The 57,671-nt window shown below is 64.1% G+C and carries 42 protein-coding genes (1 of these 42 running past the window's edge); 19 read left to right on the top strand and 23 right to left on the bottom strand.

Annotated features, from left to right (window positions below; all coding sequences use genetic code 11):
* The 3 genes in view from VWZ85_RS01520 to VWZ85_RS01510 are tightly spaced (at most 60 nt apart) and all read right to left on the bottom strand, a layout consistent with a single transcriptional unit that may run on beyond the window.
* Positions 1-54, bottom strand: partial view of a DUF1206 domain-containing protein gene (locus VWZ85_RS01520; protein ID WP_416586733.1) — the start only. 789 nt of this gene lie to the left of the window's left edge; the window shows 54 of its 843 coding nt (coding positions 1-54); the start codon lies at positions 52-54; its stop codon lies off the left edge, out of view.
* Positions 55-114: 60 nt separating this feature from the next.
* Positions 115-312, bottom strand: a complete 198-nt coding sequence (locus VWZ85_RS01515; protein WP_416586730.1) for a hypothetical protein — start codon at positions 310-312, stop codon at positions 115-117.
* A gap of 57 nt (positions 313-369) precedes the next feature.
* Entirely contained in the window at positions 370-1,647 is a 1,278-nt protein-coding gene (locus tag VWZ85_RS01510) for a replication initiation protein (RefSeq protein WP_416537900.1), read from the bottom strand.
* 793 nt (positions 1,648-2,440) lie between these two features.
* Here VWZ85_RS01510 and VWZ85_RS01505 point away from each other — a divergent pair.
* From VWZ85_RS01505 to VWZ85_RS01490, 4 genes are all read left to right on the top strand, one after another.
* A complete protein-coding gene (locus tag VWZ85_RS01505) occupies positions 2,441-3,811 on the top strand; it encodes an AAA family ATPase (RefSeq protein WP_340547776.1) in 1,371 nt (456 codons plus the stop codon).
* 1 nt (position 3,812) lies between these two features.
* Positions 3,813-4,895 carry a ParB/RepB/Spo0J family partition protein gene (locus tag VWZ85_RS01500; protein WP_416586727.1) on the top strand — a complete coding sequence of 361 codons (1,083 nt, stop codon included), beginning with the start codon at positions 3,813-3,815 and terminating at the stop codon, positions 4,893-4,895.
* Between the two features lie 182 nt (positions 4,896-5,077).
* A complete protein-coding gene (locus tag VWZ85_RS01495) occupies positions 5,078-7,093 on the top strand; it encodes an ATP-binding protein (RefSeq protein ID WP_416586724.1) in 2,016 nt (671 codons plus the stop codon).
* A gap of 315 nt (positions 7,094-7,408) precedes the next feature.
* Positions 7,409-8,344, top strand: a complete 936-nt coding sequence (locus VWZ85_RS01490) for a hypothetical protein (RefSeq protein WP_416539698.1) — start codon at positions 7,409-7,411, stop codon at positions 8,342-8,344.
* 43 nt (positions 8,345-8,387) lie between these two features.
* Here the strand turns inward: VWZ85_RS01490 and VWZ85_RS01485 are convergent, their stop codons facing one another.
* Both VWZ85_RS01485 and VWZ85_RS01480 read right to left on the bottom strand, forming a co-directional pair.
* Entirely contained in the window at positions 8,388-8,801 is a 414-nt protein-coding gene (locus tag VWZ85_RS01485) for an SRPBCC family protein (RefSeq protein WP_340547772.1), read from the bottom strand.
* Positions 8,798-9,148 carry an ArsR/SmtB family transcription factor gene (locus VWZ85_RS01480; RefSeq protein WP_416537861.1) on the bottom strand — a complete coding sequence of 117 codons (351 nt, stop codon included), beginning with the start codon at positions 9,146-9,148 and terminating at the stop codon, positions 8,798-8,800. Before VWZ85_RS01480 ends, VWZ85_RS01485 begins: the two co-directional genes overlap by 4 nt.
* Before the next feature lie 295 nt (positions 9,149-9,443).
* Here VWZ85_RS01480 and VWZ85_RS01475 point away from each other — a divergent pair, with 295 nt between their 5' ends.
* The 4 genes from VWZ85_RS01475 (at position 9,444) to VWZ85_RS01460 (ending at position 15,240) form a co-directional block, all read left to right on the top strand.
* Positions 9,444-10,010, top strand: a complete 567-nt coding sequence (locus VWZ85_RS01475; protein ID WP_340547770.1) for a hypothetical protein — start codon at positions 9,444-9,446, stop codon at positions 10,008-10,010.
* A 101-nt stretch (positions 10,011-10,111) separates the two neighbouring features.
* A complete protein-coding gene (locus tag VWZ85_RS01470; protein WP_340547769.1) occupies positions 10,112-10,864 on the top strand; it encodes a MipA/OmpV family protein in 753 nt (250 codons plus the stop codon).
* A gap of 3 nt (positions 10,865-10,867) precedes the next feature.
* A complete protein-coding gene (locus VWZ85_RS01465) occupies positions 10,868-12,127 on the top strand; it encodes an efflux RND transporter periplasmic adaptor subunit (RefSeq protein ID WP_416586720.1) in 1,260 nt (419 codons plus the stop codon).
* On the top strand, positions 12,124-15,240 hold the full coding sequence (locus tag VWZ85_RS01460; protein ID WP_416586717.1) for an efflux RND transporter permease subunit: 3,117 nt from the start codon (positions 12,124-12,126) through the stop codon (positions 15,238-15,240). Before VWZ85_RS01465 ends, VWZ85_RS01460 begins: the two co-directional genes overlap by 4 nt.
* A gap of 47 nt (positions 15,241-15,287) precedes the next feature.
* On the opposite strand, the gene VWZ85_RS01455 is transcribed toward VWZ85_RS01460, so the two are convergent.
* Positions 15,288-16,490, bottom strand: a complete 1,203-nt coding sequence (locus tag VWZ85_RS01455) for a helix-turn-helix domain-containing protein (RefSeq protein ID WP_416586771.1) — start codon at positions 16,488-16,490, stop codon at positions 15,288-15,290.
* Positions 16,491-16,626: 136 nt separating this feature from the next.
* Positions 16,627-17,418 (bottom strand): helix-turn-helix transcriptional regulator, encoded by a 792-nt coding sequence (locus VWZ85_RS01450; protein ID WP_416541842.1) that lies wholly within the window; start codon positions 17,416-17,418, stop codon positions 16,627-16,629.
* A gap of 461 nt (positions 17,419-17,879) precedes the next feature.
* Here VWZ85_RS01450 and VWZ85_RS01445 point away from each other — a divergent pair, with 461 nt between their 5' ends.
* Positions 17,880-18,965: a Fic family protein gene (locus VWZ85_RS01445; RefSeq protein ID WP_416535304.1), complete on the top strand. Its 1,086-nt coding sequence runs from the start codon at positions 17,880-17,882 to the stop codon at positions 18,963-18,965.
* A gap of 56 nt (positions 18,966-19,021) precedes the next feature.
* Here the strand turns inward: VWZ85_RS01445 and VWZ85_RS01440 are convergent, their stop codons facing one another.
* Positions 19,022-19,321, bottom strand: a complete 300-nt coding sequence (locus tag VWZ85_RS01440; protein WP_340547764.1) for a DUF2218 domain-containing protein — start codon at positions 19,319-19,321, stop codon at positions 19,022-19,024.
* 325 nt (positions 19,322-19,646) lie between these two features.
* Here VWZ85_RS01440 and VWZ85_RS01435 point away from each other — a divergent pair, with 325 nt between their 5' ends.
* Positions 19,647-21,494 carry an ABC transporter ATP-binding protein gene (locus tag VWZ85_RS01435; protein WP_416586713.1) on the top strand — a complete coding sequence of 616 codons (1,848 nt, stop codon included), beginning with the start codon at positions 19,647-19,649 and terminating at the stop codon, positions 21,492-21,494.
* A gap of 55 nt (positions 21,495-21,549) precedes the next feature.
* On the opposite strand, the gene VWZ85_RS01430 is transcribed toward VWZ85_RS01435, so the two are convergent.
* From VWZ85_RS01430 to VWZ85_RS01405, 6 genes are all read right to left on the bottom strand, one after another.
* Complete coding sequence (locus VWZ85_RS01430) at positions 21,550-22,401, bottom strand: sugar phosphate isomerase/epimerase family protein (RefSeq protein WP_416586712.1); 852 nt, start codon at positions 22,399-22,401, stop codon at positions 21,550-21,552.
* The gene (locus tag VWZ85_RS01425) at positions 22,398-23,699 is read right to left on the bottom strand and encodes a DUF6005 family protein (protein WP_416586709.1); all 1,302 of its coding nucleotides are present in this window, start codon (positions 23,697-23,699) and stop codon (positions 22,398-22,400) included. Before VWZ85_RS01425 ends, VWZ85_RS01430 begins: the two co-directional genes overlap by 4 nt.
* On the bottom strand, positions 23,696-25,000 hold the full coding sequence (locus VWZ85_RS01420; RefSeq protein WP_416586706.1) for an AMP-binding protein: 1,305 nt from the start codon (positions 24,998-25,000) through the stop codon (positions 23,696-23,698). The genes VWZ85_RS01425 and VWZ85_RS01420 overlap by 4 nt, the downstream gene beginning before the upstream one ends.
* A gap of 3 nt (positions 25,001-25,003) precedes the next feature.
* Positions 25,004-26,749, bottom strand: a complete 1,746-nt coding sequence (locus VWZ85_RS01415; RefSeq protein ID WP_416586703.1) for an IucA/IucC family protein — start codon at positions 26,747-26,749, stop codon at positions 25,004-25,006.
* Positions 26,736-28,559: an IucA/IucC family protein gene (locus VWZ85_RS01410; protein ID WP_416586700.1), complete on the bottom strand. Its 1,824-nt coding sequence runs from the start codon at positions 28,557-28,559 to the stop codon at positions 26,736-26,738. Before VWZ85_RS01410 ends, VWZ85_RS01415 begins: the two co-directional genes overlap by 14 nt.
* 326 nt (positions 28,560-28,885) lie before the next feature.
* Positions 28,886-30,880, bottom strand: a complete 1,995-nt coding sequence (locus VWZ85_RS01405; protein ID WP_416586697.1) for a TonB-dependent receptor plug domain-containing protein — start codon at positions 30,878-30,880, stop codon at positions 28,886-28,888.
* Between the two features lie 282 nt (positions 30,881-31,162).
* Between VWZ85_RS01405 and VWZ85_RS01400 the strand changes: the two genes are divergently transcribed.
* The 5 genes from VWZ85_RS01400 (at position 31,163) to VWZ85_RS01380 (ending at position 36,253) form a co-directional block, all read left to right on the top strand.
* On the top strand, positions 31,163-32,116 hold the full coding sequence (locus VWZ85_RS01400; RefSeq protein WP_416586694.1) for a siderophore ABC transporter substrate-binding protein: 954 nt from the start codon (positions 31,163-31,165) through the stop codon (positions 32,114-32,116).
* Positions 32,109-33,104, top strand: coding sequence for an ABC transporter permease (locus VWZ85_RS01395; RefSeq protein ID WP_416586691.1), 996 nt, complete (start codon positions 32,109-32,111; stop codon positions 33,102-33,104). Before VWZ85_RS01400 ends, VWZ85_RS01395 begins: the two co-directional genes overlap by 8 nt.
* Positions 33,097-34,074 (top strand): iron chelate uptake ABC transporter family permease subunit, encoded by a 978-nt coding sequence (locus VWZ85_RS01390; protein ID WP_416586689.1) that lies wholly within the window; start codon positions 33,097-33,099, stop codon positions 34,072-34,074. Before VWZ85_RS01395 ends, VWZ85_RS01390 begins: the two co-directional genes overlap by 8 nt.
* Entirely contained in the window at positions 34,071-34,829 is a 759-nt protein-coding gene (locus VWZ85_RS01385; RefSeq protein ID WP_416537887.1) for an ABC transporter ATP-binding protein, read from the top strand. Before VWZ85_RS01390 ends, VWZ85_RS01385 begins: the two co-directional genes overlap by 4 nt.
* Before the next feature lie 86 nt (positions 34,830-34,915).
* Positions 34,916-36,253, top strand: a complete 1,338-nt coding sequence (locus VWZ85_RS01380; RefSeq protein ID WP_416586686.1) for an NAD(P)/FAD-dependent oxidoreductase — start codon at positions 34,916-34,918, stop codon at positions 36,251-36,253.
* A 19-nt stretch (positions 36,254-36,272) separates the two neighbouring features.
* Here the strand turns inward: VWZ85_RS01380 and VWZ85_RS01375 are convergent, their stop codons facing one another.
* The 7 genes from VWZ85_RS01375 to VWZ85_RS01345 all read right to left on the bottom strand — a co-directional run bounded on the left by VWZ85_RS01375 (position 36,273) and on the right by VWZ85_RS01345 (position 44,554).
* Positions 36,273-37,301: a helix-turn-helix domain-containing protein gene (locus VWZ85_RS01375; RefSeq protein WP_416586683.1), complete on the bottom strand. Its 1,029-nt coding sequence runs from the start codon at positions 37,299-37,301 to the stop codon at positions 36,273-36,275.
* 88 nt (positions 37,302-37,389) lie between these two features.
* On the bottom strand, positions 37,390-40,245 hold the full coding sequence (gcvP, locus tag VWZ85_RS01370) for an aminomethyl-transferring glycine dehydrogenase (protein ID WP_416537884.1): 2,856 nt from the start codon (positions 40,243-40,245) through the stop codon (positions 37,390-37,392).
* A 112-nt stretch (positions 40,246-40,357) separates the two neighbouring features.
* Positions 40,358-40,723, bottom strand: coding sequence for a glycine cleavage system protein GcvH (gene gcvH, locus VWZ85_RS01365; RefSeq protein ID WP_416586681.1), 366 nt, complete (start codon positions 40,721-40,723; stop codon positions 40,358-40,360).
* 18 nt (positions 40,724-40,741) lie between these two features.
* On the bottom strand, positions 40,742-41,839 hold the full coding sequence (gene gcvT, locus VWZ85_RS01360) for a glycine cleavage system aminomethyltransferase GcvT (RefSeq protein ID WP_340547749.1): 1,098 nt from the start codon (positions 41,837-41,839) through the stop codon (positions 40,742-40,744).
* Positions 41,840-41,917: 78 nt separating this feature from the next.
* On the bottom strand, positions 41,918-43,294 hold the full coding sequence (locus VWZ85_RS01355) for an alanine/glycine:cation symporter family protein (protein WP_416544817.1): 1,377 nt from the start codon (positions 43,292-43,294) through the stop codon (positions 41,918-41,920).
* Between the two features lie 154 nt (positions 43,295-43,448).
* On the bottom strand, positions 43,449-44,411 hold the full coding sequence (gene lipA / locus VWZ85_RS01350) for a lipoyl synthase (RefSeq protein WP_416537881.1): 963 nt from the start codon (positions 44,409-44,411) through the stop codon (positions 43,449-43,451).
* A complete protein-coding gene (locus VWZ85_RS01345) occupies positions 44,408-44,554 on the bottom strand; it encodes a hypothetical protein (protein WP_340547809.1) in 147 nt (48 codons plus the stop codon). The genes lipA and VWZ85_RS01345 overlap by 4 nt, the downstream gene beginning before the upstream one ends.
* Positions 44,555-44,719: 165 nt before the next feature.
* Here VWZ85_RS01345 and VWZ85_RS01340 point away from each other — a divergent pair, with 165 nt between their 5' ends.
* Positions 44,720-45,331, top strand: coding sequence for a helix-turn-helix domain-containing protein (locus VWZ85_RS01340; protein ID WP_416535336.1), 612 nt, complete (start codon positions 44,720-44,722; stop codon positions 45,329-45,331).
* 98 nt (positions 45,332-45,429) lie between these two features.
* Here VWZ85_RS01340 and VWZ85_RS01335 read toward each other — a convergent pair whose 3' ends face one another.
* Both VWZ85_RS01335 and VWZ85_RS01330 read right to left on the bottom strand, forming a co-directional pair.
* Positions 45,430-47,880: a YbcC family protein gene (locus VWZ85_RS01335; RefSeq protein ID WP_416586677.1), complete on the bottom strand. Its 2,451-nt coding sequence runs from the start codon at positions 47,878-47,880 to the stop codon at positions 45,430-45,432.
* A gap of 17 nt (positions 47,881-47,897) precedes the next feature.
* Complete coding sequence (locus VWZ85_RS01330) at positions 47,898-49,448, bottom strand: proton-conducting transporter membrane subunit (protein WP_416586674.1); 1,551 nt, start codon at positions 49,446-49,448, stop codon at positions 47,898-47,900.
* Between the two features lie 117 nt (positions 49,449-49,565).
* Here VWZ85_RS01330 and VWZ85_RS01325 point away from each other — a divergent pair, with 117 nt between their 5' ends.
* The 3 genes from VWZ85_RS01325 to VWZ85_RS01315 form a co-directional block, all read left to right on the top strand.
* Complete coding sequence (locus VWZ85_RS01325) at positions 49,566-50,453, top strand: LysR family transcriptional regulator (protein ID WP_416586671.1); 888 nt, start codon at positions 49,566-49,568, stop codon at positions 50,451-50,453.
* A gap of 288 nt (positions 50,454-50,741) precedes the next feature.
* A complete protein-coding gene (locus tag VWZ85_RS01320) occupies positions 50,742-56,927 on the top strand; it encodes a DUF4347 domain-containing protein (protein WP_416586668.1) in 6,186 nt (2,061 codons plus the stop codon).
* A gap of 336 nt (positions 56,928-57,263) precedes the next feature.
* Positions 57,264-57,671, top strand: a 408-nt coding sequence (locus VWZ85_RS01315) for a Gfo/Idh/MocA family protein (RefSeq protein WP_416539356.1), incomplete at its 3' end; no start/stop codon positions are given.

Genomic DNA, 57,671 nt, shown 5'->3' with positions numbered 1-57,671 from the left:
CACGGCCCAGGCGAAATCACGGGTGGAATGATCGGTGGTGCGGTCTGCGGACATGGCGAGGGTTCCTGACGATGGTGCCTGCGGCATAGGCAGGTGAAAAATGACAGCGGGCGGTCACGACCCCGGTGCGGCGGGTCGAGCAAACGGCGCGACAGATCCGACCCCTGCAGGATCCAGCGCCTGCGCTCCGCCCGCGCGGGCCGGTTGGGTCAGCATCGACAGCAGGATCAGGGCGGCAAGACCCGACAGCAGGACCGCCAGCAGCGTCCGCAGCAGGCTCAGCGCAAAGGGGTTGAATAGAAAATAGACCATGCCGGACCAACGCGGCAGACCGCTGTTGGTTCCCTTGCGCCCCCTGCCGGGACCGCGCTAGCTGTCGAAGGCCTCCGGCTCCAGCTCACGCCAGAAGGCGATGATGGCCGCAGCATTGAGCGCCGAGCGCCAGCCGTGCTGACGGAAATGCTCGCGGTCCAGATCGCTCTCCAGCCGCGACAGGAACAGCCGTTTGTCTGCGTCACGCTGGGTCGGGTTTCGCCGCGAAACCAGCGCCTCGACAGTTTCCAGATGCCGCGCCCGGTCCCGGCGGGCTGCGGCGCGGGCGTCAAAGGCGGCGGCCTCTGCGGCGGCCTCCGCCTCGCGTGCCAGACGGGCCTCGCGGATGCGGGCCTCCTCCTCGGCTGTGATCGGCGGCGGGGTTCCGGCCTCTGCTGTCGCGCTGTAATCGCCGTCAATCGCCGCCCGCAGATAGCCAAGCCGCGATTTCACCGCGCCCTGCCCGGCCACGTAATCCAGTTTTTGCTGAACGTAATCCGGCCCGTGTTCGGTGATCCATTGCCGCGCCAGACGGTCTGACACGCCCTGCCCGCGCAGCGCCTTATAGACCGGTTGCTGGCGCAGCCCGTCGCTGTCGTCGATCTGGAACATCGCCATCTGCGGATTTTCACGGATCAGGAAACGGATTTCGCTGACCGCGCGGCCTTTCTTGCGGGTCTGCGGCTCGATGATGATATCGGAGGATTTATTGACCTCGGCCACCGCCGGTTTGATGATCTTGGCGTTGAGATGTTTGAAACTCTCATAGTAGGCGGAGCCATCCACCCCCATCAGCTTGCGAAAGATATCGAGCCCCCACCAGCCGGTCGATCCGGTGCGCACAAAACGATAGCAGTTTTCATAAAGCGCCAGCCCGTGACCGGAGCTGAAATTGCGCTGAATCTTGACGTTGATCAGGGCAAAGATCTTGGGGTCGTGCAGTTTCTTGGCCAGCTCCGGCGAATAGGCATATTCGCAGATCCCATTCTTCAACTTGGCAAAGCTGAGCAGTGACGAGACGCCCCATTCCTGATGGCCCTGTTCGTCCAGCATGTCCCATTCGGCAACGGTTTCGGCCAGCGCCCGCAGGCTGGCGCGCAGACTGTCGATATCGTTGGAGTTATACCCCACCATCATCGCCAGAGTGCGCGCGTCGATGGTATGGCTGCGCGCCGAGGTCAGTGTATCATAGGCATTGAGCAGCAGCACATTCGACAGCTTGCGCTGCAACAGCGTCAGCTTGCCGCTGATATGGATCGCGGCGACATTCTTCTTGACCGTTTCGCGGGTCAACGCGCCGGTCAGCCGCTCTGTGTCAAAGCCGGGCTCTGCCATGGAATCACTGCCTGTCATCATGGGCCTCAATTGCGCCATACCCTGCCACAAAAGGAACCTATGCGACAACCGCACATGGGTTCCTTTGTTATTACGTCGGCCGACATTTGTCTTTGGCACCGGTTCCGGGCAGCGGCCACCGCCACGCCGAAAGGGACCCGTTCACGGGATCAATCGTGGCAAATGACGCCCTGTTGCGAATCGCGGCGATGCCCCATGATCGCATGATCCGACCCGCCGTTGCGCGGCAGAGGCCCAGAGCGCGCGCTGGGGGCGCAACAGGGATTTCCGCCAATCAGTGTCAAAAATGGCGCAACAGGCTCTGTTTTATGGCTGTCATTCGGTCTAGCATCGGGCTGGCAACACCTCTGACACCGGACTGCCGATGTGCAGCGCCATCCTGAGAATCGGCGCCTTTTGCCCCGCCTTCAGGCGCCTGTTATCCCGCATACGGGTGCCTTTCATCCCGTGTCCAGGTGCCTCTTGTACCGGATGCGGGTCCCCAAACTGGGGTAACTGACTGTAATTGAATGTTAAACCGGAACCAAAGACTCTAAAGATTCTAAAAAATATAAACGTTTAACTGTCATCTATTTTTGAGTTTTCCAAGGAAAAGCCGAACGTTTCGCGGCGAAACCGGGCGGAGGTGAATTGAAGCACCTGCAAAAATTGCCCTTGCGGGTCCATATGACCTAGGCAGCCTGCAAGATGTTCCCTATTCTCTGGCATATAAGCGCAAATAGAAAACACGCGCGATAACACGCATCCACATGCACCGAGATCGAGCCGCAACATGACATCGCCTCCCCTGCCCCCGTATTTCAATCTGGATCCCAAACAGGCCGCCGCCAAACTGCCGGATCCGATCCAGACCACACGGTTCGCCAAGGCCGCCGCCATGTGCACCAAAGGGCGCGAGGATCTGGCCCGGCGCGGCTATGCGCCCGACGGCGAAAAACGGCTGCGTAAATTCTCCACCTGGGAGATCACCCGCTATCTGATCCCGGTCGCGCCACAGCATCTGCGCCGGGTGTTGAAGAACCACCCCGACCTGCCGCAGGGCGAGGGAGAAGGCGGCTCCAAATGGTTCACTCTGGAGGAGGTGCTGGCGCTGCGGCGGCATTTTGCCTCCGAAGGGATCTCGACCAAGGAATATCTGCCCTACCGGCCCAAGGGCGTGCCGGCCAAGGTGACGGCGGTTGCCAATTTCAAAGGCGGCGTTGGCAAGACCTCGACAGCGGCGCATCTGGCGATGTCGGCTGCGCTGGATGGCTACAAGGTGCTGGTCATTGATCTGGACAGCCAGGGGTCGATGACCTCAATCCTGGGCGGCAAGGTTGAGGACGAATGGTCCACCGTCTTTCCGCTGATCGCCAAGGATTACGCCAAATCCGTGGTTGCGGAAAACGCCGTGCGCGCCGCCGCCGGAGAGCCGGAACTGCCGCTGGATGAGACATTGAACGAGGCGCTGCGGGTTTCGTCGCGAAACGTCATCCAGAAAACCCATTGGTCGAATATTGATCTGATCGGCGCGCAGCTGAACCTGTATTGGGCGGAATTCCAGATTCCGGTCTGGCGCATGGGGCTGCGCAGCTGGCCGCTGTGGGATGCGCTGAGCAACTTCCTCGAGCAGGAGGGCATTCTGGACGATTACGATATCGTCTTCCTCGACACCCCCCCGGCGCTTGGCTATCTGACCATCAACGCGCTGGCGGCGGCGGATATCCTGCTGGTGCCGCTGGGGGCATCGTTTCTGGAGTTCGACTCTACGGGTCGGTTCTTCGACATGCTTTATTCCACCTTCGCCTCCATCGAGGAGGGCGAGAATATGGCACAGCGCGCGGCGGGTTTGCCGGAAATTAAATTTGAATGGGATGTAGTAAGGGCGCTGATCACGCGCTTTGACGCCAGTCAGCAGACGGACATGGCGAATGTGATCCAGGCCTATTTCGGAGATTTCATGAACGCCTACCGTCAGGATGTCACCGCCCTTGTTGGGCAGGCGGGAGAACAGGTGAATGGGATCTACGAAGCAGACTATCGCGACTTCAACCGCGATACCTATGTACGCGGTCGCGAAACCTTTGATCGGACCTATGCGGAGTTCAAGGAGCTGCTCATCGGCAGCTGGTGGCGTGACACCCAGATGGAAGAGGCGGAGTAACATGGCAAAACGCAGACGGCTGAGCGCCCCCGACGCGTCCGAAATCGAAGCCATCGAGGAGGGTTTCGCCGCGAAACCCGGCATCAACCCCTTTGACCCGGCGCCCGGTGGCGTCCCGGCCAGCGCGCCGCCGATTGCCAAGGTCTCGGCCGAGGCGGCACAGCTGCGCGGGATGGCGGCGGTGGCGGACCGGGTCGAGATGGCCCGCGACAAGGCAGACGCCGAACGCTGGCGCGCGGCTGAGACTGCCGGGGAAACCGTGCTGCGCATTCCGCTGGCAGAGATTGACCGCGACTATCTGCGCCGCGACCGGATGCAGATCGACGAGGAGGAGCTGGACGAGCTGATCAGTTCTATCCGCGCCCATGGTCTGCGCAGCCCGGTTGAGGTGATTGCGCTGGACGATGGCTACGGTCTGGTGTCGGGCTTTCGCCGTCTGGAAGCCTATGCGCGGCTGAACCGGAGCGAAGACGGGTTTGCCGAGATCCCCGCGTTTCTGCGGCGGGGCGCGGACAGTGCGGGCGCCTATGTGGCGATGATCGAGGAAAACGAGCTGCGCGCCAATCTGACGCCCTATGAACGCGGGCGCATTGCGGTGCTGGTGGCGGGGCAGGGGGTGTTTGCCTCGGTCGAGGCGGCGGTTGAGGCGCTGTTTGCGGCGGCTTCCAAGGCGAAACGCTCCAAGGTGCGCAGCTTTGCCGCCGTGCATGAGGGGCTGGGCGATCTGCTGCGCTATCCCAATGCGCTGTCGGAGAAGGCCGGGCTGAAACTGGCAGCGGCGCTGCGGTCGGGCGGGCAGGGCGCCCTGCGTGCCGCGCTGGCCGGGGTGGATCCGGCGGATGAGCGGGCGGAATGGCGGCTTCTGGAAACCGCGCTGTCGGATATGGACCCGGTGGCGGAGGCCAAGCCGCGTGGTGGGCGCCCCCGGCAGGTCACCCGGCTGGCCGCGCGGCGGCTGCAATCGGGAGGGGACCTGTCGGCTGAGGTGGCGCCGACGGCGGTGCGAATCGACCTCAAGGGCCGCAGCCTCGACCCCGCGCAGGTGGAGGCCCTGCTGGCATTGATCGAGGATACCCTGGACTGAGGGCTGCCCGGAATGGCCGCTCACCCGTCTGTTCTGTTCGCCCCAGCTGTCGACCTCGGCGGCTGGGGCGCTTTTTACGGGGATTAATGGGTAAAACTGTAGGTACCGTCCCGTTTTAACGATAGGTTCAGACATTTTTGGCCAGATGGGTGGCTTGAGGGGTATGCACAGCGGGACGGCACTTGCAGGTACTATTTACATTCACGATGCGGCGCCTGGCGGTATTGCTGTTCTTCGCTCTCGTCGGTGCTCCGACTTTGGCCAGCATGGGGCAGGCCGAACCGATCCGGATGACCTATGAGGAATACCCGCCCTATTCCTTTACCGATATTGACGGATATCCAAAGGGCGTGTCGATCGACCTGATGCGGCATATCGCCAGCGCGGCGGGGCGGGAGGTCGTGTTTCAGCCCAACACAAACCCGGCCGGTATGCTGGATGAGCTGCGTCTGGGCCGGGCGGATGTGACATCGCTTCTGGCGCTGACGCCGGAGCGGTTGAGCGCCGGGCTGGCCACGCGCACGCTTGGATCGTTTGAGATGCGGGCCTTTGTCCGCAAGAGCGATCAGATCTACGAGCTGGATGATCTCGCTGGAATGGATATCGGCGTGGTCAGCGGCAGTTTCGCCGTTGACGGTGCCCGCCAGATCCCCTTCACCGAGATGGTCGAATTTGCCTCGATGGACACCCAGATCCTGCCGTTTCTGACCGGTGAGATTGATGTGGTGGTGTCAGGCCACAACAGTTTCCTGCGGCGGCTGCGTATGGCTGAGGTTGACGACCATGTCCGGGTGCTGTCACCGCCGCTGGTCAGCAGCCCCTATGGGTTCCTGGTGGCGCCGGGGCAGGAGGCGCTGCGCGATGAGCTGGACGCCGCCATCGCCGCAAGTGTTGACGCCAACTTGCTGCGCGATCTGGACAAGAAATGGTTTGGCCAGTCGCGCACGATCTGGGACAATATTCTGGTGCGCTGGGGCCTGCTGATCGGTGCCGTTCTGGTGGCGGTCATCCTGACGCTGGGCTATTGGTTCCATTATTATCGCAACAAATCCAATCAGTTGCTGAGGGATCGCGCTGGCGACCAACTGCTGGTTGAGGCACTGGATGAGGTGGCTGCGGCCATCGTGATCTATGATCACAACCTGCGGGCGGTGCATTGGAACCATGGGTTTGAACTGATCTTTCCCGGCATGGTGGCGGCCCTGAAAAAGGGCGCGACGATGCAGCAGATGATCGTGAAATCCTATATGGATGGCACCATCGAAAACCCCTACACCGATGCGCAGATTGTATCCCTTGTTGATCAGGTTGTTGAGGATCTGCAGCGTGGAAGATCCGAGCCACGGACAGTGCGCGCGACGGATGGCCGGGTGTTTCAGGCCCGCGATGTCAAGCTGGGGCCCCGGCATTTTGCCTCCCTGCGGGTGGATGTGACCCGCTTGCAGGAACAGCAGGATCTGATTGCCGCGCAGGCCCGGTCGCTGGAGGTGGTCAACGAGGATCTGCGCACCTTCTCCGCCATTGCGGCACATGATCTGAAGGCGCCTTTGTTCAGCCTGCTCAACCTGATTGATTTCGTGGCCGAGGACATGCAGGAAGCCGGGATAGATCTGCCCGACGGCGTCCGCTCCAACTGGGTTGAAATGGAACGCCTGTCGCAGCGGATGATGCAGCTGGTGCAGGATCTGCTGGTCTATTCCACCACCCATAGCGAGAGCCATCAGGCGGAGGTGATCGAGCCATCGCAGCGCCTGCATGAGGTGCTGGAACTGGCAGGACCGCGCGCCGGTTTCGAGGTGATCATCGAAGCGGGGATGCCGGAACTACAGGTCAATCCGATCGCCTTTGACATGGTGATGCGCAACCTGATCGCCAACGCCTTTCAGCATCACGACCGGGAACGCGGCCATGTGGTGCTGAGCGCGAAAACCGGTCCCGATGCGGTGACGATCTCGGTGCGCGACGATGGTCCGGGCATCCCGGAGGAACACCGCGAGCGGATCTTTGCCCCGTTCCACCGGCTGTCCTCCTCGACCGAAGGCAGCGGGCTGGGGCTGGCGTTTATCAAGAAAACCGTGGAGAGCTGGGGCGGAACCGTGCAGGTTTCGGCGGCCCAGCCTCGTGGTGCGGTCTTTGAGGTGAGTTTTCCTCGCCCCCTCGCGAAGGGTGACGCCGCGCCGAAGCAGCTTGTCGGCTAGACCTGTTCCGGGTCAGCTGCGCGCTTGGGATCCATAAATTCAGACTCTAACAAGGGCATTACAGACCAATCCCTGCGGTTGCATTGACTCTTCTTCCGCGGGCTGGCTACACACGGGCTGACACTTGATCGGCCTGGCCTGCGTGCGGCGGCTGCATTAAGGACAAAATTGGGACAAAACAAAGACAAACACCCCGTTAATTATGGTCTTAAGGGCAACCTTATTGTGACATCGGGGCTGGGGCGGCCTGTTATGGGCCGCGGGTTGTGATCCGGCGACCCCCGGCGCGCGACGACACAAAGGCGGAGTTTGACGATGACAGAACCGCAGACCATCTCTGGCGTGCCCGGCTCCACATCTGGAGGCGGGGCAGGAGATCTGACGGTTGCGCTGCATATCGGGGCGCCGTTTACCGATGAGGATCAGCTGATCTGGTCGCTGCGCCGGGATTCGGCGCGGCTGTTGCAGGATGGCGTGCTGGTGCGCCGACCGGGAACCTATCTGAAAGACCTGACCGATCTGAAGGGCCGCGCCGCAAAGGAGGGGGTCAGCGACGAGGCGTGCGAAGACTTTCTCGAGGGGGTCCTGCGCGACGCGGATCCGGCGCGGGTGGTGCTGTCGATGTCAGCGATTCTGGGCGTGCCGGCCTGGATGCTGAATGATGGGCGGCTTTACCGCAATGCCGGTGCCAATACCGCCGCGCTGCGGGCGGTGTTCGCCGATCATCGCTGCGAGTTTTTCCTGGGTCTGCGCAATCCGGCGACGCTGGTGCCTGCCGGGTTTGCCGCGCAGTCGCAGAAGGATTGGTACGGGTTTGCCGGGGATACCGACCTGATGGAGCTGCGCTGGTCAGAGGTGGTCGGCGATATCCTGACCGCAAATCCCGATTGCGCGATCACCGTCTGGTGCAATGAGGAAACGCCGGTGGTCTGGCCGCAGGTGCTGGGACATGTCACCGGGTTGGGCGCGGGCTACCGGTTCACCGGTGAGACGGATATTCTGCGTCAGGCGATGACGGAGGAAGGCACCCGGCGGCTGGAGGCCTATCTGGCCGAGCGTCCGAAGCTGTCGGAACAGCAGCGCAATCAGGTGCGCGAGCTGTTCCTGTCCTATTTCCACGCAGAAGATGCGGTGGAAGAGGAAATTGACCTGCCGGGCTGGTCGCAGGGGTTCGTCGATGAGATGACAGAGCGCTATTTCGCGGATATCGATCTGATCCGCAGCCTGCCCGGCGTGACCGTTATCGACTGAGCCTTTGACCTGTGCGAACGGCAGGTCCGGCCCGCTGCGCTGCTCAGCTGTCGTGGGCGGAGGCCCGCATCCGGCCCAGATGTTCGTCCCATCCCTTGTCCAGCGCCAGCAACAGGTCAAAGGCCTCGACCCCCTGTGGCAGGCCGGTGTGGGTCAGCGACAGATTGGTGCCGCCGGGCACCTCCTCTAGCGTCCAAGAGACGGTGCTGGTGCCATCGCCCATCGGCGCGATGGTAAAGCTGTAGTCAAGGCGGGTGAAGGGCTCCGCCAGCAGCACCTCGCCCCACATCAGCCGCTTGCCGCTTTCGGTGCCGAACATCTCATAGGGGCCTTCGACCAGCGGGGTCTGGGGTTTGTGGAACCAGATCGCCAGTTTCTCCGGCTCTGTCAGATAGGCCCAGACCTGGGCCGGGGTGGCCCGCAGATAGATGGATTTGCGCAGGATCGTATCGGTCATTGGATGTCCTTTTCGATTTCGGATTTGAGCGTCGCAAGGCGGTCGTCCCAGAAGGCATCAAAGAAGCCGAACCAGTCGAACACCTGCCGCAGCCCATCCGGGTTGAGGTGATTGAGCCGGGCGCGGCCCTCGGTCTGGACCGAGATCAGATTGCCCTCGTCCAGAATGGTGAGATGTTTCTTCACCGCGGCGCGGGTCATCTGAAAATTCTCCGCAACCTCGGCGATGGTGAGGCTGTCCTGCGCCAGCAGCCGGAGGATCTGGCGGCGTGTCGGATCCGCCAGGGCGCGAAAGGCCAGTTGCTCCGGCTGCTGGTGGTTCTGCTGGTCCGGCGTCTGCTGTGACATGGCGGTATCTGCTCCCTATATGATACCGTTTGGTATCCTTTTAATATGATACCTTATGGTTTCACGTCAAGCCTGATTCTGCGGCATCGCGCCGGACCCCCCCGCTGGTCGGGGGCAAAACCGTGCTGTCCGGCGTCCTGTCCTGCCGGGACGGGCAGTCTGGCGTCCTTTCCGGCCCGGTTGGACGACGGAGCTGCGCGGCTCTGGCTAGGGTCAGGGCGAGGCGGCGGATGGCCTGCCCTCTACAGCCCTGCTGTTGCGCAACCGGAATATCTGACCAGAGAGAGACCCCGCCATGCTCAGACCTTCGTTTCAGTCCCGTTATCTGACCTCTGCGCTGCGGCGGTATCGGCGCGCCGTGCCGCTGCTGCCGGTGGTGTTCTGCATCGCACTGGGGTTTGCCATCGGGGCCACCCCTGCGACCAGCGCCGGAACCGGCAGCGATGACATCCAGCCGCGCGACGGGCATTGGCTGGCGCTGATGCAGTTCCGGTCGGTCAGCGGCTGTTCGGCGACGCTGCGGCGCGAGATCGAGTCCGATGCAAAGGATGAGGTGCTTTATTCCAAGCCCCTGCATTTTTCCAAACCACTGGATCTGAACCAGCTCAATGCGGCCTGGGAGGTTGATATCAACTGGACCCGCACCAGCCCCAACCGCTGGGAAGGGGTGATGACCGAGGTCGAGCGCACCCTGTTCGGCAAGGTCACCACCGTGACCGAGTTGCAGACACGGGTGATTTCGGAGGGGCTGATTGATCAGAAGGCAGTGGCCACGATCAGCTTTCCGCCGCGCATGGTCCGGCAGATCGGTTCAGCCGAGCCTTGCGTGGTCCATGCCGATATCACCCACCGGCTGCGCTGATCCGCAGCTGGCCAGCATCGCCCACGCCTGACGAGGGCGCGCCGGGGCGTCCCGAAATCCATACCCAAGACCTAAAACACGATCTGAAAAAGGATAAGACCATGAATTTTTATCGCAGCGCTGCTCTTGTGACCGCGTGTAGTCTGGCGGGCGCATCTGGCGCCGCCGCCGAGGGGCTGTTTTCCAACGGCCAGTTTACCCTCGGGCTGGGGGCGTTTGCCTCCTCCGACCTTTACAAGGGCGAAAGCACCGAAGCCGCCGCCCTGCCGTTTGTGTCCTATGACAGCGACCGGCTGCATCTGGGCTGGGACGGGGTCGCCTATCATATTCTGAACAGCGAGGACCTGCAGGTTTCGGTGCGCGTGGGTGCGGGCGAAAAGCCGGATTACCCAGAGAACAAGCCGCTGTTTGCCGGGCTGAAGCGCAGCACACCGATCGAGGCTGGGTTTGACATGACCTATCGTTTTGACGGGTTCTATGTGGCGGGCAGCGCGATGGTGGATGTCTCCAATGAGCATGACGGCTATCACGCGGAGGCCAAATTCGGGACCGAGTTCCAGATGGGCCAGCTGGGTGTCGATATTGGCGCCGGGGCGCGGATGCGCGACGGCAAGCTGAACAACTTCCTTTACGGGGTGTCCGCCAGCGAGGCGAACGCGCAGCGGGCCGCTTATGATGTTGGCTCCACCACCGAGCCGTTTGTGGATATGACCATGGTCTACCCGATCAGCGACACGTTGTCGGTGCTGGGGACGGTGAATTATCAGCTGATCGACAAGAAGGTTCACGACAGCCCGCTGACCAATACCAAGGACAGCTATTCGGTCGGGCTTGGCCTGATCTACAGCTTCTGATCCATGGCGTCTCCGCTTCACTCGAAACTGCGGGGCAGGGCAGGGGAGGCGCGGCGGAAGACCGCGCCGCCAACCGGCCCCGCTGCCGCCGTGCCGCCGCTCTCTGCCGTTACCGGGGCCGCTCCAGCGGCGCCGGTTGAGCTGGTGTTTGTCAGCGATGCCAGGGCGACTTGGCCGCCACTGCTGGCGGCGGCGATCTATCTGGGGCTGGTGGTCTGGATGCTGGTCGGGCTGTTCTGGCCCGCCCCCCCGCTGCCGCCGCCTGATGGTGGGAATTCCTCCGTAACAGAGCCTGTTTCTGTCGCTGTGCAGCTGTCACAGGCGGCGCCGGTGACGCGGCTGCTGCACGCCGAGGGGCATAGCAGGGCTGACCGGGACGCCACCCTGCGGGCGGAGATGTCGGGCCATGTGGCCACCGTTGCGGTGGCGAAGGGCGCACGGGTTGCGCAGGGGCAGATCCTCGCCACCTTGCAGGCCGGTCCCCGGCAGGCGGCACTGGCGCGGGCGGAGGCCTCGCAATTGCGGGCCGAACGCGAGTACACGCGCGCGGCGGCGCTGCATCAGCGGGGATCGGCCACCGATCAGCGGCTGAGCGAGGCGCGCGAGGCGCTGGCCGTGGCCAAGGCGGATCTGGCCGCGGCCCGGCAGGCTCTGGCGGAAACGCAGCTGACCGCGCCCTTTGCCGGGCATCTCGAAGCCTTGGACCTCACCCCCGGTGCCTATGTGCAGGAGGGGGCCGAGGTGGCGCGGGTGGTGGCGCTGGATCCGCTGCGGGTGGTGTTTCAGGTGCCCCAGCACCAGCGCGGCTCCCTGACCGAGGGGGCCATCGCGCAGGTCCGGTTTCTGGACGGGCGCAGCGCCGAGGGGCGGCTGAGTTTTCTGGGGCAGAGTGCGGCGGCAGAGACCCGCAGCTTCACCGCCGAGCTGACGCTGGCCAATCCGGCGGAGCGCAGCGCTGCGATCCCGGCCGGGGTCAGCGCCCGGATCGAGGTGCCGCTGGATCAGGTCCAGGCGCATTTCCTGTCACCGGCGCTGCTCTCGCTGGATATGGCGGGGGGGCTGGGCGTCAAATCTGTCGATGACACCGACCGTGTGGTCTTTACCCCGGTGGAGATCGTCCAGTCAGCGCGCGACGGCGCCGGTGTCTGGGTCAGCGGCCTGCCGGATCAGCTGCGGCTGATCACCGTCGGACAGGGTTTTGTCAGCGCAGGCGAACGAGTGCGGCCCGGCGGCGATGGCAATGGCGCGGCGGATCCGTCGTGAACGGCATATTGGCGGTGATCTTTTCCCGCAGCCGCGCGGTGATCCTGATCTTCGCGGCGCTGCTCTGCGCCGGGGCCTATGCCTATGTCAGCATCCCCAAGGAGAGCAATCCCGACATTCCGATCCCCTTTGTCTATGTCAGCACCAGCCTGTCGGGGATATCGCCGGGTGACAGTGAGCGGCTGCTGGTCAAGCCGCTGGAAACCGCGCTGAGCGGGCTGGCGGATCTGAAGGAGATGAAGGGTCACGCCTATGAGGGCTATGCCAGCGTGACGCTGGAATTCGAGGCAGGTGCTGATGTGGCAGAGGCGCTGGACCGGGTGCGGGTGGCGGTGGATCAGGCCCGCCCGGACCTGCCGGAGGCCGCGACCGAACCGGTTGTGATCGAGATCAACACGGCACTGTTTCCGGTGCTGACCACGGTGCTGTCCGGGCCGGTGCCGGAGCGCAGCCTGAACCGGATGGCGCGCGAGCTGAAGGCACGGCTGGAGGCGGTTTCGGGCATATTGGAGGTGGATATCGGCGGCGGTCGTTCGGATCTGCTGGAGGTGCTGATCGACCCGGTTGCCTTTGCCACCTATGGGCTGTCCTTCGAGGCGCTGGTGGGACAGATCAACCGCAACAATGCGATGATTGCCGCCGGGACCATCGACGGTGCCGCCGGGCGGTTTGTGCTGAAGGTGCCGGGGCTGGTCGATGGGGCGCAGGATCTGATGCAGATGCCGGTCAAGGTGCAGGGCGGTGCGGTGGTGACCCTTGGCGATATCGCAGTGGTGCGGCGGCGGTTCGAGGATCCGCGCAGCTTTGCCCGGATCAACGGCCAGCAGGCGCTGACGCTGGATATCACCAAACGCAGCGGCGCCAATATCATCGAGACGGTGGCGGCGGCAAAGGCGGTGATCGCAGCGGCGCGGCAGGAGTGGCCGCAGAGCGTCAAGATCGACTATCTGCTGGATGAGAGCCGCGAGGTGGAGACCATGCTGGGCGATCTGGAGGCCAATGTGGTGGCGGCCATCGTGCTGGTGATGCTGGTGGTGATCTATGCGCTGGGGCTGCGCGCGGCGCTGCTGGTTGGCCTGTCGATACCGGGGGCGTTCCTGGCTGGTGTGGCGCTGCTCTGGGCGCTGGGGATCACGATGAACATCGTCGTGCTGTTCTCGCTGATCCTGGTGGTCGGAATGCTGGTGGACGGCGCCATTGTCACCACTGAACTGGCGGATCGCCATTTGCAGGAGGGCGCGACCCCGGCGCAGGCCTATCGCGCGGCGGCGGGGCGGATGGCGGGGCCGCTGATCTCCTCGACCGCGACCACGCTGAGCGTGTTTGTGCCGCTGCTGTTCTGGACCGGCACCACCGGTGAGTTCATGAAATTCCTGCCGATCACCGTCATCGTGACTCTGGCGGCATCGCTGCTGATGGCGCTGGTGTTCATCCCGGTTCTGGGGGGCGTGATCGCGCGGCGGTCGCCGCAGACGGCGGCGGCGAAACGGGCGTTGTATGCGGCGGAATATGGTGATCCGCGCCTTGGCCGTGGGACGGCGGGGCTATATGCGCGGATGCTGGCGCGCGCACTGCTGTTTCCGGGCACCACCGTTCTGCTGAGCCTTGCGCTGTTGATCGCGACCTTTGGCCTATATGGGACATTCGGCGCGGGGCTGAGCTTTTTCCCCAAGATAGAGCCTGAATTCATGCAGGTTCAGCTGCGTGCACGGGACAATTTTTCGATCCATGAACGCGATGCGCTGGTGCGGGTGGTGGAGGATCAGCTGCTGCGCCGCGATGGGATTGCCAGCGTCTATGCGGTGGCCTCGCTGGGCGGGGGTGATGATCTGGACCTTATCGGCACCATTCAGCTGGAGCTGGATCCCTGGGACCAGCGCCCGCCCGCAGCGGAGATTGGCGCTGGGATCCGTGCCGAGGTGGCGGCTCTGCCGGGGGTCGAGGTGCGGGTGGAAACCGAGGATGACGGGCCAAGCGGGGCCAAGCCGCTGGATCTGCATGTCACCGCCCGCGACCCCTCGGCGGCCGAGGCGGCGGTGGCCCGGATCCGCGAGATCATGGGCGGGATTGGCGGGTTCACCGATGTTGCCGACAGCCGCGCCCTGCCGGGGGTGGAATGGCGCATCGAGATCGACCGCGCCGAGGCCGCGCGCTATGGCGCGGATCTCAACCTTGTGGGGCAGGCGGTGCAATTGCTGACCCATGGCGTGACCGTGACCACATTCCGGCCCGATGACGTGGCGGAGTCGGTGGATGTGCGGGTGCGTTTTCCGGCGGCTGATCGCAGCTTTGACCGTTTGCGGCAGCTTCAGGTTCCGACCAGCGCGGGGCTGGTGCCGATTGCCAATTTCACACGCTTTGCACCGGTGCCGCGCTCCGGCGCGATCGAGCGGCGGGACCAGTTGCGGGTGCTGACGCTCTCAGCCAATGTGGCGCCGGGGCTGCTGGCCGATGCGCAGATCGCGCGGCTGCGTCAGGCGCTGGACCGGGCCGATCTGCCAGACGGCGTAAGCTGGCAGTTCCGGGGCGAGGCAGAGGAGCAGGATGCGGCGATGCGGTTCCTGATCCTTGCCTTTGTGACGGCGGTTGTGCTGATGGCGGTGATCCTGATCGCGCAGTTCAACAGTTTCTATCAGGCGGCGGTGGTGATGTCGGCGATTGTCTTTTCCATCGCCGGGGTGCTCCTTGGGCTGCTGCTGGCGGGGCGGCCGTTTGGTGTGGTGATGGGCGGCATCGGGGTGATTGCGCTGGCGGGCATCGTGGTCAATACCAATATCGTGCTGATCGACACCTATAATGCGCAGCGGCAGGCCGGGCAGTCGCCTCATGAGGCGGCGCTGCGCGCAGGGGCGCTGCGGCTGCGGCCGGTGGTGCTGACGGCGCTGACAACGGTGCTGGGGCTGATGCCGATGGTCCTGGGGTTGAAGCTGGATCTGCTGGCGGGCAGCATGGTGTTTGGCGCGCCGTCCAGCCAGTGGTGGACCGAGCTGTCGACAACCATCGCGGGCGGGCTGGTGGCGGCAACGCTGCTGACGCTGCTGGTGACCCCGGCGATGCTGGTGCTGGGCGCGCGTGGCCGCAGCTGGCGGGGTCAGCGGGCGACGGGTGGCTGAGAGCGGCAGCGGCAGGCCACCGGCCAGCTGCTGCCCCGTCGTCGGCGTCAGGTCGATGGGGCGGCGCTGCCGCGGGCGGCACGCAGCGCAGAGGGGGTGGTGTTCATCTCGCGCTTGAAGGCGTTGTAAAAGGACGAACGCGAATTGAACCCGACATCATGGGCGATCACCAGAATGGTCTCATCGCTGTCATGCAGCTGTTTCACCGCATCCTGAATGCGCCATTTGTTGACGTAATCAAAGAAATTCGACTGAAGCGTCATATTCAGCGTCTGCGAGACGTAGTTTGAGGTGACGCTGATATGTTTGGCCAGATCCCAGAGCGACAGGTTGGGATCGCGGTAGAGCATATCCTTGGTCATGGCGCGTTCGATCTTGGCCGCGATACGGGCCGCGTGATCGTCGGTGAGCGCGGAGCGTTCGTATTTTGCGGTGGCCAGTTCCCGCTCGGCGGGCGGCTGCGTGTCGCCGCGCGGTTTCGGCATCAGCCCCGGCTGCTGGCGCACGCCCCAGACGCCGATCACCCAGGTGATGGCGAGGCTGGACAGGCCATTGGTCAGGTCGGAGGCTTCGCTGAACAGGATGAACAGCTCAAGACCAAAGAGGTCGGCCAGAATCTCGGCGACACTGAGCAGGAGATAGGCGGAGACTGTGGTGGTGATCCACCAGACCCAGGTCAGCTCGCGGTCCTCGGTGGTGGCAAACAGATCCTTCAGGCGCGTGCGATATCGCGACAGCATCCGCATGATCAGCCCCAGGTAGATGGCGACCTGGCAGTAAAACAGCACTTCGACCAGCTGGAAGTAGATCAGGATCGCCTGAATATACTGGCTGAGGTCCGCGAACTCCAAATCATTCTGGGCGAACAGGGATTTCGGGATGGTCCAGAACAACACCACCATGCTGATCGCCAGCAGGATGGGCACCGCGTGCCAGAACCTTTGTGTGACCGGGGGGCCGTCATCCTCGGAGGTGAGGCCACGCACGTAGAGCCAGAGCAGCAGCGGCTGGGCAAACACGGCGGGCACATGCAGGCTGTTGAAGCGCGCGACAAGATAATCATAGGCGTCATCGGTGACCACCAGATCAAGGATGCCGAGCATTTCGGTAACGGATTGAGTGATGAAGAACAGCGCCAGCGGCACATAGATGCGCTGATGGCGTTGGTGCAGCAGCAGCTGATTGGTGCAGAACAGCGCCATGCCGAGGTGAAAGGCCGACAATGCCAGCAGGTATTTATCGTCCACCATCACGCGCCCGATCCTGAAATTCCCTATCTGGCCTTTAGCAGCGGGCTGCGCTGATGGACAGATCTGCGGGCGGTCTGGCTGTCCTTTCCAGCAGGGAAGAACGCCGGACAGGGGGCAGGGGCGGCTTTTTTTGACCCTAGGGGCCGGGCCTCGCGGAGGGCCGGATCCTGGCGAGCACGCCGATCGCCTCGACCCGGTTGCGGACGTTCAGTTTGCGGTAGATTGAATGGGCGTATTCCGAGACCGTATGGGGCGAAATCTTGCAGATTGCCGCGCATTCCTTGGTGGTCAGCCCCTGGCTGAACAGATAGAGCACCTCGCGTTCGCGCGGGCTGAGCCGGGTCAGCGCCTCCGATTGCGGGGCGATCAGGGACCGGTTGAACGCGGCCTCTGCCGGGGCGTCGGCGGGGGGCTGTTCCGGGGCCGCCGCCGCGGGCTGTCGCAGCTCCTCCATGCGGCGATGGATGATCATGCAGAGAAAGCGCAGGCTGTCGGTCTTGCCCGCGACGTGGGCGAGAAAATCGGCCCGGGTCAGACTGGTGCCGATGTTGAAACCGCCGAACCGGTCGGAACCTTGCAGCCGAACCGGGATGGCAATGCCGGCGCGAAACCCGCTCTTGACCGAGGCGTCGCGGATGAAGGCGGTTTCCGCAGCGGCCAGATAGGGGTGATCGGCCAGAAACTCCGCCCCGGTGAACTGCGGCTCGTAGCTGTTGCAGCAGTGATCCAGAAACGGATCCCGATGGCTGGGCAGCTGCTGGTAGATATCGGGCAGGTTGGTCTGGATATGTGGATGGCTGCGGTCGCCGTCCACGGTCAGGTAGATGGCGTAGTCAAATCCCATCGCAGCAAAGACCTGCAAGCTCTGCGCCCAAAGCTCGGCGATGCTGGTGCAGCGTTCCAGACTGTCGATATCGGTCCAATCCACGACGATACCCCCTAATGTTAAGGGATAACACCTGCGGTGCCGCATTGCTAGCGTGGCCGAGGCGCCGGGGATACGGCCATGTCTCTCCTCGGATATGTTGGGCAAGGCTGTGGTCCGGCGCTGGTGGCCTGTTGTGAGTGCGGGGCATCTGAGTGTTTTTGACCGCCGCGGATCCGGTGTGAGGCCGATGCGGGGCGGCGAAGACAGCAAAGCCTGATGGGCCTGGCCGAACGTCGCATTACCGCATGTCGTATTGGCCGGGGGAGGCGCAGGGTGAGGCCGAATTGAGCGATCCTCGCTGCTGCCGGGGCCGTGGCATCGCTTGCCGGGGGGTAAGGCCACGGTCGTCGGCGGCGCCATTTGACCCGCGTCAGCCAGAGGGCGGGCGGTGACTTGATTAGCGCCGCTATTCAGATCATAATAAGCCAAATTTTGATCCGATTAAGGGTGCTTATCACATCATGCCGCATATCTGGCAGTCTCCATCCTGGCCGCGCTTTGGCTATGATCCGGCACATATCGAACCCGAACTGGCCCGCGCCGCCGAGGCGGTGGGCGAGGTGACGGGGCTTGTCCACGGGCTGACCCCGCAGGAGCGCGAGGAGATGCTGCTGCGCCAGATCGTGCAGGAGGCGATGGCCTCCTTTGGAATCGAAGGCGTGGCACTGGATGCCAGCGAGATCGAAGCCTCGGTTGTGGCTTCGCTGCGCCATCGCGACAGGGCGGCGATCTCGCGGCGCTCGGATGCGGTGGCGGAGCTGATGCTGGCGGCGCGCCGGGCCGATCAGCCGCTGGACAGCGCGCAGATCCTGACCTGGCACCGGTTGCTGTTCACCGGCATGGAGGTGGAGGACCTCGGCCGCTGGCGACGCTTTGAGATGGAGATCGTGCGCTCCGCGACGGCGGGTCCGGGGGATGTGCTCTATAAGGCGCCGCCGCCGGATCGACTGGAGGCGGAGATGGCGCAGTTTCTCGACTGGGTGAATGCCGATCAGGGAATGCCAGTTGCGGTGAAGGCCGCGCTGGCGCATCTGTGGTTTGAATCCATTCACCCGCTGTCAGATGGCAATGGCCGCATTGGCCGCGCCCTGATCGAACATGTGTTTGCCCGCAACCGCGCGTTGCCGTTCTCGCTGTCGCGACAGGTGGAACGGGACAAGAAAGCCTATTATGCCGCCCTGCAGGCAGGGCGCAAAGAGGGCGCGACTGGCATGATTGACGCCACCGAATTCGTGCTCTGGTTTCTGCGCACGCTGACACGGGCGGCGGCTTCGGCCCGCGATGAGGCGGGGTTTATTCTGCGCCGCAACCAGTTCTTTCTGCGCTACGGACCGGTGTTGAATGATCGCCAGAGCCATGCGCTGCGTCTGCTGTTTGAGCAGGGGCCGGAGCGGCTGGCGGTGGGGCTGAGCGCCAAATCCTACCGCAAGATCACCAAGACCTCTCCGGCCACCGCGACGCGGGATCTGCGCGCGATGGAGGAGGCCGGTGTGGTCACGCGGATGGACGCGGGCGGGCGCTCCACCGCCTATGCGATCCGGTTCTGACCTCTGGTCAGGTTTATATGTCTGACCTCTGGTCAGGTTGTGTGTCTGACCTCCGGTCAGGCAGGAGCCGTTGCGGAGGCCCAGGTCATCGCCTCAAATTCTTCTCGAAAGGCAAAGCGTTTCAGGTGATTGTCGATGATCTGGCGGGCGTGATCCAGCTCTTCGGCAGTGGGGGCGGTGACCTCGGCCAAGAGCCGGTCGGCGCTGGCGGTCAGCGTTGCAGGTCCCATGCCCAGAGCCACGGTGCCCCGGCTGTCGTCATGGGTGACGGCGACCTTATGGGCAAAATGCTTGCACAGCTGTTGCAGGTATTTGGAGGCGTTGGGGGTGTCGAAATGGCCTGTATCCGTAATCATTGGGTTTAATCCTTAGTTTTTCTGTCAGCTTTGCAGGATAGAGATTCCGGGGCGCAGCGCAAGGTGAATTCGCCGCTGCCAGCCATGGTGCGCGGCGGGCCGCAAAATGGGGCGCAAGCCAGATTGCAGGACTTGGCGCATGGTGGATTATCCGGCTGACAAACCCATCCGGCGGCAGTAGAACGGCCCGGCTACGGTGCAGGCAGATGTCGCGACAGGCGCGGGAAGCAGCGGGTCACGGACCGTCACGCTGCTGTCCTGCTGATGCGAAAGACAGGCGACCCACATCTCAGGCGAATTTCAATTCATCCTTGAGAGGGGCGCTATGTTCCGGGCTTTTGAAAACCTTGTCGATCCGTTTGCGGCCTCGCAGAGGGCGGCGCCGCGTGCCGGTCTCTGGCCGTATCTGTGGCAGCAGCTGGCGCCCTATCGCAGATGGCTGCCGCTGATGCTGGTCACTGGCGTGCTGACCGCGCTGATGGAAAGCGGGCTGATCTTCTATGCCGGGCGGCTGGTGGATCTGATGACCGAGAGTGGCGCTGCGGCGTTCTGGGCCGATCACGGCGGTGAGATGATCCTCGCGCTGGTCTGTGTGCTGCTGCTGCGTCCGGCGCTGGTCGGGCTGAACCACCTGCTGCTGGAGCAGACCCTGTCCTCCAACCTGCAGGAACAGGTCCGCTGGCAGGCGCATCAGCATCTGCTGGGGCAATCGGTCGGCTTCTTTCAGCATGATTTCGCCGGGCGGCTCAGCAATCGGGTGATGCAGATGGGACCGGCGGTGCAGGACAGCGTGCATATGATGTTCGAGGCGGTGCTGTTCGCGGTGACCTATATGCTGGGCGCGGTGGTGGTGCTGTCGCAGATCGACGGGCGGCTGGCGGTGCCGCTGCTGATCTGGGTGCTGATTTACGGCGTCTACGTGCGCCATGTCGCCCGCCGTGTCGCGGCGACGGCGGAGAAATGGTCCGATGCGCGCTCCGGGGCGACGGGGCGGATTGTCGATGCCTATGGCAATATCGAAACCGTCAAGCTGTTTGCGCAGGGCGGGCAGGAGCTGGGTTATGCGCTGTCGGCGCTGCGGCGGCTGCGGACGCGTTACCAGCGGTTCATGCGGATGATGACCACGCTGGCCTTTGGCAGCATTGCCATCAACGGCGTGTTGATCCTGATCGTGGTGGCTCCGGCGATCTGGCTGTGGACGGTGGGTCAGGTCAGCGTTGGAGAGGTGGCCGCCGTCGCGGCATTGACCATCCGGCTGAACGGCATGAGCGGCTGGATCCTCTGGGTGACGATCCGCTTGTTTGAAAACATGGGCATCATCCGCGAGGGGCTGCGGTCGCTGGCAACGCCACATGCGGTGGTCGATGCAGCGGCGGCGCCGGCCCTGAAGGTCACGCGGGCGGAGATCCGCGTGGAGGGGCTGCATCACAGCTATGGCAAGGCATCGGAGGATGGCAGCGGGGGTGTGGCGGGGCTTGATCTGACGATCGGGGCCGGGCAGCGGATCGGCATTGCCGGGCCGTCCGGCGCGGGCAAGTCGACGCTGGTGTCGCTGCTGTTGCGGTTTGATGACCCGGACCGGGGGCGCATTCTGATCGACGGCCAGCCGATCGACAGCGTGACACAGGACAGCCTGCGCGCGCAGATTGGCGTGGTGACGCAGACAACCGCGCTGGTGCATCGCTCGGTGCGGGCCAATATCCTATATGGCAATCCCGGCGCCAGCGAGGCGGAGATGGTGATGGCCGCCAAACGCGCCCGTGCCCATGATTTCATTCTGGGGCTGCGCGATCAGGCGGGGCGGACCGGCTATGACGCCCATGTGGGCGAGCGCGGAGTTGCCCTCTCCGGCGGGCAGCGGCAGCGGATTGCGATTGCGCGGGTGGTGCTGAAGAATGCGCCGATCCTGATCCTGGACGAGGCAACCTCGGCGCTGGACAGCGCGGTGGAGGCGGAGATCGAGGAGACATTGCGGGATGTGATGCAGGGCAAGACGGTGATCGCCATTGCGCATCGCCTGTCCACGATTGCGCAGATGGACCGGATTGTCGTCATGGATCAGGGCCGCATCACCGAAGATGGCAGCCATGCCGCGCTGCTGGCGCTGGGGGGCACCTATGCGATGCTGTGGTCGCGGCAGGTGGGCAGCCCCTGCGCGTCGGCGGATTGCTGACGGCAGGCAGAGAACGGCGCGAGGATTGATCCGTGCCGTTCTCTGCCGCGCTGGCTCAGCCGACCGAGCGCGTTTTTTGTCCGGTCGGGGTCAGATCATCGGCGGCAAGCGCCCGGATCTCGGCGATGTCACCCGCAAGCGTCTGAAACACGGCGTCCCCGAACCATTCCAGCGAGGCCTCGCAATCGCCGTCCCGCTGCATTTCGCGCAGCAGGGCGCGGTAGTCATAGGCGCCCTGCATCAGCGGCACCATGCCCGCGCGACAGCCGGCGGCGCTGTAGACATTCGCCGGGGCAAAGACCGGCAGGCGGGTGCGGTCGGAGATGTTCTTCAGGTGGTAATGCGCAATTCTGGACAGCAGGGTCCGGCGCGCCGTCACCGGATCATCCCCGCCTTCCCAGACGTGGAGCGCGTCGAAATTGATGGCCAGCGCATCGTGGTCGGTGGCGTCGATCAGCGCCACGGTTGAGGCGAGCGTATCGGCCAGCGTGCCGGGATGGGTCTCCACCAGCAGGCGCAGCCCGTGATCGGCAGCGATATCGCAGGCGTGGCGCAGGGCGCGGGTGGTCTGGTCGCGGTCCGCCGCCGGGACCGTGGCGCTGGCCTGCATCCCGGCAAAGGTGCGGATCTTGTCCGCGCCCCAGCCCTGCGCCAGCGCACAGAGGGCGCGGGTTCGACGGGTCAGCTCCTGATAGTCCTGTAGGGGCAGGTAGTCGCTGATCATCGGGATCGACAGCCCCTGCGCGGCCATCCACTGGGCGTTATGGATCGCCAGCGGTGACTGATTGCGGGCATGAACACCCCAAAGCTCAATCCCCTGAAACCCGGTATCCCGCGCCCAGAAGGCAATGTCCTTCAGATCAATCAGCTGATGGCGAAAGGAAATCGTGCAGAGCGAGATCTTCATGCCGGCTCCCCCGTCCTCACCGCGGCAAATGCGGGCGGCGCTGGTATCTGTGACTGGCACCAGATCTGGAATTCGGTGTGAAGTGCCTCCTTGATGGCAAACTCCAGCCGGTCCAATGCGTCCAGCGCGGCGATCAGATCCGGCACCAGTGTGCGGTCTCTGGTATGGGCGATTTTCGCGGCAAGGAAATGCAGGCTGCGGAACCCCTCGCAGAGCGCCTCGACCTGATCGCAATTGGCGTCGAACGCGGCAAAGCTGGTGTCCAGCGCGCGCCAGAAGAAGGCAAAGGCGTGTTCATAGGCGTATTTGCGCAGGGATAGCACCGGAAGTTCGCGCAGGGCGATCTCCAGCTCCGGCAGTGCCAGAGGCCTGTCGGGACGGCAGTGATGCGCGATGATGCCGCGCAGGGCGTCCGTCAGCGGGTTGGCGTCCGGGCGGAAGGTCGCGTCGAAATAGGCCACGAGGTCCTGAGGCTCGGGCGCGCGGACGCGTGTGCTGTCGAGGATATAGCCGCCTGCCACGCTGGGCTGTGCCATGGCATTGAGGATGGCGGCGCGCGGCAGATCTCCGCGCCAGCGATAATCCGGGTCGTTCATATGCCAGACCTCGGGGTCGGCGGTCGGCTCGACAATGACGAAATGCGGAAACGGGTCCTGATTGTATTTGGTGTCCCGCTCCGGCAGGTGGAACATGTCGAGCATGACAACCAGCTGGCGGTCGGTGGCCGGGTTGTGGAGCAGTTTTTCAAAGCGGGTCAGGTTGTCGGATTTCGACAGGGCGGGATCGTGCCACTGGCTGACGCGGATGCCATACAGCCGTTCGACCCAGCGGATATAGTGATCCTGCGTCATCTCGGCGCTGTGATAGGCCAGATGCTGATGGGCGGTGATGGCAAAATCGCTGTCCCAGGTGCCAAAATAGAAGGGTCGGAAATCCAGCCCCTCATGCCGCCGGATCGCCGCACAGAGACAGCTGACAAAGCAATGCACGGTGATCTCGCTCGGGTCCTGATTGGCGGGCGCGGTCTCGGGTTCTGCGCTGGGAGGGGTCGGCGGGTCGGGCAGAAGCACATGGATCAGATCGGCGACGGTGACGAAATCCTCCTTGCGGAAGTCACGCTCGGGGATGGCCACGCCGTGGTCGGTTTCCAGATGCACCAGCAGGTTGATCAGCACCACGGAGTCGATATGCAGATCATCGTTCAGCACCGCCTCGGGGCGGAACTGCGCCATATGCGGATTGGCCAGCGGTCCGGCGAGGGTCTGCTGCATTGCGTGCAGCACGCTGTCGAAGGTCATGCGGGCACCTGCTGATCGGCTGTGTGATCGGTGCCGGATGCGTATCTGTTGGCGATGTCGCGGCGGCTGATCTTGCCATTGGCCTGACGCGGCAGGGCGGGGAGGCGGCGCAGGAAGGTTGGTCTCTGGTAGTCGGCCAGCAGATCGGCGCAGTGCGCGCGCAGCTGATCCTCGCTGAGATCCGGGCCGACAAACAGCAGCCCCACCCGCGAACCGGCCTGCGGGTCGGGCAGGCGAAAGGCGACGGCATCCTGCACATCGGGCAGGCTCATCACCGCGCGTTCGACGTCCTGCGGATAGACGTTCAGCCCGGCCACATTGATCATATCGTCCGCACGGGCGGTAAACACCAGCCCGCCATCGGCGGTGAGATAGCCCAGATCGCCGGTTTCGACCCAGTTGGTCGTGGCGGCATCCGTGGTGGCCGGTTCCCCTGTCGTCAGCTGCACGCGGACCGGGCCGGGCGTGCCGGGCGCGCCTGCCTGCAGGTCGAGGTGCGGCAGTGGGCGGCCGACATCGCAGGGCGCCCGCAGGTCCTGATTTATGGCGATACAGCCCACTTCGGAACAGCCATATTGCTGGAACAGATGCCGGGTGCGGGCGCGAATGGTGTGGAACCATGGATCGGGCAGCACGGTCCCGGAGGTGACGGCGGCGTTCAGTGTCTCGTCCGGGGGCAGGAGCCTCGCCAGCGTGTGCAGCATCGCAGGCGAGGTATAAAGCACCGGGTCTGGCAGCTCGCGCAGGCGGCGCAGAATGTATTTCGGGTTCACCGCATCAATGATCACCGGCACATGGCCACGATGCAGCGCCACCAGAACCCCCGGTATCAACCCGTAGGAATGGGTCACCGGGCAGGCGATCACCGGCGTCATCCCGGCCGCGCGGTCAAAGAAGGCGGCATAGGTGCGGATCTCGGTTGCGATGCTGTCCCAGCTGCGGGTGATCACCTTGGCCGCGCCGGTGGTGCCGGAGCTCATCTGCACCAGAACGCCTGCGCCGGGGCGCGCGCTGGCGGTCTGACCGGGCTGCCGGGGCAGCGGTTGCGGGACAAGATCATCCTCCAGAAACCAGTCGCATCCGGCCTTGGTCGCCATCTGTTTTGCGGCTTCCGCCGGGATATCGGCGTGGATTGGGAAAACGCCGGCCTTGTGGTCCTTTAGGTAGAGCAGGGTTGCGAGGCCGAGGCCGGTGTCGCGCATCCGCAGGGCGTAGCGGTGGTGCAGATCATTGCCAAGCGCCTGTTGCAGTCTTGGGTGCAGCGCGGTTGGATCAGAAAGGGTGTCGTTCAACACAAACATGGGTCAGCTGTCCTTTGCAGTGGCCAGAGGGTTGTCGATGAGATGGCGGTAGCTGCCGCGTCGGTCGGGGTCGATTTTGCGGGTGATCAGGCTTTCGGCGTGGATCTGGCGCGCAAAGGGAGCGAAGCCCGCCATGCGCTGTTGCTGCCCGTGATCGGCGGCGTAGCGGTCCAGCCGGTCGCGCAGGCGCTGCCAGAACCGGGTCTCCGGCAGGTCGAAATGGCGTTGCAGGAGGTCCGACAGATCCGCGAGGTTGAAGACAAAGAGCGTGTCCATCACCAATTCGCGCAGCCCGTCAGCACAGGAGAGCGCGTGGAACTGATCCGGCTCTGCGCTGGCAAAGGCGGGGTCAATCGCCGCCAGATCGGGGCATAGCGCGGGCTGCGACAGCAGGGTGTCGACATATTCGACACCATCGTGGAAATCGCGGGCAATGAGGCCGGTCGGCCAGCCGTTGTCATGCTGAAGGATGAGGTTCTGCCCATGGGCTTCCAGCCCGATGCCATGGGCCACCATCAGGTGCCAGACCGGCAGTACCGCCGTTTCAATCAGCTGCGCCAGCCAGCGGTCGCGCCCGTGGGCGGCAATCCAGGGGGCGATCAGCGGCTTGCCGTCCTCTTCTGTCAGGGCCAGCGCGTTGAACGGCATCATCTGATTGTCCGCCATACCGAGCGAGGCCGGGCTTTGCCGCCAGATCGCGGCCAGATGCCCCTCCAGCGCGGTGCCGCGCCCGGCGATGATGCCGGCATATTCCGGCAGCAAGGTCAGCGGATAGCGATCCTGCAACAGCGGGTCACTGGCGATCAGCGCGGCAAGCCAGTCCGATATCAGCGGCGCGATGGTGACGGTTTCGGGGATCAATGTGCGCAGGGACGAGGTGTTGCGCATGGTCATTGCGGTTTTGACATGGGCGCGCTGCGGCTGGTCGGCGTTCATCAGCGTGCGCACCGATTGGGTCGCCCTGTAGCGGTCGCCGATCTCGCCGAGGGGGATCAGCTGGCCTGCGGCGTGCCAGGCCTGCACCAGCGGATCCTGTGCCAGCTGGTCCCATTGCCAGGGGTGGACCGGCAGCAGGGCAAAGCCCTCGGCGCTGCGCATGGCGGCGAGGCTGCGGATGCGCTCCCATTCCGCCGGTCCCAGCTCACGGGGCCAGAAATCCGCATCGGGCAGGCGCTGTTGGACCAGCGCGGGGTGCAGCAGCAGCCCGATCAGGCGAAAACCCTGCCCTGCCTCAGGCCCGTAGCGGAGATGATCGCGGTCGCTAAAACCGCTGCGCGCCTTGTAACAGGGGTGGTAGGGGTGGCCTTCGTGGATGGCGCGCTCCATATCGGCGATGCCCAGCTGGTGCCGCCGGGGCGGGCGGGGGATCTGCCGGTGGTTGAGATCATCCAGATGGGCGGTGCGGTCAAGGTCGACGCGCAGCGCGGCCAGTGCCGCCGCCGGGGCCGTGAGCGCCGAGAGCACGTCCTCAAGCGCGGCGGGCTGCCAGCCGTGCTCCTGTGCCATCTCGATGCTGCCGGCATCCAGCCGATAACGGCCAAAGGCGCCACAGCGCCCGCTGGCGCGGAACGACCGGTTGCCGAGCTGCCAGCGCAATCCGCGATCGTGCCAGGTGATGTCTTGGGCGCAGCCTTCGCTCAGCAGCGCTTCGCATAGCTGTCGCAGCACCCGCAGCGCGCCGCGGGTCTGCCGGGTTTGCGGGTGGGGCTGTGCTTTGCCCAATGGGCACGCGAGGTCATAGACAGGCATCTTGCATCACCTCTCTGGTCTGGCGTTGCGGGGCGGCAATCGGATTGGGGATATCGACAAACAGCCCTTCCTGAGTGTCGGTCTGCAATTCATCCAGATCGTGCAGGCGGGTCAGCAGATTGGCCTTGGTCGCCAGCCGTGGCGCATAGAGCAGCTGCTCCACCAGCGCGCGCGCGGGTCCGGTAAAGCGCGGCCGCAGGCGGTGCAACTCATCGCGCAGCTGCTGCAGGAGCGCGTCTTCGCTAAGCAGCCCGTCGCAGCCCATGCGCCAGATCACCGCAAAGATCTGGTTGACCACAAGGTAGTAGGTCAGGCGGGCGTTGATATGGGTGCGGCTGAACACCAGCGCAGGCACATCGGCGAGGCTGGGCTCGATCTGGCGCAGCGGGGCAAAGGCATCATCGGTGATGAAATAGCCCTGATTGTCGCGGTAGAAGCCCTGCCGGGGCAGCCCCTCGGACAGATCCAGCAAGGCGTTCTGCTGATGCGCCTCAAGGGCGATGCCGTGCCGGTCATAGAGCGTCAGAACCGGGGTGAGCATACAGTCGAGATAGGCGCCGAACCAGCGCGTCGCCGCCTGTCTGCGGGTGCTGCGCTGGCGCGCGGCGAGATCGGCGATCTGCGTGGCCAGCAGCGAGGCACACCCCGGTCGCGGATCGGCCGTAAGTGCGGCGAGGGGGAAGATGCCGGCGCCCGCCTCACCTGCAAAAGGGTTCTTGCGGAAAATCACCTCGAAACCGCTTTCGCGGCGCTCCGGCAGGGTCAGGGTCAGATAGGCCGGATCGTCGATGATCTGAAACTTTGGCAGGCTGGTTGCGATGTTCAGGCGCCGCAGCAGCCGCGCCATCGCAACCCCCTGCTGCAATTCGCTGGCAAGGGTCACGCGCAGCGAATTGGTCAGCCGCACCGGCACCGAGAATTTGAGCATCCAGGGGCACTCGGCGGCAAAGACCGTCCGCAGGGACGACGTCGGGGTGAAAGCCGGACCGGCAGGCCCCAGATCGCGCAGCTGACCGCTGGCCAGCAGGGCCTGAACGGCGGGATCGAGCAGCAGCGCCTGCGCCTGAAGCGGATGGGCCGGGATCAGCTGCTCGCCCGGGTGCAGGCAGAGGCCATCGGTCAGGCCCCCAATATCGCGCAGGATCTGCGACAGCGGCGCGGCGGCGCTGTCCTGGCGGGTAATCTCGGTCCGGGCGGCAAATAGGTGCAGCTGGAACTCTCCCGCATATTCAGGTGCATAGGCCCGCTGCTGCCAATCGGTCAGGCCGTCGCGGCTTTTGGGTGTGGGATGCAGCCAGTGACCAAAGACCAGCGATTGTTCCGCCTGCCGGAACTGGTGCGGGCTGGGGCTCGGCGCGGTGCGCCGCAGCGCGGCTTCGATCTCGGCGTTGCTGTTGAAAATGGCGCGCAGGAACTCTGCCAGTCTGGCCGGATCCGTTGCGCCGGAGCGGTGAAAACACTCCTGCGCGATCAGGCTGATGGTCTGGACCGGTGGCGCCGGCTGCCAATAGGTTTCGCCGCAAAACCGCAGCTGCGCTGCGCCGAATTTCAGCGGGCCGGTCCGGGAGGTATAGCGCAGGCCAAGTCGCAGCACGGCGGGGATATGCGCCAGCGCAATGTCGATCCGGGGCGCGCGATCCGGGGCCGATGATCTGTGGTCGCCGGGCAGCTCGGGGCATTCGCGCAGGAAGCCGTTGAGCAGCGCCTGTAGGCTGGCCGCCAGCGCCGCCTCTGCGGCGGCATCCGGGTGGGGATCGGTCGGTGGGACCGACAGCGGGTCGGGGAACAGGCCTGTCTGATAAACCATCATCGGACCGGCCCCGCCGCCCGCATGGGGCGGTATGGAATTGGGTGCATCTCTTACAGCGCTTCCGCAGCGATGCCAGACAGCGCCACCGAAGAGGGATCCCGGCGGGGTAAGCGGTCTGGCGATGTTACAGGAGAACTGGCGGAATGCTGGCGGCTAAGCGGTGAGGAGACCCCAGCCGCCTTGGCATGATTTCATGCGTTGGTCTTAGGCAATACGGACATGTTTCAAAAGGGTTTTGATCGCCGTAGGTGTGTTTCTGCCGAAGGGGCGCGCCACAGTCTGGCGCGCCCGAAGGGTGAGGGCCGGAGCGGGGTCAGACCCGCCGCTCAGAAGGAGACATTGGCCACGATGGAGACCGAACGGCCCGGTTCCTTAAGCGTTGCAAAGCCGGGATAATCGCCGCCATAGGTGGCGCGGTCGGCGTATTGACGGTCAAAGACGTTGTTGATCTCGGCGCGGATCGAGACATTGTCATAGGCGGCCGGGCGATATTCGGCAAAGAGGTTCAGCACCTCGTAGCCTTCCAGTTTGGTTGTGGGGTCAACCTCGTTCAGCTTTGGATCATAGTCAAAGGCCGCGTCGATATGGCCGCCGACAACCAGGTTCCATTGAGGCAGCTCCTGCTGCACCTCAAGCGCCAGCACCTGTCCGATCGGGGCCCCGGAATCCAGCAGGTAGTAGCCGGAGGCGGGCGCGCCGTTGACGCGGGTTTCGCTGTCGCTGAAGGTCAGCCGGGCAAAGCCGCCCTCCCAGCCATAGGTGGCGCCCAGATTGTAGCCCCGGCTTTCGAAATCATAGCTGGTGACCACCGGGCCTGCGACGTCACGGGTGTCGTCGATCCTGGTCTGGAAAGCTTCTGCGCCAAGGGTCCAGTTGCCGCTCTGCCAGTCGGCGCCGATGACAACATTGCTGGCACGGCGCGGTTTCAGCGCCGAATAATCCCAGTCGCGGAAGAACAGGAAGTTGTCCTCGACCCCGATCCCGCCAAAGACGTTGGAATAGCCCGCCCGCAGGGACAGGGCATCATTGACGCTATAGACGATGGAGAGGTTGCCACTCAGCCCGGAGCTGTCCTGCTGATAGGGGCTGCCGCTCTGGCCGAAGTCCTGGCCGGTAAAATCGTTCCAGTCATAGCGCAGACCGGCGGAGACCTTCAGCCGGTCGCTGGGTTGCAGACGGGCCTGGGCAAAGACGCCGACGGTCCGGCTTTGTTCCGAGGGGCGATTGCTGCCCCAGAAATCGCCGCTTGCGGTGCTTTTCTGGTCCTGGAAGTCCACCCCGGCGGTGATGGTATCGCTCTCTGACAGGTGGAACCGGTTCTGGAAGGTCGCGGAATAGGTCCGGGTCACACCCACGCTGGTTTCTGTGGTGCCGATGCTGCCGATCTCATTCTCGGAAAACCCGATGGTGGCCGAGGGATCCCAGTTGCCGCCGCCGTTCACATCCTCGTAGCGCAGCGAATAGACCGTGCGTTTGGTGTCATAGACCGTGCCAAGCGGGTTGAAGGACGCGGTGCCGAAATTGGCGCGGCGGTTGCGCAGGGCGGTGTCCTGCATCTGCTGGCCGGAGAATTCAAACCGGTGGCCTTCGTCGGTCTGATAGGCCAGTTTCAACAGGCCGGCGGTCAGGTCGCTGCGGGTGCCGCCTACCGTGTCGCCGGCGCCATCGGTGTAATCGTCACCGGTCATGCGCTTGCCGTAGAGCAGGATCTCGAACCCGTCTGCCTGCCCGGCCAGCGTCAGAGAGCTGCCGAAGGTATCGCCGTTTTCGCCGTAGCTGAGACGTGCTTTGCCGCCAATGGCCTGACCGTCGGTCAGGATGTCCTCGGCGTCGATGGTTTCCATCACCACCCGACCGGCCAGGGCGCCGGGGCCTGCATCGGCCGGGGCCACACCGGGATCGACCCGGACGGATTTCATCAGGCCGGGGTCAAAGGCATTGGCGCTGGCGTGGTGGAACACGCGGTTGTTCTGGGACACGCCGTCGACCTGTACCGCCAGTTTCAGCATGTCGATGCCGTTGACGTAGATCTTCTGCGCCACCGGGATTGCCCCGCCCACCGACACCGAGGCGATTCCCGCAAAAAGGTCTTTCAGATCGCCCATCGCGGCGCGTTCGATTTCCGCATCCGCCACATAGACCGCCGTCGCCCGGTCAGCGGCTTCGCCATCGCTGTCGCGCTGCTTCACAAGGATGGGGTCGAGCGACAGGACAGTGTCGTCCTGCGCGTAACCTGTTGTTGCGGAAAAGAGAGTGAGCGCCGTGCTGCACAGCAGCCCGGTCATGAGGAGGGAGGATTTCTGTGCTGTTTGATGTGCCATGTTAACCCGCGTGATAATGTGCTGATAGCTTGGGGTAACCTGGCTTTGCCCCCGCTGGGGCCTTGGGTCTCATAGTGAGCATTGCGGCACCTTGCAAGCAGCGGTGGCAAAAAATCTTGCCTTACCTGTCTGCCTGTCTGGCTGATGGTCGGGCCCCCGCAGCGTGCTGTGGACAGACAGCGCAGGCAATGACGTCTGGACTTTTGCCCGGTCCCGGCCTAACAAGCGGGCGATTTTGAGCCAGCCATATCGCCAGCCTTCCTCCATCTGACGGGATTGAACATGGCAAATTGGACGCGATTGCAGCTGACTGCTGCGCTGGTGCTTGGATTGGTCGGCGCTGCTGCCGCCAATGACGACAGGCCGGAGACACCCCTTCTTGACACCGCGCGGGGCGCGCAGGCTGTGCCGTCGCAGCCGCAGGCCCTCGTGGTGCTGGATGTTGCAGCTGCGGATACGCTGGCGGCACTGGATGTGCCGATGGCCGGGCTGCCATCGCGGCTGTATGTCGATTATCTGAACGCCGAGCAGGCGCAGGCGACCCCGGTCGGGACGCTGTTTGAGCCGGATTTCGAGGCGATTGCCCTGCTGGGGCCGGATCTGATCATTGCGGGCGGACGGTCCTCCGCTCAGGTCGATGCGCTGTCGGAGATTGCGCCCACCGTGGACATGACGATCTGGGGCGCTGATCATGTGGATATCGCGCTGTCACGGCTGCGCAGCTATGGCGCGCTGATGGGCCGGAGCGCGCAGGCCGCCACGCTTGAGGCGGCGTTTCTGACCAAGCTGGAGAGCACCCGCGCCGCCGTTGCCGACCGGGGGCGCGCGCTGATCGTGATGACCAATGGTCCGAAGGTGACAACCTATGGCCGCGAGTCCCGTTTTGGCTGGATTCACAACGCGCTGAACCTGCCCGAAGCGGTGGTCGAGCAACCTGCCGCGGCGGCGGCTGAGGCGGCGGAGGCCGCGCCCCATGGCGAGGCGATTTCCTTTGAATATATCGCTGAGGCGAATCCCGACTGGCTGATCGTCGTGGACCGGGCCAGTGCCATCGGGCAGGACAATCAGGCCGCCGCCGCGACGCTGGACAATCCGCTGGTGACCGGCACTGAGGCCTGGAAGAAAGGTCAGGTCATCTATCTGAACTCCGCCAACATCTACATCGCAGGCGGTGGCATCCAGTCGATGACCGCGACGCTGGAGGATATCCTGGCCGGGTTTGCGCGCGGTGGCTGAAACCGCGGCGCCAGCCCGCGTGTCGGGCGGATCACCGGCGGGGCGGCTGGGCCTGTGTCTGCTGCTGCTGGCGGGTCTGGCGGTGCTGAGCTGCGCGATTGGCGTCACTCAGGTCTCGCCGCTGGCACTGTTTGACGACCCACGGGCGGCGCAGCTGCTGCTGGTCAGCCGCATACCGCGCACGCTGGCGGTGATCCTGACCGGGGCGACGATAGCGGTTGCCGGGGTGATCATGCAGCTGCTGGTGCGCAACCGATTTGTCGAGCCGGGCACCACCGGCACCAATGAGGCGGCGATGCTGGGGCTGCTGGGGGCAACCCTGCTGGCGCCGGCATGGCCGATCTTTGCCAAGATGCTCTGCGCGGCGGTTGCAGCGCTGCTCGGGACGTTGGTCTTTCTGGCGCTGGCCCGGCGCATTCCACCGCAGCGGCCCCTGCTGGTTCCGCTGGTGGGGCTGGTTTATGGCGGCATCCTTGCGGCCTGCGCCAGCTTCGTCGCGTTTCAGGCCGATCTGCTGCAATATCTGGCGATCTGGATGAGTGGCGAGTTTTCCGGCGTCCTGTCAGGCCGTTACGAGCTGTTGTGGCTGGCGGGCGTCCTTGCCGTGCTGGCCTATCTGGTGGCGGATCAATTCACCATTGCCGGTCTGGGAGAGGTCGCCAGCCGGAGCCTCGGTCTGCGCTACCGGCAGGTGCTGGGCTTTGGCGTGGTGGTGGTGTCGCTGGTGTCGGCGCTGGTGATTGTCACCGTGGGCGTGCTGCCCTTTGTCGGGCTGGTGGTGCCCAATCTGGTGTCCCGGATCATGGGCGACAATCTGCGTGAAAGCCTGCCCGTGGTGGCGGCCACCGGCGCCGGGCTGCTGTTGATCTGTGACATGCTGGGGCGGGTCCTGCGGGCGCCCTACGAGATTCCGGCCGGCACGGTGTTCGGGCTGTTCGGAGCGGCGCTGTTCCTCATCATGCTGCTGCGCCGGGGCGCACATGGTTGACCTGTCCTTCTCATGGATCGACCGGCGCCTGTTGCTGCTGGCGGGGCTGCTGATGGGTGCGGCGGTTGGTTTTGTCGGCTGGGGCCTGCCATGGTCCGAGGGCGCCCCATCGCGCTACATCCTTGGGCTGCGCATGACGAAGCTGGCCGGGCTGCTCTGCGTCGGGGCTGCGGTCGGGCTGGCCACTGTGCTGTTCCAGACGCTCAGTCAGAACCGGATCCTGACGCCTTCGATCATGGGGTTCGATGCGCTGTTTCTGCTGACCCAATCGGTGCTGGTTGCGGTTTTCGGCCTTGCGGGGATGGTGCAGCTGTCGGGATTTGCCGGGTTTGCGCTGGACACCGCCGTGATGATGACGGCGGCGCTGCTGTTGTTTACCAGCCTGCTGCGGCGGACCCGGGGGGACATCCAGCTGCTGATCCTTGTTGGCGTGGTGATTGCGGTATTGCTGCGGACGCTGGCCGGGTTTTTGCAGCGGCTGATGGATCCGTCGGCCTTTGCCGTGGTGCAGGGGCGCATGTTTGCGCAGTTCGGCAGTATCGACCGGACCGCCCTGTTGGCGGCGCTGGTGGTGATCCTGCCGGTTGCCCTGTGGCTGCTGCGCCGCTCGGCGCTGCTGGATATCGTGGCCTTGGGACGCGATCAGGCCCGCAGTCTGGGGGTGCGGTATGACCGGCTGCATTTGCAGCTGCTCTGCGTGATTGCGGCGCTGGTTTCGGTTTCTACCGCCCTTGTTGGTCCGCTGGCCTTTCTCGGGCTGCTGGTCACCAGCCTTGCCCATAGCCTGATGCAAAGCCATCGCCACGCACTGCTGCTGCCTGCTTCGGCGCTGATTGCGGCGCTGGTTCTGGTGGCGGGGCAGACCCTGTTCGAGCGGCTTCTGGACCTGCAGTCCAGCCTTGCGATCGTGATCGAATTCTGCGGTGGGCTGCTGTTCATCGTGCTGTTGTTGAAAGGAAAACTGAGATGATCACCGTGGCGGGCCTGTCGTTCACACTGGCCGGAAAGACGATCCTGAACGCGGTTGATGCCAGCCTGCCTGCCGGGAAGATCACCGCGCTGATCGGGCCGAACGGGGCGGGGAAATCGACCCTGCTGAAGCTGATTGCGCAGCAGATGCCTGCAAGTGGCGGCGCGATCACCCTGTCGGGTCGCGATCTGCGCGGGATCAGACCGGATCAGCTGGCGCGGCGCATGGCGGTGGTTGGCCAGCAGCTGGAGGTGGCCAGCCGGGTGCGGGTGCGCGATCTGGTCGGCTTTGGGCGCTGGCCGCATAGTCAGGGGCGGCTGACGGCGCAGGATCACGCCGCGATTGACGCCGCGCTGGCGCAGTTCGGGCTTGACGATCTGACCGACCGGTTTCTGGATGAGCTGTCCGGCGGCCAGCGCCAGCGTGCCTTTATCGCGATGGCCTATGCGCAGGACACCGACTGGCTGCTGCTGGATGAACCGCTCAACAATCTGGATCTGAACCATGCGCGCAACCTGATGGCGCAGCTGCGCCGTCTCGCCGATACCCGTGGCAAAAGCATCGTGATCGTGCTGCATGACCTCAACTATGCGATCAGCTGGGCCGATCATGTGGTGGCGCTGGCTGGGGGGCGCGTCGCCTTTGCCGGTCCGGTTGCCGAGGTTGCGACGGGCGAGACCCTCAGCGCGCTGTACCAGACGCCGGTGGCGCTGCGCGAGATCGAGGGGCGGCGTATTGCCTGCTATCATGGCTGAGGTCGGCCTGTTCGCGTGGGATTGACGGCACCGGGGGGGCTGCGGATAGCTTCTGCGCAGAACCTGACATCTGATGGCACGCCCGAATGAAACGTATCTACGAACCTCTGGCCTATACCGATCGCCCGATCCAGACGCGGTACTGGAACCGGTTTCTGCCCGATCCGGCGCCACGATACGCGCCGCTGCGCGATGAGGTGACGGCGGAATTTGCCATAATCGGAGGCGGCTATACCGGCCTGTCGGCGGCGCTGACCCTGGCCGAAAACGGCGGCGATGTGGTGTTGCTGGATGCCGAACGGCCCGGCTGGGGGGCCTCGGGGCGCAATGGCGGGCTGGTTTCGGTGGGCAGTGCCAAACTGGCCGATGATGCCATTCTGCGCCGCTATGGCGAACCGGATGCGCGCCGGTTCTTTGATGCCGAACGCGCGGCCGTCGATCTGGTGGAGCAGTATCTGGACCGGTTCGCGCTGGAGGTGGATCGCCATTCGCGGGGCTACACCTATGTGGCGCATCGCGCGGACCGTCTGGAGGAGCTCCATGCCTATGGGCAGGAGTACACCCGCCGCTATGATCTGCCGTATGAATTTGTACCAAAGGAAGACATGGCGGCGCAGGGGCTGAACAGCCCGGAGTTCCATGGCGCGGTCCATCTGCCTGTGGGGTTTGCGCTGAACCCGATGAAATTCGTGCTTGGCCTGACCCGCGCGGCAGAGGCGGCGGGGGTGCGGATGTATTCGGACAGTGCCGTCGAGGCGATTGACACGCAGGGTGACGGCTATCTGCTGCGGGTCGCCGACGGGCAGGTCCGCGCCAGGCGGTTGCTGATTGCCACCAATGGCTATTCTTCGGACGATCTGCCGGGTGCATTCGCGGGCCGCTATCTGCCGGTTCAGTCCAATATCATGGTGACCCGCCCGCTGAGCGAGGCCGAGATTGCCGACCAGGGCTGGTGGAGTGAGCAAATGGTCTGCGACAGCCGCACGCTTTTGCATTATCTGCGCCTGTTGCCGGATCGTCGGCTGTTGCTGGGGCTGCGCGGATCGGTGCGGGTGAGCGAGGAGAATATCGCCGCCACCAAAGCCCGCGCGCGGGCGGATTTTGACCGGATGTTCCCGGCCTGGCGCCATGTGGAGACGGAGTATTTCTGGTCCGGGCTGATCTGTATGACCCGCAATCTCGTGCCCTTTGCCGGGGCGGTGCCGGGGCTGGATAACGCCTGGGCCGCGCTCGGGTATCATGGCAGCGGCGTCTGTATGGCGCCTTATGCCGGGGCGCTGATCGCCGATCAGGCGCTGGGGCGCAGCCGCCTGCCGCATCCCGATCTGATGCAGCGTCCGCTGCGCCGGTTTGAGCTGGGCCGCTGGCGGCGGATGTCGCTGCCGCTGGCCTTTGGCTGGTATCGGATCAAGGACCGGATCTGACCGGACCCCGGCAGCGGCATCAGAGCGGCGCGCTATGCGGCTGGTGGATCCGGCTCTGTCGCAGGCTGTCCGGGGCCGGGCCGCGAAAGGCGCTGCGGCGGATCACGTCCGGCGCATGGCCATAGGTTTCGCGGATGTGCTGGCTGAGGCTCTGATAGCTGCCAAAGCCGGTGGCGACCGCGACCTGACGCAGCGGTATATCGGTCTGGGTCAAGAGCTGATGGGCGCGTTCGATCCGCAAGGACCGGTAAACGCTGAGCGGCGAGCGTTCAAAATGGCGGGTAAAGCGCCGTTGCAGGCAGCGGGTGGAGACATTCAGCATATCGGCCAGTTCGGCCACCGACAGCGGCGTTTCGATATGGTCCTGCATCACGGCGAGGCATTGGGTGATCAGCCCGTCGCCTGCGGATTTCTGTTCTAGGTTCAGCGCAATACGGCTCTTCTTGGGGCGTTTGCCGGTATCAAGACCGAGGTAATGCGCCATGCCATTCGCGGCCAGTCGCCCGCAGTCGGCGGCGATGATATCCAGCAGCATATGCGGGGAGGCAAAACTGCAAATCGCCGAATGCACGGTGCCGGAGGCGGCAGTGGCGGCGCCGTCCTGATCCTGACGCAGGCTGCATTCCCCGGCCGAGGCGAGGAAATTCGGATGGATCGCCAGATGGTGATCGCCGCCGCGCGCCAGCGCATCCAGCAGGAACACCGCACCGCCGACAAAGGCGCTGCGCTCTGACAGGCGCATCACCTGATTGACGCGGGCGCGTTCCTTGGCATTCAGCTGCCAGCGGCTGTGAATATCGCCCAGAAACACCACGAGCGCGCGGGCGCGACCGGCAACCGGGCCGCTGGCGAGTATATCCAGACCACAGACGCGCACCCGGTATTGCACCCCGTCCAGCAGATCGTTTGCGGCGTCGAACAGGTCGATGATGATCTGGGCGCGGGATCGTGGCGCGCCGTCGGGAAGGACGACATCAATGTGACGCAGGCCACGGCCACCGGTGCGGGCAATCTCGCTATCGCCGTGGGGCCGGGAATGAAGTGTCATCTGTCTGCCTCGCATACGGTGAGCGGGATGGATCGGCATAGGGGTGCCGCCGGTGGGAACCGGCGACACCTTGGGTCTTGGCGTGGATTTATTCCGCCGCCTCTGCGTAATCCTCCATCGGAGGGCAGGTGCAGATCAGGTTGCGGTCGCCATAGGCATTGTCGACGCGGTTCACCGCCGGCCAGTATTTATCCACACCGAGGTTGCCCGGAGGGAAGCAGGCCTGTTCGCGGCTGTAGGGGCGATCCCACTCACCGACCAGATCGCGCACGGTGTGTGGTGCGTGCTTCAGCGGGTTGTTTTCGGCGTCGATCTTGCCGTCGATGATGTCCTGCGCCTCCGACCGGATGGACAGCATGGCATCGCAGAAGCGGTCCAGCTCGTCCTTGGGTTCGGATTCGGTCGGCTCCACCATCAGCGTGCCCGCCACCGGCCAGGACATGGTCGGCGCGTGGAAACCGCTGTCGATCAGGCGCTTGGCCACATCATCCACGGTCACGCCGCCGTCGTCATTCAGCGGACGGGTGTCCAGAATGCACTCATGCGCCACCCGACCGGATTCGGAGGTGTAGAGGATCGGATAGGCATCCTTCAGACGTGCCGCGATGTAGTTGGCGTTGAGGATCGCAACCTTCGTCGCCTGCGTGAGGCCAGCCCCCCCCATCAGCAGCACATAGGCCCAGCTGACCGGCAGGATCGAGGGCGAGCCGAAGGGCGCTGCCGAGACAGGACCCACGGCGGTGCCGTATTCCGGGTGACCCGGCAGGTGTTCGGTCAGATGCGCCTTGACGCCGATCGGACCCATGCCGGGGCCGCCACCGCCATGCGGGATGCAGAAGGTCTTGTGCAGGTTCAGGTGGCTGACGTCGCCGCCAATGTCACCCGGACGGGACAGGCCGACCATCGCGTTCATATTTGCACCGTCGATATAGACCTGACCGCCGTGCTCATGGGTGATCTGGCAGACCTCCTGAACGGTGGTCTCGAACACGCCGTGCGTGGAGGGGTAGGTGATCATGCAGGCGGCGAGGTGGTCCGAGTGTTTCTCGGCCTTTTCGCGGAAATCCGCGACGTCGATATTGCCTTTGTCATCCGCCTTGATCGGAACCACCTGATAGCCAACCATCTGCGCGGTGGCCGGATTGGTGCCATGGGCGGAGGTCGGGATCAGGCAGACGTTGCGATGACCCTGACCGTTTGCCGCGTGGTAGTTGCGGATGGTCAGAAGGCCTGCATATTCGCCCTGCGCGCCAGAGTTCGGCTGCTGGGAGATCGCATCATAACCGGTGATCTGGCAGAGCTTGTCGTTCAGATCGGCGATCATCTCATGGTAGCCCTGCGCCTGATCTTCGGGAACGAAGGGGTGCAGGTTGCTGAATTCCGGCCAGGTGACCGGGATCATCTCGATGGTCGCGTTCAGCTTCATGGTGCAGGAGCCAAGTGGGATCATCGCACGGTCCAGCGCCAGATCGCGGTCAGCCAGACGGCGCATGTAGCGGGTGATCTCGGCCTCGGCCCGGTTCTTGTGGAAGATCGGGTGGGTGAGATAGGCGCTCTCGCGCAGCATGGCTTCGGGCAGGCGGTACTGCTTGTTGGAGCTGTCGTCCTTGCGGTCGATGCCAAAGGCACCCCAGACGGCCTCGATGGTTTCGGCGCGGGTCTGTTCGTCGAGCGAGATGCCGACCTTGGTTTCGCCGACGCGGCGCAGGTTGATGCCGCGCTGAACAGCGGCTTCCATGACGGTTTTCTGCAGGTGACCCACCTCAACCGTGATGGTGTCAAAGAAGACTTCCGGTTCGACCTTGAACCCGGCCTGTTCCAGACCAGCCGCCATGCGGGCGGTCTTGCGGTGCACGGATTGCGCAATCGCCTTGATGCCATCGGGGCCGTGGTAGACCGCATACATCGACGCGATCACCGCCAGCAGCGCCTGTGCGGTACAGACGTTGGAATTGGCTTTTTCGCGGCGGATGTGCTGTTCGCGGGTTTGCAGCGACAGGCGATAGGCCTTGTTGCCGCGGGCATCGACGGACACGCCGATGATCCGGCCGGGCATGGAGCGCTTCAGCTTGTCGGTGGTCGCCATATAGGCCGCGTGCGGGCCGCCGTAGCCCATCGGGACGCCGAACCGCTGGGTCGAGCCGATGGCGATATCGGCGCCCATTTCGCCGGGGGATTTCAGCAGCGCCAGCGACAGGATATCCGCCGCGACAACCGCAACGCCCTTGTTGTCATGCAGGGCGGCGATCTGGTCGCTGAAATCGGTGACATGGCCGTGGGTGCCGGGATACTGGAAGATCGCGCCAAAGACGGCGGCGGCCTCCAGTTCGGAGGGATCGGCGACAACAACGTCGATGCCCAGAGGTTCGGCGCGGGTCTGGATCACGGCGACGGTCTGCGGGTGGCAGTTCTTGTCCACGAAGAAGGCCGCGTTATTCGCCTTGGAGCGCGACCCACGATGGGCCATCGCCATGGCTTCGGCCGCGGCGGTGGCTTCGTCGAGCAGCGAGGCATTGGCCACCGGCAGGCCGGTCAGATCGCTGACCATGGTCTGGAAGTTCAGCAGCGCCTCAAGACGACCCTGCGAAATCTCAGGCTGGTAAGGCGTGTAAGCCGTGTACCAGGCGGGGTTTTCCAGGATGTTGCGCAGGATCGGCGCCGGGGTGGTGGTGCCGTGGTAGCCCTGACCGATCAGCGAGGTCAGCACCTTGTTCTTGCCCGCGATCTCTCGCATGTGGAACAGCGCATCGCGTTCGGTCATCGCCGGACCCCAGTCCAGCGCCTCTTTCTGGCGGATGGCGGGGGGCACGGTGGCGTCGATCAGCTCATCGAGGGTGTTGAAACCGATGGTTTTGAGCATATCGGCCATTTCACGCGGGCTGGGCCCGATGTGGCGGCGATTGGCAAAATCATAAGCTTCGTAATCAGTCAGTTTGAAGGCCATGTGGAGCGCTCCTGTTGCGAGGGGTCGCCTGCCGAGGCTGCGGGAGCCTCCGGCGGGGATATTTAGAGCCAGAAGATGCGGCGGAGCCGGTTGCCGGATCCGCCGCGCAGGATCAGCCGATCAGCGCCTTGTAGCCGTCCAGATCCATCAGATCCTCCAGCTGCGAGGTGTCGGAGAGTTTGATCTTGTAGATCCAGGCCGCGCCTTCGGGGTCTTCGTTCAGGGCGCCGGGGTTGTCGGCCAGAGTCTCGTTGATGGCGGTGATCTCGCCATCGAGCGGGGCGTAGATTTCCGACGCGGCCTTCACCGATTCAATGACGCCGATCTCGCCGCCTTTTTCAAATTCCTCGCTGCTGCCCTGCTGCTCGATGAAGACAACTTCACCCAGCTGCTCGGCGGCATGTTTGGTGATGCCGAGCGTGGCGGTGTCGCCCTCGACGGTGATCCATTCGTGGTCTTCGGAATAATAGGTGGTCATCTCGGGTACTCCTGGAGCTTAACGTTTGTAGTTCTGGGTGACGAAGGGCAGCGCGGTGATTTCTGCATCATGGGGCTTGCCACGGATGATCAGCTTGACCTGTTCGCCCGGTTTGCCATGCGGCGCGGCGACATAGCCCATGGCGACCGGGCCGCCGACGGTGGGGCCAAAGCAGCCGGAGGTGATTTCACCGATGGTATTGCCGTCGGCGCATTGGATTTCAACGTGCTGACGGGCGGGCGCGCGACCGGAGGGTTTGATGCCGACCAGTTTCTTCGCGGCCCCCTCGGCCAGCTCTTTCTGGATGCGGGCGGCACCGGGGAAGCCGCCCTCTTCCTTGCGGCGTTTCTGGATCGCCCAGGCCAGCGAGGCCTCGATCGGGGAGGTCGACTGGTCGATGTCATTGCCATAAAGGCAGAGACCGGCCTCCAGACGCAGGGAGTCGCGCGCGCCCAGACCGGCGGGTTCGCAATCGTCATGGGCCAGGAACAGCCTGGTGATGCGTTCGGCGTCAGCCTCGGGGATGGAAATCTCATAGCCGTCTTCGCCGGTGTACCCGAGGCGGGAAATGCGGCATTCCACGCCGTCGATATCGGCAAGGATGGTTTCCATGAATGTCATCTCGCGGGCGGCGGGGCAAAGGTCGCCCACCACATTTTCGGCTGCCGGGCCCTGAACGGCGACCAGCGCGCGGTCGAAGATCTCGGTCACCTCGACACCGTCGAGATGCGCCTTCATATGGGGGATGTCCTGATGGCGCAGGGCGGCGTTCACCACCACGAAGTAATGATCGCCGGCATTGGAGACGATGAGGTCGTCCATGATGCCGCCATCGTCATTGGTGAAGAAGCCATAGCGTGCCTTGCCTTCCTTGAGGGTGGCAAAGGCCTGCGGGCAGAGCGCCTCCAGCTTTTCGCCGACGTTGTCGCCGCGCAGGATCACCTGGCCCATGTGGCTGACATCGAACAGCGCAGCCTTTTCGCGGCACTGTTTGTGCTCTCCCATGATGCCCATGGGGTACTGGACCGGCATTTCCCAGCCGGCAAAATCCACCATCTTGCCGCCGAGGGCGACATGCAGGTCATAGAGCGGGGTACGTTTCGGCGCGTCGGTCATAGCGTCTTGCCCTTGAATTGATGTGGTTGAAAAGCCGGGGCGCGACGCCTGCCGCGCCCCGATGTCGGTTGGTCTTGATTATTCTGCCGCGCCTTTGCTCGGCTCTTCGGTCTGCCCGTTGGAGGCAAAGAACTCTTTCGTCACCTTGAAGACGACCGGGCTCAGCAGGGCGAGGGCGATCAGGTTCGGGATCGCCATCATCGCGTTCAGCGTATCCGCCAGCAGCCAGATGAAGCCCAGATCCGCCGTGGCCCCGAAGTAGATCGCGACGATCCACAGCACACGGTAGCCGATCAGCACCTTGGCACCCAGAAGATAGCCGACGCATTTCTCGCCATAGTAGGACCAGCCCAGAATGGTGGTAAAGGCAAAGATCGACAGCGCGATGGCGATCACATAGCCGCCAAAGCCGGGCAGGGAGGTTTCAAAGGCCAGCGAGGTCAGCGCTGCACCGCTTTCGCCCGAGGTCCAGGCGCCGGAGGCGATGATGGCCAGACCGGTGATGGAACAGACGATGATGGTGTCGATGAAGGTGCCCAGCATGGCGATCAGGCCCTGATTTACCGGACCTTTGGTTTCAGCTGCGGCATGGGCGATCGGGGCGGAGCCAAGACCGGCTTCGTTCGAGAACACGCCACGGGCCACACCAAAGCGGATTGCTGCCCAGACAGCGGCCCCGGCAAAGCCGCCTTCAGCGGCCGAGGGGGTGAACGCATAGGTGAAGACAAGACCCAAGGCATGGCCCAGCTGATCGGCGTTGATGATCAGAACCAGCAGGCCGATCGTGACATAGCTGACCGCCATGAAGGGGACCAGTTTCCCGGCCACCGCACCGATGCGGGTGATGCCGCCAAGGATCACGGCGCCGGTCAGCACCATCAGCACGATACCGGTGATGGAGGGGTTGAAGCCGAAGTTGGTTTCCAGCACCTGTGCCACACCATTGGCCTGGACACCATTGCCGATGCCGAAGGCGGCGATTGCCCCGAACAGCGCAAAGGCAAAGCCGAGCCAGGCCCAGTTCGCGCCAAGCCCGTTCTTGATGTAATACATCGGGCCGCCGACATAATTGCCCTGGCTGTCCTGTTCGCGGTATTTTACCGCCAGCACGGCTTCGGAGTATTTAGTGGCCATGCCGACCAGTGCGGTCATCCACATCCAGAACAGCGCGCCGGGGCCGCCGAGGAACACGGCGGTGGCAACGCCGGCGATATTGCCGGTGCCGATGGTGGCCGACAGCGCGGTCATCAGCGCGTTAAACGGGGTGATCTGGCCCTCGCCATCTCCGGCCTCGCGGCCCTTGAACAGCAGGGCAAAGCCGGTGCCGATGCGCAGGATGGGCATCAGCTTCAGCCCGATCTGCAAGAACAGGCCAACGCCGAGAATGAGGACCAGCATCAGCGGTCCCCAGACGATCCCGTTGATATAGCCCACAATCGAATTCAAAACTTCCATAATTTTCCTCCCTTTGGGTGGTGGTCCTTGGCCTATGAGTGCCTGTCCCGGCCTTTGCTGCGGTTCGCGACCGATGACAAGTCGATTTCCCGGTCCTGCCCCTCCTGCCGCGACCCACCAGTCGCGGGGCAATCCCGGCCCGAGGGGTGGTCCGTTAGTCGGCACCCCCCGCAAGGCTGTCGCCAAGCTGCCTGTTGCGGGCTTCCTTGAGCGCCGCAAAATCCTCATCCGCGTGAAAGGAAGAGCGGGTCAGAGGTGTCGCCGAGACACCAAGGAACCCTTTGCTTCGGGCCATGCGTTCGATCTGCTCAAACTCCTCCGGGGTGACGAAGCGATCAATCGGATGGTGTTTCGGGGTGGGCTGAAGATACTGTCCCACGGTCAGGAAATCGACGTCCGCAGCGCGCAGATCATCCATCACCTGACGCAGGTCTTCCAGGGTTTCTCCCATGCCGACCATCAGGCCGGATTTGGTAAAAACCTGTGGATTGGCGCGTTTGGCGTCATCCAGCAGCCGCAGCGAGCTGTAATACCGCGCACCGGGGCGGACACGGGGGTAGAGATGTGGGACGGTTTCCAGATTGTGGTTGAACACATCCGGGGCCGCGTCAAAGACGATCTTTGCGGCATCACCCTTGCCCAGAAAATCCGGGGTCAGCACCTCAATCGTGGTGCCGGGGGTCTGGTGGCGCACGGCGCGGATGGTCTGGGCGATATGCGCCGCGCCGCCGTCCTCCAGATCATCGCGATCAACGCTGGTGATCACGACATGGCGCAGCGCCAGTTTCTTGACCGCCTGTGCCACCCGACCGGGCTCAAAGGCGTCCAGCGCATCGGGGCGACCGGTCGAGACATTGCAGAAGGAACAGCCGCGGGTGCAGATCTCGCCCATGATCATCATGGTGGCATGACGTTTGGACCAGCATTCGCCGATATTGGGGCAGGCGGCCTCTTCGCAGACGGTGGTCAGATTGTGATCCCGCATCAGGCGGCGGGTCTCGAAATACTCGGCGCTCTCGATTTTCTTGCGGCGGATCCACTTCGGTTTGCGGGGGATCTCGCTATCGGCCTTTTTCGATTTTTCCGGGTGGCGGAGCCGCGGCATGGGGACGTTCATCCTACGGCCTCCTTACGCTTGCCGACAAAGGCACCTTCGGGACCGGTCTTGGCGATAGCAGGCATCGAGGTTGAAAAGCGTTTGTCCACCGCGACATAGCCCGCAGGGCCGTCACCGATAACGATCCGATCATAAAGGCTCATCTCTGCCCCTCACTATTGTCTGTCAGGGGAAAACAGCCCCTAACTCTCCCGTGTGTTTCCTTTAAGAAACTTTTCCACGATAAGCAACGATTGCTTTTACATAGAAACTTTGACCTATCACCGGGGGAAGGGTAAACATTGGGAAACTCAGGAGATTGCACGCCCATGGAACCCATCAACGCGGAAGACGGCGCCCCCGCGACGGAGTTTGCCGAGGCTCCCGATGGTGATGCGCTGGGGAAAATGATTCGCGAATCCCGCAAGGAGAAGGGGCTGACGCTGGAGGAAGCGGCGCGGGCCGCGAACATCGGCCGCTCCACCCTGTCGAAGATCGAGAACAACCAGACCCGCCCCAGTTTCGAGATCATCCGCCGCCTGATGCAGACGCTGGATTTGCAGACGCCGCAGCTGTTTGTGCAATCCGCCAAGAGCGATATCTCCGGGCGGCGCGACTACACCCGCAAGGGCGCGGGAGAGCATCAGGAAACCCAGACCTACGACCACGAACTGGTATGCACCGAGCTGACCAGCAAGCGGATGCTGCCCTATATCAGCCGCATCAAGGCGCGTGACGTGTCGGAGTTCGAAAGCTGGATTCGCCACAGTGGCGAGGAGTTCATGTTCGTGATCAGCGGTGAACTGGTTCTTTACACCGAACATTACCGCCCGCTGCCGATGAAGGCCGGCGATACGGTCTATTACGACAGCGGCATGGGCCATTGCTGCGTTTCGACCAGTGAAGAGGACGCGCAGGTGCTCTGGGTCTCGCTGAACTGATCCGAACTCAGCGGCGCCCCCGGCGATATGCAATCTGCGCCGCCCGGATATTGGCCGGGGCGGCGCAGATCGGTGTTCCATGGCTCGGGGTGATCCGCCTATTCGGCAGCAATCTCCAGCGCCGCGCAGTTGGCCGTGCTCTCGTCGGCTTCCATGCGTGACCAGTTAAGATCGCCCTCGTAGCGCCAGACCAGATGCCCCTGATCGTCCATCGCCATCAGATGAAGCCAGCCATTGTCGAACAGGGCGCGCACCTGTGGGTGGCGGTCCAGGATCTGCGTCATGGCATCGCGCGGCGCCTCGATCACCACGGTCAGCCGCAGCGGGTCATGTTGCAGCGCCTCGCCATCATGCACCGATTGCCAGGGCAGACCGGGTTTCAGCGCGCCGCCATTGCCTTCCAGCACACCGATGCCACCGGCGACGTTGTGCAACAGTTTGTTGCCGCCACCGAACAGGGCGGGGGCCACGCTGGAGCCGTAGTATTGCAGGCTGATCCAGCTTGCGACCACCACCGGCGCGGTCATGATCAGCTCCAGCACGCCAAAGCCCTCATCCGCCCGCCAGTCATAGCTGTGCAGGAAGGATTGCCCGTCAAGCGCCCGGCCCTCGGTCCGCTGACGCGGGGCGGCGATAAAGGCGCGGCAACCGGCCAGCCCCCATTCCGGGCGCAGTTCCGCCCAGTCGGAGGAGCGGCGCAGGATGTCTGCACCAGCGCTTGCGCGGGGCAGCCGCACCGCCCGTTCGCTGCGGGCCAGAGCGCCTGCGGCCTCGATCCAGCGACGGATATTTGCCAGCTCGCGGGCAAAACGGGTGGCAGCACCAGCGGGCAGATCCTGTTCGTAGAGCGTGACCTGATCGGTGGTGGTGTGATGCAGCGCGGGCAGGAAAACGGTGTCCTCGGGGATGCTGATCCCTGCCTCGCGCAGTCCGCCGCGTAGCGCCCGGTCATTCAGCAGCCCGGCCAGCAACCGGGCATTCACGTCACCCGCATGGCCACCGCAGGCGCCACAGTGCAGAGCACTTGCATGGGGGTTGTTGGTCACATCCGCGCCATGGCCTGCCAGCATCACAACCGGGGCAAAGCCACCGGTCAGCGACATCGCCGACAGGATGGTCCGGGCCATCTCAACCCGGTGGTCCAGATCCACTGAAGCATCAAGCACCGGCGCCGGATCCGTGGCCAGACGACTGCAGGCACCAAAGGCATCGCGCAGCAGTTTGCCCGCATAGACCGGGCCTGTGGCCTCGACAAAGGCAAAGGAGGAGACCGCCGCCAGTTTGAACCGGCCCCAGGCGCGCCGCGCCCGCGCTGCATAGCGCCGGGCAAGGTCAAGCTCCGCCGGTTCCGCCGCTCGCGACTGGACGCCCGCGCTCAGCAGCACCGGGCCGCGCCCTTCGGTAACGTCGGAGCCCGCTGCGTTATGCGCCGCGGCCAGCCCGAAGAAGCCCGCAAACCCAAGTGTCTGCACGCCGCTGTCCTGTGCTTCCAGCGCGCGGCGGAACACTTCGGACCGTACATCAATACAGAAGGCGGCCTGCAACAGGGGGCGATCGGTGGCCTTTGCCTCTGCCGCTGGCTCCGGGGTCGCGACGGTCAGCCTGCCGGCCAGTTGCCGCTGCGCCGCCCGTTCGCCTGCCTCTTGCAGAATGGCGTCGATCACCTGATCGCGGCTTGGGGTGATTGGGGTTTCGTGGCTTTCGACGACCTCCTGCCAGCGGGCCGCGATCTGGTCGCGATACTGGTGGAACAGCGCCTCGTCAAACACCATGCGGATCGCCAACAGCTCAACCGTGGTGGTGTCGCTCTTGCCCTCCAGCTCGGCCTGCCACGACAGGTAGCGGCCATATTGCGCCCAGCCTTGCAGTGTCATCAGCCAGCGGTGAAACCCGGTCTCGGCGGCCGCAGAGCTGACGCCCAGCGTTTCGGAGGCCCGTCCGATGGCGCGCCAATGTGACCGGTTGGTAGCAGCGACAAACCCGCCAAACCCGTGCAGCCCGTGGATTTCCGGCGTCAGATCGCGGCTGGCAAACTGACGCCAGGCCGCATAGGTGCCGCCGGTCCGGTCCGGCTGCCACAGCGCCTGCCCCTGATCGAAATGGCTGGCGGCAAAGGCGCCGATGCGTTCCTCGATCAGGCCGGGCCAGTCGACGCCGGACAGCTCCTGCGCCAGCTCCGCCACCGTCGGCAGCGCTCTTGGGTCATCGTTGGTGTCCGTGGCGCCCAGTGCCGCATGGAGATCGGCCATCTGCACATCGCTGAAGCGGGTGCCGACCCGCGCCAATGCGGCCCGCAGATCGCTGTCGGTGAGGTCTCCGGCGGCCCGTTTCGCCGCCCAATGGCTGCGGTCCGGGGTCACCCGTGTGCCCGCAACCCGCGCCAGCCGCGCCGAGGTCACCGCCAGCGGCTCGTCGCTCTGGCCGAGGAAGGGGTTCACCGCAACGCTGGAGGTGAGCGGGAACAGCGGCGGGATCGCGCGGGCGGCCCTATTGGCGCAGGTGACCAGCTCCAACAGGGCGGCGGGGTAGGTTTCGTGCTTCATCAACATGGGTCGATCTCCCGGTTTCAGGATGTGGTCTGCTTTGACCAGCCGCCCAGCAGTCGGTCAAAAATCGCATTTGCATAAAGCCCGTTGGACAGATGGACCCGCAGCCCCGCTGCCGCCGGGTGCATCGCCCAGAGCGGGAAAGTCGCCTGCGCCACGGCCACCGCGCCAAAGCTGACCAGCGCCAGCAGGATCAGCGCCCATTCCAGCGGGCCGGGAGCAGGGGTGGCAGGCAGGGTGCCGGCGGTCAGCTTCAGCGCCGCCAGTTGCAGCAGGAAATAGCTGACAGAGGTGGCCGCCGCATAGATCACCGTGCGCCGGGTCAGCGCACCGGGGGCGGCATCGGCCAGCCCCTGCGCCAGAATATAGGCCACGCCAAAGATCAGGATCACCCCCAGCGCAATTGCCTGCACCGATTTGCCGTCAAAGCCAAAGACCGCTCCAACCAGCGCATAGATCACGATGCCGATGCCAAAGGCCTGCATCACATTACGCGCGCTTGGCACTGCGACGGGACCGGGGCGCCGGATCGCGGCGACATTGGCCACCGCCTCGCCAGCGCTGAGAAAGGCGTGCGCCTTGTAGAGTGAATGCGCCACGATATGCAGCAGCGCCAGCGGAAACAGCGCCAGACCACATTGCATGATCATAAAGGCCATCTGCGCGATGGTGGACCAGGCCAGCGAGGTCTTCACGGCCGGCTGCGTCAGCATCACCAGCCCGCCGAACAGCGCGGTAAACCCGCCCAGCATCACCAGCACCGCCATCACCGCAGGCGCGGCCAGCATTACATCGGCAAAACGGATCAGCAGGAAGCCGCCCGCATTGATGACGCCTGCATGCAGCAGGGCGGAGACCGGCGTCGGCGCTTCCATCACCTCGGTCAGCCAGCCATGGGCCGGAAACTGCGCCGAGGCGAGCACCGCCGCCAGCGCGATCAGCCCGGCGGCGGCAAGGGTCAGCAGATCGGGGCTGGCAGCGGCAAGAATGCTGGCGATATCGCTGGTACCATAGGCGGCAATCAGCAGCGCGACAGCGAGGCCGAGTGACATTTCGCTGGCCCGGGCCACCAGCGCCTTTTTCCGCGCGGCCCGCTGCGCCGTTGTGCGCTCGCGATAAAACAGCAGCAGCTGATGCAGGCACAGGCTGGTGGCGGTCCAGGCCAGAAGCAGCTGCACCAGATTGCCCGACATTACCAGCAGCAAAACCGCGGCCAGCGTGGCGCTCATCCAGCCGGTAAAGGCGCCCTGACGGCCCTCGCCGTCCATATAGGTGGCGCTGTAGCGCAGCACGATCCAGCCGATGAAACTGACCAGACACAGCATCACGGCGCTGACCACATCCAGCCGCACCGACAGCCCAACTCCAAAAAGGCCAAGCAAGGGCGAGCTGCCCGGACCGTTCAGGCCCAGCAGCACCGCAGACAGCGCCGAGATGGCAAAGGCCGCCAGCGCGGCATGTTCCGCCAGACGCGGCAGATGACCCGGCCGCAGACCCGGTGTCCGGCGCGCCCGCAGGGCGACGGCCAGCAGCAGCATCGGGGCCAAGAGCGGCAAAAACAGATAGAACATGAAAGGCTCCCGTATTCACATGCAGCAGGGGACGCTGCGTCAACGAGACAGGTAGCGCGGATCTTTGATTAATAAAAATTCATTGTTATGGCCTTATCGTTCTATTAAAACGAATGAATGCCCCTGAACTATCATCATCTGCGCTATTTCTGGGCCGTCGCCCATGACGGCAATCTGACCCGCACCGCGCAGCGGCTGAATCTGTCGCAATCGGCGCTTTCTGTGCAGATCAAACAGCTGGAGGAGCGGCTGGGCCATCCGCTGTTCGACCGGCGCGGACGGCAGCTGCATCTGACCGAGGCGGGGCGTATCGCGCTGGATCATGCCGATGCGATCTTTGCCACCGGGCAGGAGCTGATTGCCACGCTGGAAGGCAGCGAGCGCAGCCGTCAGGCGCTGCGGGTGGGTGCGCTGGCCACACTGTCGCGGAACTTTCAGATCGGGTTCCTGCGGCCCATGCTGGCGCGCAGCGATGTCGAGGTGATCCTGCGCTCCGGCAGCCCAACCGAGTTGCTGGAGGGGCTGGCAACGCTGAACCTCGATCTGGTTCTGATGAACCGCGAACCTCCCGACGACAGCCTGACCCCCTATGAAACCCATCAGATCGGGGATCAGGCGGTGAGCATCGTCGGCACCCCGGCGCGGCTGGATCCACGCCTGCCGATCCGCGGATTGCTGACCACCCATCCCTTTGTGCTGCCGACCACCGACAATACGGTGCGGACCGCCTTTGATGCCATGGCCAGTCGCCTGTCGGTGGTGCCGCAGGTGGCTGCCGAGGTCGATGACATGGCGATGATGCGGCTGTTGGCCCGCGAGGATATCGGCCTGGCGCTGGTGGCCCCTATCGTGGTGCAGGATGAGCTGTCCTCGGGGCGGCTGCTGGAGGCCGAGGAGCACCCCCGCATTCGCGAGACCTTCTATGCGGTCACCCTGCGGCGCCGTTTTCCAAATCCGCTGGTTCAGGAGGTGCTGGCAGGCAGCGCCTCGGTGCTGAACGGCTGACCTTCCGGCCCGCTGCCCGGCAGAGCTGGCATGAAGCCACCAGCGCCTGGCCCGTCCCGGCACTGCGGCGCCGTCCCGGTTCGTGATCCTTTGGGTCGGACCCAGCGCTGTCCCCTATCGTAAAAAAAGTCATCGCCCCGCACGATTGGCATATTGGATGCAAGAACTCTTTAATAAGCTTGCCACATAATTTGGCCATTACCGATTGATTAACCTCGATATCCTATAGGTTGAGCAAGACGACTGATCATACCTTTGGATTGTAAGCTTTAATCTCAGAGCGCTCAGATGATTGATACCCAGTATTTCGTTATTGATTCCGCCGTCGACCACTGTCAGACCCTGCATCTCGATCTGCCGGATGACGCAACCGTCATCTATCTGACCCGCAACGGGTCCGGCCTGCGTCAGATCGCAGAGGCCCTCAGCGCAGTGCGCGGTCTGTCGGCGCTGCATATCATGTCCCACGGCGAAGACGGCGCGCTGTTAATCGGTGACGAAACCGTGACCGAGGCCACGCTCGCCCGGTACCCTGAGGTGATGGAGGTGCTGCGCCGGGCGCTGCATCCCGGTGGTGATATCCTGCTTTATGGCTGCGAGGTGGCCGCAACTGCCAAAGGCGAAGCCTTCGTCGCTGCCCTGGCCGAGGCGACCGGCGCGAATGTTGCCGCATCGCGGACACTGACCGGCGCTGCCGAGCTGGGCGGCGACTGGGATCTGGAGATGCAGATCGGCGCGATCTCAACCCCGATCGGGATTTCGGCAGTGGCGCAGGCGGCCTATCCGGCAGTTCTGTCCACTGTATTGAACTACGGCAACTATACAAATGGCGGCAACAACAAGGACGCCTGGACCGATGGCAGCGACGGGATCGCGGATTTCCCCGGGCTGACGCTGACGCTTGATTTTGGTGACGGCAGCGAGGGTTCAAGCACCTTCACCAATCTGAACATGCGCGGCGCGCAGAACCTGGCGGTGGGCGCTGTCGAGGGCGGGACCATCGGCGCAATGGACGGTGCCTTCTACAACGATGACAGCAACGGATTTCAGCTGGCCGGTGATGGCGATTTCAGTTTCGAGGGGTTTCGGGTGCTCGGCCGGGCGCAGAGCATCACCTCACAGACTTTCACCATCCGTGGCTTTGACAGCAGCGGGACAGAAATCGTCTCAGATACGCTGACCTGGGCTGCGGCCGGTTCCAATGCACTGGTGTCATACAGCATCGGCAGCGGCGACTGGGACGCGGATGCAGCCTGGGGATCGGTGCGACGCATTGCGGTCGATTACACCAATGAACCCAGTTTCCAGGAATTCGCGGTCCTGACCATGACCGTCGACACGGCCGTGGTTTCAGCCAATAACGCCCCGCTGCTGGGCGGGACACCGCCAGATGACACTGCGACAGAGGATGTTGCGACGGCGATTGACCTGTCGGCCTACAATATATCTGACGCCGACGGCGATACCATAACCCTGACCCTGGCCGTGGATCGCGGCACCATCGCCACGACCGATGGCAACGGAACAACCGCCGGTGTGACCGTGGCAAATTCCGGCACCGGGTCGATGACGTTGCAGGGGTCGGCCGCTGATCTCAATACCTATCTGAACGACACGTCAAAACTTCGCTACACCACCGCCAGCAATGACACCACAACTGCGGTTCTGACCGTCACCCCCAACGACGGCACCACAAATGGCAGCGCCGATACGGTCAGTATCACCATTTCGGCGGTGAATGACGCGCCGGTGCTCGACGCCGCGGCGTCGCCCGTGCTCAGCACCATTGCCGAGGACGCAGGCGATGACGATGGCTCCTCCGCTGATGGCGACGACGACGCCAGCAACAACGCCAATAACACAGGTGACAGCGTTGCCAGCATCGTGTCCGATGGCAGCGTGACCGATGTCGATGGCAGCCCGGTCGAAGCGATTGCGGTGACTGCGGTCGATAACACCAACGGGATCTGGCAATATTCCCTCGACAACGGAACCAGCTGGACGAATTTCACCGCCACCACCGGCACATCGGTCGATCTAACAAGCGCTGCGCGCCTGCTGGACGGGTCGCTGGCGGGCGCGGCTACCCATCTGATCCGCTTTGTGCCAAATGCGGATTATTCCGGCACCGCCACCATCACCATCCGCGCCTGGGATCGCTCCACCGGCTCTGCCGGCGGCGTCGCGGACGCCAGCGTGACCGGCGGTACAAGCGCGTTTTCCGCCATCAGCGATACCGCCAGTATTACTGTCACCAGCGTCAACGACGCCCCGGTCTTTGCCGGTCTGGATGCCACGCCGACCTTTGTCGAAGGCGGCAGCGCCGTTGTTCTGGACAGCACCGCCACCATTGCCGACACCGAACTGGCCAGCCTGAATGGCGGCAATGGCGATTTCGGCGGTGCCTCGCTGACCATCGCCCGCAACGGCGGCACCGATCTCGAGGATGATTTCGGCTTTGATATGACCGGGGCTCTGTTCACGGTCAGCGGCAATATGCTGCAAAGCGGCGGGCAGAGCTTTGCGACATTTGCCGAGGTGGGCGGTACGCTGACGATCAGTTTCACCTCCCTCGCCACCCCGGCGACAACCGCTCTGGTGACCGACGTGTTGCAGCGGGTGACCTACAGCAACACCAGCAATGACCCGGATGCCTCGGTCCAGTTGGACTGGACCTTCTCGGACGGCAATGTGGGCAGCCAGGGCAGCGGCGGGATCGCCTCCGCTACCGGCGCGGTCACGGTGAGCAATACCGGCGTCAACGACGAACCAACGCTGACTGCTACCGGCGGCAACCCAACCCATGTTGAGGGCGGCGCGGCGGTTGACCTGTTCAACAGCGTTACCTCCGGCACGGTTGAAACCGGACAGACGATCACGGGCCTGACCCTGACCATCACCAATATCGCCGACGGCGCGGATGAAATACTGGCGTTTGACGGCACCGACGTGGCCCTGACAAATGGCGCCGCTCTTGTCAGTGCCGCCAACTCCCTGTCGGTGAGCGTCTCCGTAACCGGCAGCACCGCCACCATCACCGCCACCGGGGGTACCCTCAGCCCTGCGGCGCTTCAAACACTCGTAGATGGTATAACCTACCGGAATACATCAGATAATCCCACAACAACCGCCAATCGCGTGGTCACCGTGACCGAGCTTGTCGATAGCGGCGGCACGGCAAACAGCGGCGATGACACCGCCGCCCTGGCCGTGACAAGCACGGTCACGATCACCGCCGTCAACGACGCTCCCGTGCTGGCAAATCTGACGGGGGATCAGGGCGTCCTGACACCTGGCGCATCTGCGCTGATCGATGCTGGCGCCGACGCCACTCTCGCCAATGCAGATTCGCCCGATTACAGCGGCGGCGTCCTGCGGATTGTCGACAAGGACAGCAACAACACCGCAAGCGGCAGCTTCTCCGTCGACGGCACTACGGTGACATCGGGCGGTGACGGGGGCATTGCGGCCAATGAAACCATTCAGATTGGTGGCGTGACCATTGGCACCGTCGATGCAACCGAGGACGGGCAGGGCGGCAACACGCTTGCAATCAACCTCACCGCCAATGCGGACGATGCCCGAATCCAGACATTGATCCGCAATCTCGCCTGGGGCGCCTCGGCCGGGACCGGTGCGCAGACCTTCACCCTCAGCCTGGATGACAACGACGGCACGGCCAATGGCGGCGCGCAGTCCACCTCGGTCGATTTTTCGATGATCCTTGGCAACAAACCCGTGGTTGCCAATCTGGCCGGCGATACCGTCGCCTTTGTCGAGAACCTCGGCGCGGTGGCGCTGGATACCGGCGGCAATGTCACGATCAGCGATGCCGATAATAATCTGGGCAGCGGCACACTGAGCCTTGCCTTCCAAAGCGGACAGACCGCCAATGATCGCCTGCTGATCGACACCAGCGGTTCCGTCACACTGTCTGCCGGGCAGACAGCGGCCTCCTCCGTCAGCGTGGGCGGCGTGGTGATCGGCACCTTGGCCAACGGTGCGACCGGTGGCGCCAATGAAACCCTAGGCATCAATTTCAACGCCAATGCGACCCCCTCCCGGGTGCAGACGCTGGTCGGCGCGCTCTCCTACGACAACAGCAGCGATGACCCGGCGACCCATGACCGGACGCTGGGTCTCACCATCACCGACGGCACCAGCATCAGCTCCGACACTGCGACGCTGACCGTGACCGTCGCGGCCACGGATGATGCGCCGACGCTGGTCGCAACCGGCAGCAATCCGAATTTTGTGGAAGGCGACCCGGCAGCGGATCTGTTCAACACCGTCAGCGCCGACACCGTCGAGGCGGGGCAGACGCTGACCACTCTCAGCCTGACGGTCACCAATATCGCCGACGGCGCGGCGGAGGTGCTGACGATCGACGGCAGTGTCTTGGCGCTGACGGATGCCAACACGCTGACCACCGCGAGCAACGGCCTGACTGCGACGGTATCCGTCTTGGGCAATACCGCAACCGTCACCCTGACCGGCGGCACGCTGAGCACCGCCGCGGCCGAGACGCTGGTTGACACCATCACCTATCGCAACACATCCGAAACCCCGACCGGGGGCAGCCGTGTTGTCACCATCACCGGCCTGACCGACAGCGGCAGTGCAACCGGCAGCAACGCCAACAGCGCCCCGCTGACGCTGTCGTCGTCGGTAAACGTGCTGCCTGTGAACGATGCCCCGGTGATCGGCAATGCCCACTACCATGCGACGAGCCAGGTTGTTGTCGGAACCGGCGCCCAGAGCCTTGGCGGTTTGTCCGCGGTGACGGTGTCCAACCTCGATTCCAGCGATTACAACGGCGGCCAGCTGACAATTTCGCAGAATTCAGGCACCACAAATGGCAATTGGGGCGTTGACGGCACGATTGTGACTGCCGGAGGCGATGCCAGCCTTTCCGCAGGAGAGACTGTTCTGGTCAACGGCGTGACCATTGGCACGGTGGATATCACCAATGATGGGCAGGGCGGTTCGGATCTGACCATCAACTTCAGCACCGCCGATGCGACCAACGCGGCGATCCAGACCCTGATCCGGTCTATCACCTATGAGGCCCCGTCCACGGTCGGCGCGCGGGATTTCACCCTGACGCTGAATGATGCCGATGGCACTGCCAACGGTGGCGATCAGGATAGCAGCGTCAACTTCCTCCTGAATGCGACCGGCACCCCTCCGGTGATCGGCAATCTCGACGGCGACAGTTTCACCTTTACCGAGGGTGACAGCGCCACAGCTCTTGATGTGGCGGGGGACCTGACAGTCAGCGACGCGGATAGCGCCGATTTTGATACCGGCACGCTGACCGTCTCCTTCGAGAGCGGGATGCAGGCCGAGGATCGGCTCCTCATCGATGTCAGCGGCACCGTGTCGCTCTCTGCCGGTCAGGCCAACGGCTCGGTGGTCTCCGTCGGCGGTGTGCTCGTCGGAACCATCGTGGCAACCGGCACCGGCGGCGCGGGTGAAGATCTGGTCATCACCCTCACCTCCGGTGCAACACCCGCGACGATCCAGACCCTGCTGCGGGCCCTTCAATATGACAACGCCGCAGCCGGCGCGCCAACCGACGGCAACCGTCAGATCGGCGTGCAGATTGCTGGCGGTACCGACAATGCCTTGTCAGATATGGCCGTAGTCACGATCAACGTTAACCCGGCGCCAGCGCCGGGAGGCGGATCAACAGGCGGCAGGCCGCTGGATATGTCGGCTGGCGACGACGATGACTCCATCGGCGGCACCAACTTCAATGACACCATCAACGGCGGCGGCGGCAATGATCGCATCACCGGCAACCGGGGCGAGGACCTTCTGAGCGGCGGCAGCGGTGTGGACACGCTGCGCGGAGGCGACGGGGACGACCAGCTCTTCCTAGGGTCCGGAAACGACCGGGGGGTCGCCGGCGACGGCAATGACCGTTTGAACGGCGGCAGCGGCAATGACTTCATGCACGGTGGCACGGGTGAGGATACGCTGCGGGGGGGCGTTGGAGACGATACTGTTTATGGCGGCCTCGGGAACGACACGATCGGAGCGGGACGTGGCGATGATATCGTCTTTGCTGGCGGCGGCGCCGACCGCGTGAACGGCGGGGGCGGCAGCGACCAGATCGCAATGGGCTCCCAGGACGACCGCGCCTTTGGCGGCAGCGGCAATGACAGCCTTGCTGGCGGCGAGGGTCGGGACACGCTGAACGGCGGTATGGGCGACGATCTGCTGCGCGGCGGTGCCGGCAGTGACGTCTTTATCTTTGTCAGCGGTCGCGGCAATGATCGTATCGCCGATTTCGACGCGCAGGAGGACCAGTTGACCCTGCGCGAATTTGGTTTCACCAGCCGGGACCAGGCGCTGTCTTTCGGGGCGCAATCGGGGGATGATTTCGTCTTTACCTTTGCCGATGGCAGCACCCTGACCCTGATAGATGTCACGCGGGCCGAACTGGAAACCGCCGACCTCCTGTTCTGAGCAACCGGACCGCCCTGCCGCCGCCAGACCGGCGGACCACCGCATCAGGCGGCGCCGCTTCGGCCGTCAGCGGCGCCTGCCGCTTTCGCGCTCCGTGCTACAGGGCCGTGCTAGAGGCCGGTTGATTTTACGGGAGTATTTCCCAAACGGTGGCAATAGGGCTATGACAGCTGGGCAGCGCTCGTATCGGAGTGCTGGCTGAAATTGCCGACAGTAACGGGTTGCCAAAAGGCGCACCCGTTTTCACGCGCCATCTGATCGAGGGCACCGACACGGCCTTTGAGCTTGCGCCGACGGCGAACGCGACAGGAAGACAATTCGGGAGATGCTGGGACTATGACGACGGATCGCAGGACGCGCCTCAGACTGGGGATGGTCGGGGGCGGGCAGGGTGCCTTTATCGGTGCGGTGCACCGGATTGCTGCCCGGATGGACGACCGGTTTGAGTTGGTTGCCGGCGCGCTGTCATCAGACCCGGAACGCGCGATGGCCAGCGCCGCAGAGCTGGGGATCGCCGCGGATCGCAGCTACGCCAGCTATGACGAGATGGCCCGCGCCGAGGCCGGGCGCGACGATGGCATCGATGCGGTTGCCATTGTGACACCCAACCATCTGCACGCAGGTCCCAGCATCGCCTTTCTCAACGCGGGCATTCATGTGATCTGCGACAAACCGCTGGCCGCCAGCGCAGCCGAGGCCGAGGCGATCAGACAGGCGGCGGAGGCCAGCAGCGCCCGTTTTTTT

The sequence above is a fragment of the Phaeobacter sp. JH20_29 genome, assembly GCF_048056175.1.
In the GTDB taxonomy this organism is placed as follows: domain Bacteria; phylum Pseudomonadota; class Alphaproteobacteria; order Rhodobacterales; family Rhodobacteraceae; genus Phaeobacter; species Phaeobacter bryozoorum.
This window is presented reverse-complemented; position numbering and strand designations above follow the sequence as displayed.

What these genes read in the sequence shown, in the direction of transcription:
- VWZ85_RS01515 (WP_416586730.1), bottom strand. Translation starts at nt 312, where the DNA reads ATGGTCTATTTTCTATTCAACCCCTTTGCGCTGAGCCTGCTGCGGACG.
- VWZ85_RS01510 (WP_416537900.1), bottom strand. Translation starts at nt 1,647, where the DNA reads ATGGCAGAGCCCGGCTTTGACACAGAGCGGCTGACCGGCGCGTTGACC.
- VWZ85_RS01505 (WP_340547776.1), top strand. Translation starts at nt 2,441, where the DNA reads ATGACATCGCCTCCCCTGCCCCCGTATTTCAATCTGGATCCCAAACAG.
- VWZ85_RS01500 (WP_416586727.1), top strand. Translation starts at nt 3,813, where the DNA reads ATGGCAAAACGCAGACGGCTGAGCGCCCCCGACGCGTCCGAAATCGAA.
- VWZ85_RS01490 (WP_416539698.1), top strand. Translation starts at nt 7,409, where the DNA reads ATGACAGAACCGCAGACCATCTCTGGCGTGCCCGGCTCCACATCTGGA.
- VWZ85_RS01485 (WP_340547772.1), bottom strand. Translation starts at nt 8,801, where the DNA reads ATGACCGATACGATCCTGCGCAAATCCATCTATCTGCGGGCCACCCCG.
- VWZ85_RS01480 (WP_416537861.1), bottom strand. Translation starts at nt 9,148, where the DNA reads ATGTCACAGCAGACGCCGGACCAGCAGAACCACCAGCAGCCGGAGCAA.
- VWZ85_RS01475 (WP_340547770.1), top strand. Translation starts at nt 9,444, where the DNA reads ATGCTCAGACCTTCGTTTCAGTCCCGTTATCTGACCTCTGCGCTGCGG.
- VWZ85_RS01470 (WP_340547769.1), top strand. Translation starts at nt 10,112, where the DNA reads ATGAATTTTTATCGCAGCGCTGCTCTTGTGACCGCGTGTAGTCTGGCG.
- VWZ85_RS01465 (WP_416586720.1), top strand. Translation starts at nt 10,868, where the DNA reads ATGGCGTCTCCGCTTCACTCGAAACTGCGGGGCAGGGCAGGGGAGGCG.
- VWZ85_RS01455 (WP_416586771.1), bottom strand. Translation starts at nt 16,490, where the DNA reads ATGGTGGACGATAAATACCTGCTGGCATTGTCGGCCTTTCACCTCGGC.
- VWZ85_RS01445 (WP_416535304.1), top strand. Translation starts at nt 17,880, where the DNA reads ATGCCGCATATCTGGCAGTCTCCATCCTGGCCGCGCTTTGGCTATGAT.
- VWZ85_RS01440 (WP_340547764.1), bottom strand. Translation starts at nt 19,321, where the DNA reads ATGATTACGGATACAGGCCATTTCGACACCCCCAACGCCTCCAAATAC.
- VWZ85_RS01435 (WP_416586713.1), top strand. Translation starts at nt 19,647, where the DNA reads ATGTTCCGGGCTTTTGAAAACCTTGTCGATCCGTTTGCGGCCTCGCAG.
- VWZ85_RS01430 (WP_416586712.1), bottom strand. Translation starts at nt 22,401, where the DNA reads ATGAAGATCTCGCTCTGCACGATTTCCTTTCGCCATCAGCTGATTGAT.
- VWZ85_RS01425 (WP_416586709.1), bottom strand. Translation starts at nt 23,699, where the DNA reads ATGACCTTCGACAGCGTGCTGCACGCAATGCAGCAGACCCTCGCCGGA.
- VWZ85_RS01420 (WP_416586706.1), bottom strand. Translation starts at nt 25,000, where the DNA reads ATGTTTGTGTTGAACGACACCCTTTCTGATCCAACCGCGCTGCACCCA.
- VWZ85_RS01415 (WP_416586703.1), bottom strand. Translation starts at nt 26,749, where the DNA reads ATGCCTGTCTATGACCTCGCGTGCCCATTGGGCAAAGCACAGCCCCAC.
- VWZ85_RS01410 (WP_416586700.1), bottom strand. Translation starts at nt 28,559, where the DNA reads ATGATGGTTTATCAGACAGGCCTGTTCCCCGACCCGCTGTCGGTCCCA.
- VWZ85_RS01405 (WP_416586697.1), bottom strand. Translation starts at nt 30,880, where the DNA reads ATGGCACATCAAACAGCACAGAAATCCTCCCTCCTCATGACCGGGCTG.
- VWZ85_RS01400 (WP_416586694.1), top strand. Translation starts at nt 31,163, where the DNA reads ATGGCAAATTGGACGCGATTGCAGCTGACTGCTGCGCTGGTGCTTGGA.
- VWZ85_RS01390 (WP_416586689.1), top strand. Translation starts at nt 33,097, where the DNA reads ATGGTTGACCTGTCCTTCTCATGGATCGACCGGCGCCTGTTGCTGCTG.
- VWZ85_RS01385 (WP_416537887.1), top strand. Translation starts at nt 34,071, where the DNA reads ATGATCACCGTGGCGGGCCTGTCGTTCACACTGGCCGGAAAGACGATC.
- VWZ85_RS01380 (WP_416586686.1), top strand. Translation starts at nt 34,916, where the DNA reads ATGAAACGTATCTACGAACCTCTGGCCTATACCGATCGCCCGATCCAG.
- VWZ85_RS01375 (WP_416586683.1), bottom strand. Translation starts at nt 37,301, where the DNA reads ATGACACTTCATTCCCGGCCCCACGGCGATAGCGAGATTGCCCGCACC.
- gcvP (WP_416537884.1), bottom strand. Translation starts at nt 40,245, where the DNA reads ATGGCCTTCAAACTGACTGATTACGAAGCTTATGATTTTGCCAATCGC.
- gcvH (WP_416586681.1), bottom strand. Translation starts at nt 40,723, where the DNA reads ATGACCACCTATTATTCCGAAGACCACGAATGGATCACCGTCGAGGGC.
- gcvT (WP_340547749.1), bottom strand. Translation starts at nt 41,839, where the DNA reads ATGACCGACGCGCCGAAACGTACCCCGCTCTATGACCTGCATGTCGCC.
- VWZ85_RS01355 (WP_416544817.1), bottom strand. Translation starts at nt 43,294, where the DNA reads ATGGAAGTTTTGAATTCGATTGTGGGCTATATCAACGGGATCGTCTGG.
- lipA (WP_416537881.1), bottom strand. Translation starts at nt 44,411, where the DNA reads ATGAACGTCCCCATGCCGCGGCTCCGCCACCCGGAAAAATCGAAAAAG.
- VWZ85_RS01345 (WP_340547809.1), bottom strand. Translation starts at nt 44,554, where the DNA reads ATGAGCCTTTATGATCGGATCGTTATCGGTGACGGCCCTGCGGGCTAT.
- VWZ85_RS01340 (WP_416535336.1), top strand. Translation starts at nt 44,720, where the DNA reads ATGGAACCCATCAACGCGGAAGACGGCGCCCCCGCGACGGAGTTTGCC.
- VWZ85_RS01335 (WP_416586677.1), bottom strand. Translation starts at nt 47,880, where the DNA reads ATGTTGATGAAGCACGAAACCTACCCCGCCGCCCTGTTGGAGCTGGTC.
- VWZ85_RS01330 (WP_416586674.1), bottom strand. Translation starts at nt 49,448, where the DNA reads ATGTTCTATCTGTTTTTGCCGCTCTTGGCCCCGATGCTGCTGCTGGCC.
- VWZ85_RS01325 (WP_416586671.1), top strand. Translation starts at nt 49,566, where the DNA reads ATGCCCCTGAACTATCATCATCTGCGCTATTTCTGGGCCGTCGCCCAT.
- VWZ85_RS01320 (WP_416586668.1), top strand. Translation starts at nt 50,742, where the DNA reads ATGATTGATACCCAGTATTTCGTTATTGATTCCGCCGTCGACCACTGT.